The sequence below is a fragment of the Pseudomonas sp. LjRoot71 genome (assembly GCF_964253255.1).
Taxonomy (GTDB): domain Bacteria; phylum Pseudomonadota; class Gammaproteobacteria; order Pseudomonadales; family Pseudomonadaceae; genus Aquipseudomonas.
The window spans coordinates 912454-970124 of sequence record NZ_CAXURA020000001.1; the positions used below are offsets into that span (position 1 = coordinate 912454).

At 59.5% G+C, this 57671-nt stretch carries 42 protein-coding genes, 4 tRNA genes and 6 rRNA genes (2 of these 52 only partly in view); 19 read left to right on the top strand and 33 right to left on the bottom strand.

From position 1 onward, the window contains the following. The 13 genes from ACSQ17_RS04370 to ilvC form a co-directional block, all read right to left on the bottom strand. Positions 1 to 69, bottom strand: the 5' end (the start) of a protein-coding gene (locus ACSQ17_RS04370; RefSeq protein WP_436067739.1) for a paraquat-inducible protein A. It extends 591 nt beyond the left edge of the window; only the first 69 of its 660 coding nucleotides appear in the window; the start codon lies at positions 67 to 69; the stop codon falls past the left edge of the window. A gap of 145 nt (positions 70 to 214) precedes the next feature. After that, positions 215 to 330, bottom strand: a 5S ribosomal RNA gene (rrf, locus tag ACSQ17_RS04375). A gap of 133 nt (positions 331 to 463) precedes the next feature. After that, positions 464 to 3353, bottom strand: a 23S ribosomal RNA gene (locus ACSQ17_RS04380). 244 nt (positions 3354 to 3597) lie between these two features. Then, positions 3598 to 3673 (bottom strand) — tRNA-Ala (locus ACSQ17_RS04385). A gap of 31 nt (positions 3674 to 3704) precedes the next feature. Then, a tRNA-Ile gene (locus ACSQ17_RS04390) sits at positions 3705 to 3781 on the bottom strand. Between the two features lie 65 nt (positions 3782 to 3846). Next, positions 3847 to 5383, bottom strand: a 16S ribosomal RNA gene (locus tag ACSQ17_RS04395). A gap of 384 nt (positions 5384 to 5767) precedes the next feature. After that, positions 5768 to 5883, bottom strand: a 5S ribosomal RNA gene (gene rrf, locus ACSQ17_RS04400). Positions 5884 to 6016: 133 nt separating this feature from the next. Further along, positions 6017 to 8906: ribosomal RNA gene (locus tag ACSQ17_RS04405) — 23S ribosomal RNA — on the bottom strand. Positions 8907 to 9150: 244 nt separating this feature from the next. After that, positions 9151 to 9226: transfer RNA gene (locus ACSQ17_RS04410), tRNA-Ala, on the bottom strand. 31 nt (positions 9227 to 9257) lie between these two features. Beyond that, a tRNA-Ile gene (locus ACSQ17_RS04415) sits at positions 9258 to 9334 on the bottom strand. A gap of 65 nt (positions 9335 to 9399) precedes the next feature. Then, positions 9400 to 10936 (bottom strand): 16S ribosomal RNA (locus ACSQ17_RS04420). Together the 16S, 23S and 5S rRNA genes with 4 tRNA genes alongside form the textbook arrangement of a ribosomal RNA operon. 680 nt (positions 10937 to 11616) lie before the next feature. After that, positions 11617 to 12429 carry a CDP-diacylglycerol--serine O-phosphatidyltransferase gene (gene pssA, locus ACSQ17_RS04425; protein ID WP_233686503.1) on the bottom strand — a complete coding sequence of 271 codons (813 nt, stop codon included), beginning with the start codon at positions 12427 to 12429 and terminating at the stop codon, positions 11617 to 11619. Positions 12430 to 12584: 155 nt separating this feature from the next. Beyond that, positions 12585 to 13601, bottom strand: a complete 1017-nt coding sequence (gene ilvC, locus ACSQ17_RS04430; RefSeq protein WP_233686502.1) for a ketol-acid reductoisomerase — start codon at positions 13599 to 13601, stop codon at positions 12585 to 12587. Positions 13602 to 13723: 122 nt separating this feature from the next. Here ilvC and ilvY point away from each other — a divergent pair, with 122 nt between their 5' ends. Beyond that, entirely contained in the window at positions 13724 to 14605 is an 882-nt protein-coding gene (gene ilvY, locus ACSQ17_RS04435; protein ID WP_436070428.1) for an HTH-type transcriptional activator IlvY, read from the top strand. A 52-nt stretch (positions 14606 to 14657) separates the two neighbouring features. On the opposite strand, the gene ilvN is transcribed toward ilvY, so the two are convergent. Continuing rightward, a complete protein-coding gene (gene ilvN / locus ACSQ17_RS04440; protein WP_108488665.1) occupies positions 14658 to 15149 on the bottom strand; it encodes an acetolactate synthase small subunit in 492 nt (163 codons plus the stop codon). A 2-nt stretch (positions 15150 to 15151) separates the two neighbouring features. Further along, positions 15152 to 16876, bottom strand: coding sequence for an acetolactate synthase 3 large subunit (locus ACSQ17_RS04445; protein ID WP_436067740.1), 1725 nt, complete (start codon positions 16874 to 16876; stop codon positions 15152 to 15154). A gap of 407 nt (positions 16877 to 17283) precedes the next feature. Here ACSQ17_RS04445 and ACSQ17_RS04450 point away from each other — a divergent pair, with 407 nt between their 5' ends. Further along, positions 17284 to 17727 (top strand): DUF4124 domain-containing protein, encoded by a 444-nt coding sequence (locus ACSQ17_RS04450; protein ID WP_436067741.1) that lies wholly within the window; start codon positions 17284 to 17286, stop codon positions 17725 to 17727. A 15-nt stretch (positions 17728 to 17742) separates the two neighbouring features. Here the strand turns inward: ACSQ17_RS04450 and ACSQ17_RS04455 are convergent, their stop codons facing one another. The 3 genes from ACSQ17_RS04455 to mrcB are packed head-to-tail and all read right to left on the bottom strand — an operon-like array spanning position 17743 to position 21098. Beyond that, on the bottom strand, positions 17743 to 18072 hold the full coding sequence (locus ACSQ17_RS04455; RefSeq protein ID WP_436067742.1) for a YqcC family protein: 330 nt from the start codon (positions 18070 to 18072) through the stop codon (positions 17743 to 17745). Next, complete coding sequence (locus tag ACSQ17_RS04460) at positions 18072 to 18764, bottom strand: tetratricopeptide repeat protein (RefSeq protein WP_233686497.1); 693 nt, start codon at positions 18762 to 18764, stop codon at positions 18072 to 18074. Before ACSQ17_RS04460 ends, ACSQ17_RS04455 begins: the two co-directional genes overlap by 1 nt. 15 nt (positions 18765 to 18779) lie before the next feature. Next, the gene (gene mrcB / locus ACSQ17_RS04465; RefSeq protein WP_436067743.1) at positions 18780 to 21098 is read right to left on the bottom strand and encodes a penicillin-binding protein 1B; all 2319 of its coding nucleotides are present in this window, start codon (positions 21096 to 21098) and stop codon (positions 18780 to 18782) included. A gap of 118 nt (positions 21099 to 21216) precedes the next feature. Here mrcB and ACSQ17_RS04470 point away from each other — a divergent pair, with 118 nt between their 5' ends. From ACSQ17_RS04470 to ACSQ17_RS04485, 4 genes are all read left to right on the top strand, one after another. Then, a complete protein-coding gene (locus ACSQ17_RS04470; protein WP_436067744.1) occupies positions 21217 to 22779 on the top strand; it encodes an AAA family ATPase in 1563 nt (520 codons plus the stop codon). An 86-nt stretch (positions 22780 to 22865) separates the two neighbouring features. After that, positions 22866 to 23210 (top strand): pentapeptide repeat-containing protein, encoded by a 345-nt coding sequence (locus tag ACSQ17_RS04475; protein WP_436067745.1) that lies wholly within the window; start codon positions 22866 to 22868, stop codon positions 23208 to 23210. Positions 23211 to 23456: 246 nt separating this feature from the next. Then, positions 23457 to 23729, top strand: coding sequence for a TfoX/Sxy family protein (locus ACSQ17_RS04480; RefSeq protein WP_233686493.1), 273 nt, complete (start codon positions 23457 to 23459; stop codon positions 23727 to 23729). 106 nt (positions 23730 to 23835) lie between these two features. Next, entirely contained in the window at positions 23836 to 24636 is an 801-nt protein-coding gene (locus tag ACSQ17_RS04485; protein ID WP_233686492.1) for a Crp/Fnr family transcriptional regulator, read from the top strand. Between the two features lie 311 nt (positions 24637 to 24947). Here ACSQ17_RS04485 and ACSQ17_RS04490 read toward each other — a convergent pair whose 3' ends face one another. From ACSQ17_RS04490 to ACSQ17_RS04520, 7 genes are all read right to left on the bottom strand, one after another. Next, the gene (locus ACSQ17_RS04490; RefSeq protein WP_436067746.1) at positions 24948 to 25355 is read right to left on the bottom strand and encodes a ketosteroid isomerase-related protein; all 408 of its coding nucleotides are present in this window, start codon (positions 25353 to 25355) and stop codon (positions 24948 to 24950) included. A 54-nt stretch (positions 25356 to 25409) separates the two neighbouring features. Next, positions 25410 to 26291, bottom strand: a complete 882-nt coding sequence (locus ACSQ17_RS04495) for a ChaN family lipoprotein (RefSeq protein ID WP_436067747.1) — start codon at positions 26289 to 26291, stop codon at positions 25410 to 25412. 10 nt (positions 26292 to 26301) lie between these two features. Then, positions 26302 to 27069 (bottom strand): heme ABC transporter ATP-binding protein, encoded by a 768-nt coding sequence (locus ACSQ17_RS04500; RefSeq protein ID WP_436067748.1) that lies wholly within the window; start codon positions 27067 to 27069, stop codon positions 26302 to 26304. Next, entirely contained in the window at positions 27069 to 28106 is a 1038-nt protein-coding gene (locus ACSQ17_RS04505) for a FecCD family ABC transporter permease (RefSeq protein ID WP_436067749.1), read from the bottom strand. The genes ACSQ17_RS04500 and ACSQ17_RS04505 overlap by 1 nt, the downstream gene beginning before the upstream one ends. Beyond that, positions 28103 to 29002, bottom strand: a complete 900-nt coding sequence (locus tag ACSQ17_RS04510; protein WP_436067750.1) for a heme/hemin ABC transporter substrate-binding protein — start codon at positions 29000 to 29002, stop codon at positions 28103 to 28105. Before ACSQ17_RS04510 ends, ACSQ17_RS04505 begins: the two co-directional genes overlap by 4 nt. Before the next feature lie 85 nt (positions 29003 to 29087). Next, positions 29088 to 30158: a hemin-degrading factor gene (locus ACSQ17_RS04515; protein WP_436067751.1), complete on the bottom strand. Its 1071-nt coding sequence runs from the start codon at positions 30156 to 30158 to the stop codon at positions 29088 to 29090. Positions 30159 to 30178: 20 nt separating this feature from the next. Next, the gene (locus ACSQ17_RS04520) at positions 30179 to 30877 is read right to left on the bottom strand and encodes a TonB family protein (RefSeq protein WP_436067752.1); all 699 of its coding nucleotides are present in this window, start codon (positions 30875 to 30877) and stop codon (positions 30179 to 30181) included. 130 nt (positions 30878 to 31007) lie between these two features. Between ACSQ17_RS04520 and ACSQ17_RS04525 the strand changes: the two genes are divergently transcribed. Continuing rightward, entirely contained in the window at positions 31008 to 33200 is a 2193-nt protein-coding gene (locus ACSQ17_RS04525; RefSeq protein ID WP_436067753.1) for a TonB-dependent hemoglobin/transferrin/lactoferrin family receptor, read from the top strand. Positions 33201 to 33326: 126 nt separating this feature from the next. Continuing rightward, positions 33327 to 33653, top strand: a complete 327-nt coding sequence (locus ACSQ17_RS04530) for a Rieske (2Fe-2S) protein (RefSeq protein ID WP_436067754.1) — start codon at positions 33327 to 33329, stop codon at positions 33651 to 33653. Here the strand turns inward: ACSQ17_RS04530 and ACSQ17_RS04535 are convergent. Next, on the bottom strand, positions 33650 to 34540 hold the full coding sequence (locus ACSQ17_RS04535; protein ID WP_436067755.1) for an esterase/lipase family protein: 891 nt from the start codon (positions 34538 to 34540) through the stop codon (positions 33650 to 33652). The genes ACSQ17_RS04530 and ACSQ17_RS04535 overlap by 4 nt on opposite strands. Before the next feature lie 125 nt (positions 34541 to 34665). Between ACSQ17_RS04535 and ACSQ17_RS04540 the strand changes: the two genes are divergently transcribed. Beyond that, positions 34666 to 35394: a class I SAM-dependent methyltransferase gene (locus ACSQ17_RS04540; RefSeq protein WP_436067756.1), complete on the top strand. Its 729-nt coding sequence runs from the start codon at positions 34666 to 34668 to the stop codon at positions 35392 to 35394. A 77-nt stretch (positions 35395 to 35471) separates the two neighbouring features. Here ACSQ17_RS04540 and ACSQ17_RS04545 read toward each other — a convergent pair whose 3' ends face one another. Next, a complete protein-coding gene (locus ACSQ17_RS04545; protein ID WP_436067757.1) occupies positions 35472 to 36560 on the bottom strand; it encodes a fatty acid desaturase family protein in 1089 nt (362 codons plus the stop codon). 16 nt (positions 36561 to 36576) lie between these two features. Then, positions 36577 to 37692, bottom strand: coding sequence for a flavin reductase family protein (locus tag ACSQ17_RS04550; protein WP_436067758.1), 1116 nt, complete (start codon positions 37690 to 37692; stop codon positions 36577 to 36579). A gap of 203 nt (positions 37693 to 37895) precedes the next feature. Between ACSQ17_RS04550 and ACSQ17_RS04555 the strand changes: the two genes are divergently transcribed. The 7 genes from ACSQ17_RS04555 (at position 37896) to ACSQ17_RS04585 (ending at position 44104) form a co-directional block, all read left to right on the top strand. Further along, positions 37896 to 38486: a TetR family transcriptional regulator gene (locus ACSQ17_RS04555; protein WP_436070429.1), complete on the top strand. Its 591-nt coding sequence runs from the start codon at positions 37896 to 37898 to the stop codon at positions 38484 to 38486. A gap of 163 nt (positions 38487 to 38649) precedes the next feature. Further along, positions 38650 to 39150, top strand: coding sequence for an urease accessory protein UreE (gene ureE, locus ACSQ17_RS04560; protein ID WP_436067759.1), 501 nt, complete (start codon positions 38650 to 38652; stop codon positions 39148 to 39150). A gap of 72 nt (positions 39151 to 39222) precedes the next feature. Beyond that, positions 39223 to 39960, top strand: a complete 738-nt coding sequence (locus ACSQ17_RS04565; protein WP_436067760.1) for an urease accessory protein UreF — start codon at positions 39223 to 39225, stop codon at positions 39958 to 39960. A gap of 19 nt (positions 39961 to 39979) precedes the next feature. Then, positions 39980 to 40594: an urease accessory protein UreG gene (ureG, locus tag ACSQ17_RS04570; protein ID WP_436067761.1), complete on the top strand. Its 615-nt coding sequence runs from the start codon at positions 39980 to 39982 to the stop codon at positions 40592 to 40594. Positions 40595 to 40679: 85 nt separating this feature from the next. Further along, a complete protein-coding gene (locus ACSQ17_RS04575) occupies positions 40680 to 41252 on the top strand; it encodes a HupE/UreJ family protein (RefSeq protein WP_436067762.1) in 573 nt (190 codons plus the stop codon). Positions 41253 to 41422: 170 nt separating this feature from the next. Next, positions 41423 to 42337 carry a glycerophosphodiester phosphodiesterase gene (locus ACSQ17_RS04580; protein ID WP_436067763.1) on the top strand — a complete coding sequence of 305 codons (915 nt, stop codon included), beginning with the start codon at positions 41423 to 41425 and terminating at the stop codon, positions 42335 to 42337. Between the two features lie 825 nt (positions 42338 to 43162). Beyond that, the gene (locus ACSQ17_RS04585) at positions 43163 to 44104 is read left to right on the top strand and encodes a DUF808 domain-containing protein (protein ID WP_436067764.1); all 942 of its coding nucleotides are present in this window, start codon (positions 43163 to 43165) and stop codon (positions 44102 to 44104) included. A gap of 73 nt (positions 44105 to 44177) precedes the next feature. On the opposite strand, the gene ACSQ17_RS04590 is transcribed toward ACSQ17_RS04585, so the two are convergent. The 5 genes from ACSQ17_RS04590 to ACSQ17_RS04610 all read right to left on the bottom strand — a co-directional run bounded on the left by ACSQ17_RS04590 (position 44178) and on the right by ACSQ17_RS04610 (position 53710). Then, positions 44178 to 45074, bottom strand: coding sequence for a transglutaminase family protein (locus ACSQ17_RS04590; RefSeq protein ID WP_436067765.1), 897 nt, complete (start codon positions 45072 to 45074; stop codon positions 44178 to 44180). Continuing rightward, positions 45071 to 47566: a circularly permuted type 2 ATP-grasp protein gene (locus ACSQ17_RS04595; RefSeq protein WP_436067766.1), complete on the bottom strand. Its 2496-nt coding sequence runs from the start codon at positions 47564 to 47566 to the stop codon at positions 45071 to 45073. Before ACSQ17_RS04595 ends, ACSQ17_RS04590 begins: the two co-directional genes overlap by 4 nt. A gap of 123 nt (positions 47567 to 47689) precedes the next feature. Then, entirely contained in the window at positions 47690 to 50980 is a 3291-nt protein-coding gene (locus ACSQ17_RS04600; RefSeq protein WP_436067767.1) for a DUF2126 domain-containing protein, read from the bottom strand. 379 nt (positions 50981 to 51359) lie between these two features. Next, positions 51360 to 52472, bottom strand: a complete 1113-nt coding sequence (locus tag ACSQ17_RS04605; RefSeq protein ID WP_436067768.1) for an SO2930 family diheme c-type cytochrome — start codon at positions 52470 to 52472, stop codon at positions 51360 to 51362. Then, positions 52472 to 53710: a parallel beta-helix domain-containing protein gene (locus ACSQ17_RS04610; RefSeq protein ID WP_436067769.1), complete on the bottom strand. Its 1239-nt coding sequence runs from the start codon at positions 53708 to 53710 to the stop codon at positions 52472 to 52474. Before ACSQ17_RS04610 ends, ACSQ17_RS04605 begins: the two co-directional genes overlap by 1 nt. Before the next feature lie 162 nt (positions 53711 to 53872). Here ACSQ17_RS04610 and ACSQ17_RS04615 point away from each other — a divergent pair, with 162 nt between their 5' ends. The 3 genes from ACSQ17_RS04615 to ACSQ17_RS04625 all read left to right on the top strand — a co-directional run. Continuing rightward, positions 53873 to 54049 (top strand): hypothetical protein, encoded by a 177-nt coding sequence (locus tag ACSQ17_RS04615; protein WP_003244646.1) that lies wholly within the window; start codon positions 53873 to 53875, stop codon positions 54047 to 54049. Continuing rightward, complete coding sequence (locus tag ACSQ17_RS04620) at positions 54033 to 56987, top strand: sensor histidine kinase (RefSeq protein WP_436067770.1); 2955 nt, start codon at positions 54033 to 54035, stop codon at positions 56985 to 56987. Before ACSQ17_RS04615 ends, ACSQ17_RS04620 begins: the two co-directional genes overlap by 17 nt. Before the next feature lie 76 nt (positions 56988 to 57063). After that, on the top strand, positions 57064 to 57671 hold the beginning of the coding sequence (locus tag ACSQ17_RS04625; RefSeq protein ID WP_436067771.1) for a sigma-54-dependent transcriptional regulator. Its footprint extends 820 nt past the window's final position; 608 of the gene's 1428 nt are visible here — the first part of the coding sequence; it begins with the start codon at positions 57064 to 57066; its stop codon lies off the right edge, out of view.

Sequence of the window (57671 nt, forward strand, 5' to 3'; positions counted from 1 at the left end):
CTCATGGCAGGCAATCAGTTGCTTGAGCTCAAGCTCGGAGAGTGCGTCAGGGGATGCCGGTTCGGCCATGTAAAGAACTCTGCTGGACGTGCGCCAAGGCATCATAGCCAGGCGCCGTATCATTGCCTATCAACGGTTACGTGTACGCACTTTGTTTTCGCGGCACAAAGTAAAACCCCCGATCAGTTACCTGATCGGGGGTTTTGGTATAGGTGCTTGACGATGACCTACTCTCACATGGGGAAACCCCACACTACCATCGGCGATGCATCGTTTCACTACTGAGTTCGGGATGGGATCAGGTGGTTCCAATGCTCTATGGTCGTCAAGCGATTCAGCTGGGATGTCGTCGTGAGACGCTATCCCGAATTGGGTATGTGATGTCTTGGTTTGTAGTCTTGCAGATTTTCGGCTGTTGCAGTCTTCATAGAGACACGCAAACATCAAATTGTTTGGGTGTTATATGGTCAAGCCTCACGGGCAATTAGTATTGGTTAGCTCAACGCCTCACAGCGCTTACACACCCAACCTATCAACGTCGTAGTCTTCGACGGCCCTTTAGGGAACTCAAGGTTCCAGTGAGATCTCATCTTGAGGCAAGTTTCCCGCTTAGATGCTTTCAGCGGTTATCTTTTCCGAACATAGCTACCCGGCAATGCCACTGGCGTGACAACCGGAACACCAGAGGTTCGTCCACTCCGGTCCTCTCGTACTAGGAGCAGCCCCTCTCAAATCTCAAACGTCCACGGCAGATAGGGACCGAACTGTCTCACGACGTTCTAAACCCAGCTCGCGTACCACTTTAAATGGCGAACAGCCATACCCTTGGGACCGGCTTCAGCCCCAGGATGTGATGAGCCGACATCGAGGTGCCAAACACCGCCGTCGATATGAACTCTTGGGCGGTATCAGCCTGTTATCCCCGGAGTACCTTTTATCCGTTGAGCGATGGCCCTTCCATACAGAACCACCGGATCACTAAGACCTACTTTCGTACCTGCTCGACGTGTCTGTCTCGCAGTCAAGCGCGCTTTTGCCTTTATACTCTACGACCGATTTCCGACCGGTCTGAGCGCACCTTCGTACTCCTCCGTTACTCTTTAGGAGGAGACCGCCCCAGTCAAACTACCCACCATACACTGTCCTCGATCCGGATAACGGACCAGAGTTAGAACCTCAAGGTTGCCAGGGTGGTATTTCAAGGATGGCTCCACGCGAACTGGCGTCCACGCTTCAAAGCCTCCCACCTATCCTACACAAGCAAACTCAAAGTCCAGTGCAAAGCTATAGTAAAGGTTCACGGGGTCTTTCCGTCTAGCCGCGGATACACTGCATCTTCACAGCGATTTCAATTTCACTGAGTCTCGGGTGGAGACAGCGCCGCCATCGTTACGCCATTCGTGCAGGTCGGAACTTACCCGACAAGGAATTTCGCTACCTTAGGACCGTTATAGTTACGGCCGCCGTTTACCGGGGCTTCGATCAAGAGCTTCGCGTTAGCTAACCCCATCAATTAACCTTCCGGCACCGGGCAGGCGTCACACCCTATACGTCCACTTTCGTGTTTGCAGAGTGCTGTGTTTTTAATAAACAGTCGCAGCGGCCTGGTATCTTCGACCGGCATGGGCTTACGTAGTAAATACTTCACCCTCACCGGCGCACCTTCTCCCGAAGTTACGGTGCCATTTTGCCTAGTTCCTTCACCCGAGTTCTCTCAAGCGCCTTGGTATTCTCTACCTAACCACCTGTGTCGGTTTGGGGTACGGTTCCTAATTACCTGAAGCTTAGAAGCTTTTCCTGGAAGCATGGCATCAACCACTTCGTCATCTAAAAGATAACTCGTCATCAGTTCTCGGCCTTGATTTCCCGGATTTACCTAAGAAATCAGCCTACCACCTTAAACACGGACAACCAACGCCGTGCTGGCCTAGCCTTCTCCGTCCCTCCATCGCAGTAATTAGAAGTACGGGAATATTAACCCGTTTCCCATCGACTACGCATTTCTGCCTCGCCTTAGGGGCCGACTCACCCTGCGTCGATTAACGTTGCGCAGGAAACCTTGGTCTTTCGGCGTGGGAGTTTTTCACTCCCATTGTCGTTACTCATGTCAGCATTCGCACTTCTGATACCTCCAGCAAGCTTCTCAACTCACCTTCACAGGCTTACAGAACGCTCCTCTACCGCTCAACTTACGTTGAACCCGTAGCTTCGGTGTATGGTTTGAGCCCCGTTACATCTTCCGCGCAGGCCGACTCGACTAGTGAGCTATTACGCTTTCTTTAAAGGGTGGCTGCTTCTAAGCCAACCTCCTAGCTGTCTAAGCCTTCCCACATCGTTTCCCACTTAACCATAACTTTGGGACCTTAGCTGACGGTCTGGGTTGTTTCCCTTTTCACGACGGACGTTAGCACCCGCCGTGTGTCTCCCGTGCTGACACTTGCTGGTATTCGGAGTTTGCATCGGTTTGGTAAGTCGGGATGACCCCCTAGCCGAAACAGTGCTCTACCCCCAGCAGTGATACACGAGGCGCTACCTAAATAGCTTTCGAGGAGAACCAGCTATCTCCGAGCTTGATTAGCCTTTCACTCCGATCCACAGGTCATCCGCTAACTTTTCAACGGTAGTCGGTTCGGTCCTCCAGTCAGTGTTACCTAACCTTCAACCTGCCCATGGATAGATCGCCCGGTTTCGGGTCTATACCCAGCGACTAAACGCCCTATTAAGACTCGCTTTCGCTACGCCTCCCCTATTCGGTTAAGCTTGCCACTGAATATAAGTCGCTGACCCATTATACAAAAGGTACGCAGTCACCCAACAAGTGGGCTCCCACTGCTTGTACGCATACGGTTTCAGGATCTATTTCACTCCCCTCTCCGGGGTTCTTTTCGCCTTTCCCTCACGGTACTAGTTCACTATCGGTCAGTCAGTAGTATTTAGCCTTGGAGGATGGTCCCCCCATATTCAGACAAAGTTTCTCGTGCTCCGTCCTACTCGATTTCATTAATAAGAGAATTTCGTGTACGGGGCTATCACCCACTACGGCGGCACTTTCCAGAGCCTTCCACTATTCTCAAATCAACTTAAGGGCTAGTCCCCGTTCGCTCGCCACTACTAAGGGAATCTCGGTTGATTTCTATTCCTCAGGGTACTTAGATGTTTCAGTTCCCCTGGTTCGCCTTACACACCTATGTATTCAGTGTGTAATAACCAGCTTATGCTGGCTGGGTTCCCCCATTCAGAGATCTCCGGATCAAAGTCTGTTTGCCGACTCCCCGGAGCTTATCGCAGGCTACAACGTCTTTCATCGCCTCTGACTGCCAAGGCATCCACCGTATGCGCTTCTTCACTTGACCATATAACCCCAAGCAATCTGGTTACTGTCTCTAACGTGAAGACGACATTCGCCGAAAATTTGCAATTGAGAACTACAAATTTTACCTTGACCAGATTAATTACCAGTGAAAGTAATTAATCAGTCACTTCTATCACATACCCAAATTTTTAAAGAACGATTTTCTTACTGGCCAAAGACCAGAAATCAACATTCATCTGCCTATGCAGGAACGTTCATTTCTGAACTCTAAACGAGGGTGTAAGTGGTGGAGCCAAGCGGGATCGAACCGCTGACCTCCTGCGTGCAAGGCAGGCGCTCTCCCAGCTGAGCTATGGCCCCAATTACATCTAAGGCCTCACCCCACAACAATTGGTGGGTCTGGGCAGATTCGAACTGCCGACCTCACCCTTATCAGGGGTGCGCTCTAACCAACTGAGCTACAGACCCAATCGTCTTTCGCAATGAATCAAGCAATTCGTGTGGGGACTTATGAAGAAGCTGAAGTCTTCGATTAAGGAGGTGATCCAGCCGCAGGTTCCCCTACGGCTACCTTGTTACGACTTCACCCCAGTCATGAATCACACCGTGGTAACCGTCCTCCCGAAGGTTAGACTAGCTACTTCTGGTGCAACCCACTCCCATGGTGTGACGGGCGGTGTGTACAAGGCCCGGGAACGTATTCACCGTGACATTCTGATTCACGATTACTAGCGATTCCGACTTCACGCAGTCGAGTTGCAGACTGCGATCCGGACTACGATCGGTTTTATGGGATTAGCTCCACCTCGCGGCTTGGCAACCCTTTGTACCGACCATTGTAGCACGTGTGTAGCCCTGGCCGTAAGGGCCATGATGACTTGACGTCATCCCCACCTTCCTCCGGTTTGTCACCGGCAGTCTCCTTAGAGTTCCCACCATAACGTGCTGGTAACTAAGGACAAGGGTTGCGCTCGTTACGGGACTTAACCCAACATCTCACGACACGAGCTGACGACAGCCATGCAGCACCTGTGTCTGAGTTCCCGAAGGCACCAATCCATCTCTGGAAAGTTCTCAGCATGTCAAGGCCAGGTAAGGTTCTTCGCGTTGCTTCGAATTAAACCACATGCTCCACCGCTTGTGCGGGCCCCCGTCAATTCATTTGAGTTTTAACCTTGCGGCCGTACTCCCCAGGCGGTCAACTTAATGCGTTAGCTGCGCCACTAAAATCTCAAGGATTCCAACGGCTAGTTGACATCGTTTACGGCGTGGACTACCAGGGTATCTAATCCTGTTTGCTCCCCACGCTTTCGCACCTCAGTGTCAGTATCAGTCCAGGTGGTCGCCTTCGCCACTGGTGTTCCTTCCTATATCTACGCATTTCACCGCTACACAGGAAATTCCACCACCCTCTACCGTACTCTAGCTCAGCAGTTTTGAAAGCAGTTCCCAGGTTGAGCCCGGGGATTTCACTTCCAACTTACTGAACCACCTACGCGCGCTTTACGCCCAGTAATTCCGATTAACGCTTGCACCCTTCGTATTACCGCGGCTGCTGGCACGAAGTTAGCCGGTGCTTATTCTGTCGGTAACGTCAAAGTAGCAACGTATTAGGTTACTACCCTTCCTCCCAACTTAAAGTGCTTTACAATCCGAAGACCTTCTTCACACACGCGGCATGGCTGGATCAGGCTTTCGCCCATTGTCCAATATTCCCCACTGCTGCCTCCCGTAGGAGTCTGGACCGTGTCTCAGTTCCAGTGTGACTGATCATCCTCTCAGACCAGTTACGGATCGTCGCCTTGGTGAGCCATTACCTCACCAACTAGCTAATCCGACCTAGGCTCATCTAATGGCGCGAGGTCCGAAGATCCCCCGCTTTCTCCCGTAGGACGTATGCGGTATTAGCGTCCGTTTCCGAACGTTATCCCCCACCACTAGGCAGATTCCTAGGCGTTACTCACCCGTCCGCCGCTCTCAAGAGAAGCAAGCTTCTCTCTACCGCTCGACTTGCATGTGTTAGGCCTGCCGCCAGCGTTCAATCTGAGCCATGATCAAACTCTTCAGTTCAATACTGCTTGGGTTTTGAGAAAACCCTAAACTTGGCTCAGCAATCGCAAAACTCTCAATTTAATGAGAGGTAACTCTCGAATTAACGAGTGTTGCTTTGTGATGCTGATAATCTTGCGACTAACAGTCTTACCTCACAAGCACCCACACGAATTGCTTGATTCAGTTGTTAAAGAGCGGCTGGTTAAGTCTTTCGTCTCAACCGAGGCGCGCATTCTACAGCAGCCTCATTCTGCGTCAAGCTATTTTTCAAAGAATTTCTCTTTCTACTCAACAACTTACAAGTGACGCTCAAGCATCAGGTTCTGCCTTTAGCAAAACTTAATCCTTGTACTAATAGTAAAACCCCCGATCAGTTACCTGATCGGGGGTTTTGGTGTAGGTGCTTGACGATGACCTACTCTCACATGGGGAAACCCCACACTACCATCGGCGATGCATCGTTTCACTACTGAGTTCGGGATGGGATCAGGTGGTTCCAATGCTCTATGGTCGTCAAGCGATTCAGCTGGGATGTCGTCGTGAGACGCTATCCCGAATTGGGTATGTGATGTCTTGGTTTGTAGTCTTGCAGATTTTCGGCTGTTGCAGTCTTCATAGAGACACGCAAACATCAAATTGTTTGGGTGTTATATGGTCAAGCCTCACGGGCAATTAGTATTGGTTAGCTCAACGCCTCACAGCGCTTACACACCCAACCTATCAACGTCGTAGTCTTCGACGGCCCTTTAGGGAACTCAAGGTTCCAGTGAGATCTCATCTTGAGGCAAGTTTCCCGCTTAGATGCTTTCAGCGGTTATCTTTTCCGAACATAGCTACCCGGCAATGCCACTGGCGTGACAACCGGAACACCAGAGGTTCGTCCACTCCGGTCCTCTCGTACTAGGAGCAGCCCCTCTCAAATCTCAAACGTCCACGGCAGATAGGGACCGAACTGTCTCACGACGTTCTAAACCCAGCTCGCGTACCACTTTAAATGGCGAACAGCCATACCCTTGGGACCGGCTTCAGCCCCAGGATGTGATGAGCCGACATCGAGGTGCCAAACACCGCCGTCGATATGAACTCTTGGGCGGTATCAGCCTGTTATCCCCGGAGTACCTTTTATCCGTTGAGCGATGGCCCTTCCATACAGAACCACCGGATCACTAAGACCTACTTTCGTACCTGCTCGACGTGTCTGTCTCGCAGTCAAGCGCGCTTTTGCCTTTATACTCTACGACCGATTTCCGACCGGTCTGAGCGCACCTTCGTACTCCTCCGTTACTCTTTAGGAGGAGACCGCCCCAGTCAAACTACCCACCATACACTGTCCTCGATCCGGATAACGGACCAGAGTTAGAACCTCAAGGTTGCCAGGGTGGTATTTCAAGGATGGCTCCACGCGAACTGGCGTCCACGCTTCAAAGCCTCCCACCTATCCTACACAAGCAAACTCAAAGTCCAGTGCAAAGCTATAGTAAAGGTTCACGGGGTCTTTCCGTCTAGCCGCGGATACACTGCATCTTCACAGCGATTTCAATTTCACTGAGTCTCGGGTGGAGACAGCGCCGCCATCGTTACGCCATTCGTGCAGGTCGGAACTTACCCGACAAGGAATTTCGCTACCTTAGGACCGTTATAGTTACGGCCGCCGTTTACCGGGGCTTCGATCAAGAGCTTCGCGTTAGCTAACCCCATCAATTAACCTTCCGGCACCGGGCAGGCGTCACACCCTATACGTCCACTTTCGTGTTTGCAGAGTGCTGTGTTTTTAATAAACAGTCGCAGCGGCCTGGTATCTTCGACCGGCATGGGCTTACGTAGTAAATACTTCACCCTCACCGGCGCACCTTCTCCCGAAGTTACGGTGCCATTTTGCCTAGTTCCTTCACCCGAGTTCTCTCAAGCGCCTTGGTATTCTCTACCTAACCACCTGTGTCGGTTTGGGGTACGGTTCCTAATTACCTGAAGCTTAGAAGCTTTTCCTGGAAGCATGGCATCAACCACTTCGTCATCTAAAAGATAACTCGTCATCAGTTCTCGGCCTTGATTTCCCGGATTTACCTAAGAAATCAGCCTACCACCTTAAACACGGACAACCAACGCCGTGCTGGCCTAGCCTTCTCCGTCCCTCCATCGCAGTAATTAGAAGTACGGGAATATTAACCCGTTTCCCATCGACTACGCATTTCTGCCTCGCCTTAGGGGCCGACTCACCCTGCGTCGATTAACGTTGCGCAGGAAACCTTGGTCTTTCGGCGTGGGAGTTTTTCACTCCCATTGTCGTTACTCATGTCAGCATTCGCACTTCTGATACCTCCAGCAAGCTTCTCAACTCACCTTCACAGGCTTACAGAACGCTCCTCTACCGCTCAACTTACGTTGAACCCGTAGCTTCGGTGTATGGTTTGAGCCCCGTTACATCTTCCGCGCAGGCCGACTCGACTAGTGAGCTATTACGCTTTCTTTAAAGGGTGGCTGCTTCTAAGCCAACCTCCTAGCTGTCTAAGCCTTCCCACATCGTTTCCCACTTAACCATAACTTTGGGACCTTAGCTGACGGTCTGGGTTGTTTCCCTTTTCACGACGGACGTTAGCACCCGCCGTGTGTCTCCCGTGCTGACACTTGCTGGTATTCGGAGTTTGCATCGGTTTGGTAAGTCGGGATGACCCCCTAGCCGAAACAGTGCTCTACCCCCAGCAGTGATACACGAGGCGCTACCTAAATAGCTTTCGAGGAGAACCAGCTATCTCCGAGCTTGATTAGCCTTTCACTCCGATCCACAGGTCATCCGCTAACTTTTCAACGGTAGTCGGTTCGGTCCTCCAGTCAGTGTTACCTAACCTTCAACCTGCCCATGGATAGATCGCCCGGTTTCGGGTCTATACCCAGCGACTAAACGCCCTATTAAGACTCGCTTTCGCTACGCCTCCCCTATTCGGTTAAGCTTGCCACTGAATATAAGTCGCTGACCCATTATACAAAAGGTACGCAGTCACCCAACAAGTGGGCTCCCACTGCTTGTACGCATACGGTTTCAGGATCTATTTCACTCCCCTCTCCGGGGTTCTTTTCGCCTTTCCCTCACGGTACTAGTTCACTATCGGTCAGTCAGTAGTATTTAGCCTTGGAGGATGGTCCCCCCATATTCAGACAAAGTTTCTCGTGCTCCGTCCTACTCGATTTCATTAATAAGAGAATTTCGTGTACGGGGCTATCACCCACTACGGCGGCACTTTCCAGAGCCTTCCACTATTCTCAAATCAACTTAAGGGCTAGTCCCCGTTCGCTCGCCACTACTAAGGGAATCTCGGTTGATTTCTATTCCTCAGGGTACTTAGATGTTTCAGTTCCCCTGGTTCGCCTTACACACCTATGTATTCAGTGTGTAATAACCAGCTTATGCTGGCTGGGTTCCCCCATTCAGAGATCTCCGGATCAAAGTCTGTTTGCCGACTCCCCGGAGCTTATCGCAGGCTACAACGTCTTTCATCGCCTCTGACTGCCAAGGCATCCACCGTATGCGCTTCTTCACTTGACCATATAACCCCAAGCAATCTGGTTACTGTCTCTAACGTGAAGACGACATTCGCCGAAAATTTGCAATTGAGAACTACAAATTTTACCTTGACCAGATTAATTACCAGTGAAAGTAATTAATCAGTCACTTCTATCACATACCCAAATTTTTAAAGAACGATTTTCTTACTGGTCAAAGACCAGAAATCAACATTCATCTGCCTATGCAGGAACGTTCATTTCTGAACTCTAAACGAGGGTGTAAGTGGTGGAGCCAAGCGGGATCGAACCGCTGACCTCCTGCGTGCAAGGCAGGCGCTCTCCCAGCTGAGCTATGGCCCCAATTACATCTAAGGCCTCACCCCACAACAATTGGTGGGTCTGGGCAGATTCGAACTGCCGACCTCACCCTTATCAGGGGTGCGCTCTAACCAACTGAGCTACAGACCCAATCGTCTTTCGCAATGAATCAAGCAATTCGTGTGGGGACTTATGAAGAAGCTGAAGTCTTCGATTAAGGAGGTGATCCAGCCGCAGGTTCCCCTACGGCTACCTTGTTACGACTTCACCCCAGTCATGAATCACACCGTGGTAACCGTCCTCCCGAAGGTTAGACTAGCTACTTCTGGTGCAACCCACTCCCATGGTGTGACGGGCGGTGTGTACAAGGCCCGGGAACGTATTCACCGTGACATTCTGATTCACGATTACTAGCGATTCCGACTTCACGCAGTCGAGTTGCAGACTGCGATCCGGACTACGATCGGTTTTATGGGATTAGCTCCACCTCGCGGCTTGGCAACCCTTTGTACCGACCATTGTAGCACGTGTGTAGCCCTGGCCGTAAGGGCCATGATGACTTGACGTCATCCCCACCTTCCTCCGGTTTGTCACCGGCAGTCTCCTTAGAGTTCCCACCATAACGTGCTGGTAACTAAGGACAAGGGTTGCGCTCGTTACGGGACTTAACCCAACATCTCACGACACGAGCTGACGACAGCCATGCAGCACCTGTGTCTGAGTTCCCGAAGGCACCAATCCATCTCTGGAAAGTTCTCAGCATGTCAAGGCCAGGTAAGGTTCTTCGCGTTGCTTCGAATTAAACCACATGCTCCACCGCTTGTGCGGGCCCCCGTCAATTCATTTGAGTTTTAACCTTGCGGCCGTACTCCCCAGGCGGTCAACTTAATGCGTTAGCTGCGCCACTAAAATCTCAAGGATTCCAACGGCTAGTTGACATCGTTTACGGCGTGGACTACCAGGGTATCTAATCCTGTTTGCTCCCCACGCTTTCGCACCTCAGTGTCAGTATCAGTCCAGGTGGTCGCCTTCGCCACTGGTGTTCCTTCCTATATCTACGCATTTCACCGCTACACAGGAAATTCCACCACCCTCTACCGTACTCTAGCTCAGCAGTTTTGAAAGCAGTTCCCAGGTTGAGCCCGGGGATTTCACTTCCAACTTACTGAACCACCTACGCGCGCTTTACGCCCAGTAATTCCGATTAACGCTTGCACCCTTCGTATTACCGCGGCTGCTGGCACGAAGTTAGCCGGTGCTTATTCTGTCGGTAACGTCAAAGTAGCAACGTATTAGGTTACTACCCTTCCTCCCAACTTAAAGTGCTTTACAATCCGAAGACCTTCTTCACACACGCGGCATGGCTGGATCAGGCTTTCGCCCATTGTCCAATATTCCCCACTGCTGCCTCCCGTAGGAGTCTGGACCGTGTCTCAGTTCCAGTGTGACTGATCATCCTCTCAGACCAGTTACGGATCGTCGCCTTGGTGAGCCATTACCTCACCAACTAGCTAATCCGACCTAGGCTCATCTAATGGCGCGAGGTCCGAAGATCCCCCGCTTTCTCCCGTAGGACGTATGCGGTATTAGCGTCCGTTTCCGAACGTTATCCCCCACCACTAGGCAGATTCCTAGGCATTACTCACCCGTCCGCCGCTCTCAAGAGAAGCAAGCTTCTCTCTACCGCTCGACTTGCATGTGTTAGGCCTGCCGCCAGCGTTCAATCTGAGCCATGATCAAACTCTTCAGTTCAATACTGCTTGGGTTTTGAGAAAACCCTAAACTTGGCTCAGCAATCGCAAAACTCTCAATTTAATGAGAGGTAACTCTCGAATTAACGAGTGTTGCTTTGTGATGCTGATAATCTTGCGACTAACAGTCTTACCTCACAAGCACCCACACGAATTGCTTGATTCAGTTGTTAAAGAGCGGTTGGTTAAGTCTTTCGCCTCAACCGAGGCGCGCATTCTACAGCAGCCTCATTCCTCGTCAAGTGATTTTGAAAATTTCTTTTCAATCTCAACCACTTGCGCCTTCGATCAACATCTAGCTTCTCGTCAGCGGGAGGTGAATTCTACAGCGTTTCAAACCACTGTCAACCGCCTCTTTTACCGCTTTCGATCTACCTGACCGAACCTCTTCAGACTCAAACACCACCACCTGAAGAGGTGGCGCATTCTACGCAACTTTCGCTGCTTTGCAAGCCCTTATTTAAATATAACTTCTTGTTTTATAAGAAGTTTAAGGAACCGCTTACACCTGAAGAGCTGCGCATTATAGGGACAGAAAATCCAAGGTCAACCGATTGTTGCGCTTTTGTTTCACCCCCAGCAAAAGCCTGCGCAACAATCCAAGCACCGCGTCGCCTGCAGAAACGACAAAGCCGTTGAAGCTGACGCTTCAACGGCTTTGTCGAACCACACACCCAATCGCTAGGCGCTTTTACCGCGACGCAGACGCAACAAGTACTGGATAGGACCTGAAGCTGCATAGGCCAGGAAAATGATCAGCAGAATCCGAGGAGGATCACTGAACACCACAGCAAACACCAGCACCACTGCCAGAATTGCCACGAATGGCACGCGACCTTTCAGATCAAGATCCTTGAAGCTGTTGTACTTGATATTGCTGACCATCAGCATGCCGGCAGCTGCAACCAGAAGCGCCACCACAAAGGCCATGTTCGAGCCTTTGATACCGAAATCACTGAACGCCCACACCGTACCCGCCACTACTCCAGCAGCAGCCGGGCTGGCCAACCCAATAAAGTAGCGCTTGTCGACACTGCCGATCTGCGTATTAAACCGCGCCAATCGAAGTGCAGCACCGGCTACATAGATAAAGGCAACCATCCAGCCAACCTTACCCATGCTGCCCAACGCCCACTCGAACGCCAGCAGCGCGGGTGCCACACCGAAGGCAACCATATCGGACAACGAGTCATACTCGGCACCAAAGGCACTTTGCGTATTGGTCAGGCGCGCCACACGCCCATCCAGGCCATCGAGCACCATGGCCACAAACACAGCCGCAGCCGCCACATAGAAATTGCCGTTCATGGCGTTAATGATGGCGTAGAAACCAGCGAACAGATTGGCCGTGGTAAAGAGGTTAGGCAGCAGATAAATGCCACGATGGCGCACCTTGCGACCTTCGGCGTCATGACCTTCTTCTACATGCTCATCGATCGGCAGCAGACTTTCGGCGTCGGCGGGAGACTGGGGCTCATCTGGACGTTCATTCATGAACAACACCTTGCAACGGATTTGGAAAATTTCGACAGGCGCCGACGCTAAGCGTTCACGACAACACCCATGCACACCTTGGCTTTATACCAGAAGCATTGCGCCACCATGAAAAAACGCGGCCGTAGCCGCGTTTTTTCTCACATCGACAGCGCTTAGTTCTTAGCTTTGTCGACGATTTTGTTGGCACCGATCCACGGCATCATCGAGCGCAGTTGCTCGCCAATGATTTCGATACCGTGAGCGGCGTTGTTACGACGCTTGGCGGTCATCGACGGGTAGTTGGTAGCACCTTCGCTGATGAACATCTTGGCGTACTCGCCGTCCTGGATACGCTTCAGCGCGTTGCGCATGGCCTGACGGGATTCGGCGTTGATGACTTCCGGGCCGGTCACGTACTCGCCGTATTCGGCGTTGTTGGAGATCGAGTAGTTCATGTTGGCGATGCCGCCTTCGTACATGAGGTCAACGATCAGCTTCAGCTCATGCAGGCACTCGAAGTAGGCCATTTCCGGCGCGTAGCCCGCTTCAACCAGGGTTTCGAAACCGGCTTTGACCAGCTCAACGGTGCCGCCACAGAGAACAGCCTGCTCGCCGAACAGGTCGGTTTCAGTCTCGTCCTTGAAGGTGGTTTCGATGATGCCGGTACGACCGCCGCCCACGCCCGAAGCGTACGACAGGGCAACATTCTTGGCGTTGCCGGAAGCGTCTTGGTAGATAGCGATCAGGTCAGGGATACCGCCGCCCTTGACGAACTCGGAACGCACGGTGTGGCCCGGGGCCTTCGGCGCGATCATGATCACGTCGAGGTCGCTACGCGGCACAACCTGGTTGTAGTGGATCGCGAAGCCGTGGGAGAAAGCCAGGGTAGCGCCCTTCTTGATGTTCGGCTCGATTTCGTTCTTGTACAGCTGAGACTGGAACTCGTCCGGGGTCAGGATCATCACCAGGTCGGCAGCAGCAACAGCAGAAGCAACGTCAGTCACTTTCAGGCCATGGGCTTCAGCCTTGGCAACGGTAGCCGAGCCTTTACGCAGGCCAACGGTTACGTCAACGCCGGAATCTTTCAGGTTGCATGCTTGCGCGTGGCCCTGGGAACCGTAACCGATGATGGCAACTTTCTTGCCCTGGATGATCGAGAGGTCACAGTCTTTGTCGTAATAAACTTTCATGTTCTTGGCTCTTTTAATCGAAATGGGCTGGGGTGCATGCACCACGACGAAGACACCTTAAGTGATCCTCACCATTGCGTAAAATGATATATTTGCAACACAACATGCCGATATTTGAAATCATGGACAGTCACACACTCAGGCTCTTCCTCTCCCTGGCTGACAACCTGCACTTCGGCAAAACCAGCCGCGAACTGCACGTCAGCCCTTCCGCTCTCAGCCGCAGCATCAAGCAGCTTGAGGACGAACTCGGCGCACCACTGTTTCTGCGCGACAACCGTTCAGTGCGCCTGACTCGCGAAGGGCAACAGTTCCGCGAGTACGCGAGCGAGGTGATGAGCGGCTGGCAGGCCATCCGCCAGACCTTTAAGCAGGACCAGCTTATCCTCCACGGCGAGCTCTCCCTGTATTGCTCGGTAACGGCCAGCTACAGCTTCCTCTATGACATCTTGAGCAGCTTTCGCCAGGACTACCCACGCATTGAAATGAAGCTGCATACCGGCGATGCGGCAAAAGCCGTGGAGCGCGTGCAGGAAGGATTGGAAGACCTAGCCATCGGCGCTCGTCCCGACAACCTGCCAGCCGGCATCGCATTTCAATCCATCGCTCGCTCGGCACTGTGCTTTATCGGCCCGCAGTCACCTCAGCTATTAAGCGAAGAACAGCTCAGGCATCCCACAGCAGAGAGCTGGCGGGATGTGCCGATGATCCTCTCGGAGGAAGGCCTGGCCCGCACCCGTACCGATCGCTGGCTGAAAAGCCACAATATCAAACCGCGCATTTACGCCCAGGTCAGCGGCAATGAAGCCATCGTCAGCATGGTCAGCCTGGGCTTTGGCATTGGCGTGGTGCCACAGATCGTCCTCGACAACAGCCCACTCACTGCGCGCATCCGTATCTACGATATTCAGCCGCCACTGACCGCCTATGACATCGGCCTGTTCGCGCTGGAAAAACGCCTTAAAGATCCGCTGATCAATGCTTTCTGGAATCGCCAAGGCTAAAAAATGGCCAAAAAAAGCCCCGCTAATGCGGGGCTTTTTTAATGCAACACAATCAGATGCTCAGCACCTTATCACCGCGGGCAATGCCGGTGACGCCACTGCGCACGGTTTCCAGAATCGACGTAGTGCCGATGGCCTGGATAAAGCTGTCGAGCTTGTCGCTCGTACCGGCCAGTTGGATGGTGTAGACGCTGCTGGTCACATCGACGATCTGCCCACGGAAGATGTCGGTGGTGCGCTTGACCTCGGCACGCTGAGCGCCAGTGGCCTTGACCTTGACCAGCATCAGCTCGCGCTCGACGTGAGCGCTTTCTGACAGGTCAACCAGCTTGACCACCTCGACCAGCTTGTTGAGGTTTTTGGTGATCTGCTCGATGACTTCATCATGGCCAACAGTGGTCAGGGTCAGACGCGACAGGGTCGGGTCTTCGGTCGGCGCCACAGTCAGGCTTTCGATGTTGTAGTTGCGCTGCGAGAACAGACCCACCACGCGGGACAATGCGCCGGGCTCGTTTTCCAGCAGCAGGGAAATAATGTGTCGCATGATTAGGTACGCTCCGTCTTGCTCAGCCACATATCGCGCATCGCACCGTCTTTGATCTGCATCGGGTAGACGTGCTCACTGGTATCAACCTGGATGTCGAGGAACACCAGGCGATCTTTCATCGCAAAGGCCTCTTCCATCTTCGGTTTGAGATCTTTTAGATCAGTGATGCGGATACCAACATGGCCATAGGCTTCGGCCAGTTTGACGAAGTCCGGCAACGACTCCATGTAGGAGTGCGAGTGACGGCTGCTGTACATCATGTCCTGCCACTGACGCACCATACCCAGCGCGCCGTTGTTCAGGTTGACGATTTTCACCGGCAAACCGTATTGCAGGCAGGTCGACAGCTCCTGAATGTTCATCTGGATGCTGCCTTCACCTGTTACGCAGGCAACCTCTTCATCCGGGAAACTCAGCTTGACGCCCATGGCGGCGGGGAAGCCAAAACCCATGGTGCCCAGACCACCGGAGTTGATCCAGCGATTTGGCTTGTTGAAACGGTAGTACTGCGCAGCGAACATCTGGTGCTGGCCTACGTCGGAGGTCACAAAGGCATCGCCCTTGGTCACTTCGGAGAGCATTTCAACCACAGCCTGTGGCTTGATGATGCTGCCATCACCTTCGTTGTACGGGAACAGACGGCCATTGCCGCGCCACTCATCGATCTGCTTCCACCAGCTCGCCAGAGCATCCTTGTTCAGCTGCTCACCGATCTCCTTGAGGATGGCGACCATTTCGGTCATCACACTATCAACCGGGCCAACGATTGGAATATCGGCTTTGATGGTCTTGGAGATGGAGGCTGGGTCGATGTCGATGTGAATGATCTTGGCATTCGGGCAGAACTTGCTCGCGCCATTGATCACCCGGTCATCAAACCGCGCGCCGACAGCCAGAATCACATCGGCGTGGTGCATCGCCAGGTTGGCGGTGTAGCTGCCGTGCATACCGAGCATGCCGAGGAACTGGCGATCAGTGCCTGGATAGCCACCCAAGCCCATCAGGGTGTTGGTGACGGGCAGGTTGAGCATCTGTGCCAGTTCAGTCAGCGGCGCTGCAGCACCGCCCATGATCACGCCGCCACCGGAATAGACGATTGGACGCTTGGCTGTCAGCAACAGCTCGGCTGCCTTGCGAATCTGCCCGGAGTGACCACGCAGGGCCGGGCTGTAAGAGCGCAGCTTGACCTTCTTCGGATAGACGTACTCGAACTTTTCAGCCGGGTTGGTCATGTCCTTGGGAATGTCCACAACCACCGGGCCTGGACGGCCGGACTGGGCCAGGTAGAAGGCTTTTTTCAGGACTTCCGGGATTTCCGAGGCATGCTTGATCATGAAGCTGTGCTTCACGATCGGCCGGGAGATACCGATCATGTCGGTTTCCTGGAAGGCATCGGTGCCGACCATGTTGCTCGGCACTTGGCCCGACAGCACCACCATCGGAATGGAGTCCATGTAAGCGGTGGCGATGCCGGTAATGGCATTGGTCGCGCCAGGGCCAGAGGTCACCAGTACCACACCGGCTTTGCCGGTGGCACGGGCATAACCGTCAGCCATATGGGTTGCCGCCTGCTCGTGGCGAACCAGGATGTGGTTAACCTCAGGTTCTTTGAACAGGGCATCGTAGATATGCAGCAGAGCACCGCCCGGGTACCCATAGATGTTCTTAACGCCTTCGTCACGCAAAAAGCGGACGACCATTTCAGCGCCGGATAAAAGCTCCACGTTGTTCACCTCTAAAACGCCAGAAAACCGCCCAACAGAAGGACGGCCTAAGATAGGTTTACTGCCAGCAGAGCATGAGCGACGGTGGTCGCCGACTACGTCAGCTACTACTGAGCAAGTATTGGGAAAAGCCCTTGGTGTTGCGGGATTTTCCCACCCAGCGCGAGGTAACGCGTTGCGGGTGTAACAAGGTCGGCGCGGGTGTGCGCCTCATGTCTACTGAGCTAAAGCCTGCTTGCGGCGGACTCCACTACAGCGAGCGTGGAATTGTTGGGATTCGGCGCAGCCAAGTCAAGCAATCCGTGACTGAATCTGCAATCTTCTGCTGTGACGCAGCGCAGGATGACGATTCGAACATTTTGGTTATAGTAGTCAGCAAGCACCGCAGCTCAACATAAGGAAACCGCATGCGCCGCATGATTATCACCAGCAGCTTGCTGCTCGCCATGAGCGCAACTGCCATGGCCAGCCAGGTTTACAAGTGGGTAGACGCCCAGGGCGTAACACACTTCAGTGCGCAGCCGCCGCAGGGTCAAGAGGCAACCAGCATCAATACCGCCGTGCCGGCCGCCAAGCCAGCAGCCAGCGAAGCGCCAAAACCTGCACCGACCTTCGAAAGCATTGCCGATCCCGAGCAGGCCGCCATCGACGAGAAGGTCAAGCAGGACGTTGCCGCCAAGGAAGCCGAGCGTAAAAAGTATTGCGAAGATGTGCGCACCAACCTTGCGCAGCTGCAGAACAATCCGCGTCTACGCATGGAGGTGGACGGTGAAGTGCGCCGCCTGAGTGAAGACGAGCGCCAGGCGCGCATCAGCGAAACGCAGAAGTCGATTGCCGACAACTGCCAGTGAAGTGATCGGCGCGACTCAGGTCGCGCCAGCAATCAACTGATCGAATTCACCCAAGAGCCTGATCAACTCCCGCGCGCGCTCCATCTCCCCCAGGTAAACCTGTTCGGCCATTGGCTGGATGCCGGATGCTGTAGGCAAAGCCGCTGCGGACTCGAGCAGCTGCTTCATGCGTGGCAGAAAGATCCACTGCAGCCACTGCTCAAACGCCAAGGTGTCGACACAGAACGGCTGCTGACTGGCCAGCGCTTCAGCCGTTGGCGGCTGTTCGCTCCACCAGTTCTGCAGGCGCAACTCGCGCTCAATCAGCAGCAACTGCTCCGCTAGCAGCGGGATACGCTGATCCATCACAGACTGACTCGCGCCTGCTCACGGGCTTGCGCTGCACCTGCCGCATCACCTTGGCGCTCACGGGCCTGGGCAATCAGATTCCACAGACTGGCCTGCAGCGCTGGACGGCCACTGGCATAGCTCAAACCACGTCGCGCGAACTGTTCGGCCTGCGCTGCATCGCCTTGCGCCAGGCGCACCTCGGCCAGACGGTAGAGCACCTGCGGCTCACGCGGAGCAATGCGCTGAGCACGTTCCAAACTGGAGGCAGCGCCATTCAGGTCACCGCCCCCCTGCTGCTGCTGAGCGGTGGTCAGCAAGGCGAGCACCGGGCCATCCAGTTGCTCATCCATGGCCAGGCCGCCACTGGGAATACCACTGGGGGCCGGCGCCGCATAACCACCCTGGGTAGCCGGCGGCGTTGCACTCCACGGCTGACTCGAGGTGCCGGTATCCAGTGGCGCGTTACCGGCCGGGAAGGATTGAATTGGCGTCGTGGTGCCGCCGCCTGGAACCATCACCACCACACCGGAATCTTCCGGCAAAGCCTGCACCTGAGGCGTTGCTGCCGGGTAACCGCTGGTAGCGGAGGCCTGGCCGGATGAAATCGAAGAGCCGCCTTCAACCACAGGAATCGAGCCACGCGGCACACTGCTGCAACCCGCCAGTACCAGCGAAGCCGTTACAGCTGGAATCAACCATTTATTCACAACACACCCTCTCACTTAATCCAACCAGCCGCGTACCCAATCCATCACTTCGTTGACCGGTGCCTGAATACCGCAGGCCGGCCCAGCGACAGGTTGACTGCCGCGAATATAAGGCATCTGTACCGCGTTCGGACAACTCGGATCCGTACCCTGCCCGCTATTGGCGTCGATCCAGGCCTGCACCACATTGTCCGGTACAGGCATATCCAGCGGCAGCGGATCGGCCTTGCGCATGAAATCCGTCCACACCTGCAGCGCTCCGGTAGCGCCGGTCAAGGGCGTCGGTCCATTGTCATCACGACCCAGCCAGACCACGGCCAGAACATCCTGACTGAAGCCGGCAAACCAGCTGTCGCGCGAGTCGTTACTGGTTCCGGTCTTGCCGGCCAGCGCCAGCGAGCGCGGCAACTGGCTGTACACCGAGCGCCCTGTGCCTTCAGACATCGTGCGCTGCATGGCGTTCTGCAGCAGGTAGATGGCGCCACTGTCGAAGCGCTGCTGAATCTGGAAGGGGTAGCGTTTCAGCGGCTGACCATCGGCCGTCAGCACATTGCGAATGCTGCGCAGGGGCGTATTGAAACCACCATTGGCCAGGGTCTGGTACATATTCGCCACATTCATCGGGCTCAACCCACCCGCGCCCAGCAACATTGACGGATAAGCCGGCCACTCCTGCTCGACACCCAGCCGCTTAACCGTTTTCAACACCTCTGGCACCCCCACTTCCAACCCCAGCTTGGCGGTGGACAGGTTGTAGGAGTTGACCAAGCCCTGATACAGGTAAATCGTGCCATGGGCCTTGCGATCGTAGTTCTGTGGACTCCACACCTGACCATTGGCGCCTTTGATGGAGAACGGCTGATCTTCCAGCAGGCTGGTCAGGGTGTACTGACTCGGTCGTTCGAGCGCCGTCAGGTAAATCGCCGGTTTGATCAGCGAACCGATTGGGCGTACCGCATCCAGCGCCCTATTGAACCCGGCAAAGCGTGGCTGACGGCTGCCTATGATGGCCTGCACCTCGCCACTTTCCGGACTGGTTACGACCATGCCCGCCTCAACCTGATCAACCCCCTTGCGCCCAGACAGGCGCTTGAGCGTGTCCGCCAGGGCGCTTTCTGCCTTGAGCTGCAGAATCGGATCGAAGCTGGTGAAAATGCGCAGACCTTCTTCGGTCAGGTCCTGCTCCTGGTAATCCTCACGCAACTGGCGTTTAACCAGATCGAGGAAGGCCGGGAATGAACTGTCAGCCAGACTGCCGCGCCGGGTGATACCCAGCGGCTTCTGCTTGGCCGCCTCCACCTCTTCGACACTGGCTACGCCCTGCTCTGCCAGCACATCCAGCACCAGATTACGGCGCTCCAGCGCGCGCTCCGGGTTACGCCGCGGGTTGTAGTAAGTCGGCCCCTTGACCATACCGACCAGCAAGGCGACCTGATCAAGCTTCAGTTCGGACAACGGCTGACTGAAGAAATACTGGCTGGCCAGGCCAAAGCCATGCACCGCGCGCTGACCGTCCTGACCGAGGAAAACCTCGTTGAGGTAGGCTTCAAGAATGTCCTTCTTGTCGTAATGCAGCTCCAGCAACACCGCCATCATGGCTTCGGTGGCCTTGCGCGAGAGGCTGCGCTCATTAGTCAGGTAAAAGTTCTTCACCAACTGCTGAGTCAGGGTGCTGCCGCCCTGACGCAGCTGACCGGCGGTGGCGTTGATCCACACCGCACGGGCGATGCCCTTGGGCGACACGCCGAAGTGATTGAAGAACTCGCGATCCTCGATCGCCACCAGGGTTTCCACCAGATAAGGCGGCACCTGTTCCAGCTTGATCAGCACACGGTCTTCCTGATGTGCGGGGTACAAGCCGCCAATCAGTAACGGCTCAAGCCGCGCCACGGCCAGGTTGCCACCACCCGCCTGAGTCAGCCCAGCAACGTAATCACCAGAAAAACGCACACGCACACGCTGCGCAGGCTCGGTACTTTCATAGAACTGGAAACCGCGCGAATGCAGCTCGATGTTATTACCCGCTACCGAAACGCCACCGGGCCCTGCCACCGTGTTTTCACGGCGATAGCCCAAAGCGTCCAACTCCTTGAGGAAGTCATCCTTGGCCAGCTTCTGCCCCACGAATAGCTCCAGCGGCCTTGCATAGACCTTGGCGGGCACAGTCCAGCGCTTGCCGGAGAACTTCTCCTGGACCACAGCATCGAGATAGACCGCAAACACGGCGAGCACCACCAGGCCGACCAAACTGAGCTTGAGAGCCCAGCCCAGCCAGGGGCGCATGCCACCGGTACGGCGTTTAGAACGGGGACGGGAAGATCGGGTACGAGTCATGGCGCGGCATTATACGCACTTTGTCCACTTGCCAGCAGGCTGCCGCTGCGGTTTGCAGACGGGACTTGAGCGGCCATAATGGCCGCCTCTTATTTCAGTACAACGCCAAGGACCGCCCGTGAGCCAAGCTCTGATCGCCGCATTGCAGAACCCGGCACTCTACCCACACCCGGTGGAGCAGTTTCAGGTCATCGAAACCCATATTTCCTGGGTGATACTCACCGGCCCCTTCGCCTACAAGATCAAGAAACCGGTGAATTTCGGCTTTCTCGATTTCACCGAGCTGAGCGCCCGCGAGCACTTCTGCAAGGAAGAGCTGCGGCTCAATCAGCGCCTGACCCAAGGCCTGTACCTGGACGTGTTGCCAATCAGTGGCAGCCTCGAGGCCCCGCAACTTGGCGGCAGCGGCGCGGCTATCGAGTATGTGTTGAAAATGCGCCAGTTCCCGCAAAGCCAGCTGCTCAGCGATGTACAGGCACGCGGCGAGCTGACTGAAGCGCATATCGATGGCCTGGCCAAGCAGATTGCCGACTTCCATGGCCGCACCCCAGCCGTGGCCACCGAGCACCCGCTGTGCTTGCCACAGGCCATTGTCGCGCCGATGCGGCAGAACTTCGTGCAGATCCGTCCGCTGCTGTCCGACGCAGCCGACCTGCGCCAACTCGATGCCCTGGATGCCTGGGTAGAAGCCAGCATCGCCCGTCTGGAGCCGCTGCTGGCCCGTCGCGCGGAGGCTGGCGCGATTCGCGAATGCCATGGCGATATCCACCTGGGCAACGCCACCCTGCTCGACAGCAAAGTGGTGGTGTTCGACTGCATCGAATTCAACGAAGAGTTCCGCCTGATCGATATCGCCCTGGATGCCGCCTTCCTCGCCATGGACTTGGAAGACCGCGGCCTCAAGGCGCTGTCGCGGCGCTTCATCAGCGCCTGGTTGGAGCTCAGCGGCGACTACGACGCGCTGGAACTGCTCAACCTGTACAAAGCCCACCGCGCCCTGGTGCGGGCCAAAGTCGCCCTGTTCAGTCTGGCCCACCAGACCGATGCCGTGCAGAAGGCGGTCACCCTGCGCCAGTACCGCAACTACGCCAACCTGGCGGAAAGCTACAGCGCCATCCCGTCCAGCTTCCTGGCCATTACTCACGGCGTTTCCGCCGTGGGTAAAAGCCATGTGGCCATGCGCCTGGTCGAAGCTCTGGGAGCGATTCGCCTGCGCTCGGATATAGAGCGCAAGCGCCTGTTCGGTGAGCAAAAGGATGCCGACCTCGGCAAACTCAGCGCCGGCATCTACAGTCAGGATGCCAGCGCGGCCACCTACCAACGCCTGCACCAGTTGGCCGAATCAGCCCTGCGCGCCGGTTTTCCGGTTGTTATCGACGCCACCTACCTCAAGCAAGCCCAGCGTGATGCCGCCAGCCAAGTAGCCGAGTCCTGTGGCGCGCCCTTCCTGATTCTCGAATGCCATGCACCTGACGAGGTGATTGCCAGCTGGCTGGAACAACGCCAGGCCGCCGGCACCGACCCATCCGATGCCACCATGGACGTTGTGCGCGCCCAGCACGCCAGCCGTGAAGCGCTCACAGAGGACGAACTGCTGCACAGCAAACGCGTCGACACCCATGAAAGCGCCAGCCTGGACACCTTGATCGCACGCATCCGCCAGCGTCTTCCAGGACTGTAATACCGCCCAGGGGAAACCCATCCGCGGCGCGAGCAGAGCGCGCCGCGGCCTCTATACTGAGGGTAACCCTCATATGGAGATGCCCCATGAGTCAGCCCAGACAACTGGACAACCCGTTGTATGCCCTGATCCACGACGAAAAGATTTCGGCCTTCAACGCGCAGAAACCCAAGGACAGCATTGTCGACCTGAGCGGCGGCGATTTTCGCGGGCTCGACCTGCGGGCTCTGGACGCCCAGGGAATCAACTTCACCAACGCCTACTTCCGCGGCACCGACCTGCGCGGGCTGGATCTGCGCAACTCCAAACTCGAAGGTGCCAGCCTGGCCCACGCCCAGATCTCCGGGGCCTACTTCCCGGTCGAGCTGACGGCGGACGAGATTCTCATGTCAGTTAATTTCGGCACGCGCCTGCGTTACAACACTCGTTGAGCAGCCAACCCATCAGCCAAGTGCTCGGTGCGCTGCCAGCATCACCGATTGTCGCGCACGGGGTCTGCGAAACCACATTGCGAGCAGCACAACGGCCATGACCCGCTGCAACAATTGGAGCCCGAACGGCCCCAGAACTAAGGTGATGCCAAACCGCCACGCTTTATCCAGTGGCCGCTACACTTTCTCTCAGGAACGCCATACTGACTCCATCCGCACGACTGCCAAGCAGCGCAAGGAGGCCTGATGAACGATGAACTGCAGCACCTGAAGAACCTCGGAAAAACCTCGGCCCAGTGGTTACACGCAGTGGGCATCCACAGTGCGAACGACCTGCGCCGACTGGGTGCGGTCAGCGCCTACCGAGCAGTGCGCGCCCGTGGTTTCAGGGCCTCCAAAGTGCTGTTGTATGCCATTGAAGGCGCCTTGCTGGATGTGCACTGGAACGACCTGCCCCCGGGGCACAAGGCCGAACTGAACGGCCAACTCGACGAAAGTTCACACCACAACAAGAGCTAGCTCACAACCTCTCTGCCTTTTGATTTACCTGAAGCCCGCTGGCAACTATTGTTTTAGGGACGTTCGTGCGGTTTAGTATGCCCAGCCAGTTCAAGGAAATTCGCTCATGTATTTACTCGGGGAGCAACCGGCTTACGCCGATCAGCTGATCAACCGACTACAAAGCATCCCCACCCAATTGCTCGAAGGCCTTGCGCCTGCGGGTTCTTCATTACAACTGGAGCGGGCGGATGATCTGGCCAAGATCCTGCCGGGCAATCAACTGTTCATCATTGAAAACGGCCTGCTGCACGCCGTGGTTGACGAGCGTCCGCTGTTCTACCTGCAGGAAGGTGATTTGGTTGGCCTGCGCCAAGGGCTGGACATGCCGAGCTGCCGCTATAGCAGCGAAGAACAACTGAGTCTGATCCCCTACTCGCGCAGTGATGTGTTCAAACATATCTACGCCAGCGAGCAGCGCCAGGAGCTGTTCATTCAGTACCTGATTGGCCATACCGCTCTGCTGTCTGACGCACTCGCGCGCCTGAAACAACCTGAAATTCGTCCGTCCACCGGCTTCCAACACTTTGCCGCCGGTGAAGAGCTGATTCATCAGGGCGATGTCGCCGATAACGTCTTCATCATCATCGAAGGCCACGCCGAAGCGTACGTCGATGGGCACAAGGTTGGCGATGTACAAAAAGATGAAATCTTCGGCGCCATGGCCGTGTTCACTCGCGAGAAGCGCAGCGCCACTGTACTGGCTAGCGAGCCGTGCACCGTGATGGTCATCCCTAAAGAGCAATTCCTCAGCCTGATGCAGAGCAACCCACGAATTGCCCACAGCCTGATCGAGAGCATGGCCAAGCGCATCGACCTGCTCAACAAGGAAGTCACCCAGCTACGCCTGCCCGCTGCAGACGCCTGATTACAGCGTGCAAGCAAACAAACCCGGCCTGGCGCCGGGTTTGTTGTTTACGGCGTCACAGATTCCGCAGGTGCAGTAAAAAGTTTTGTCTGACGCGTTGACTTGAAAATGAGAATTGTTATTATTACCTCAACTGGTCGCGAGATCAGCCGATAAGCTTAAGAGACCTTCAGTCGGCCTCTTCAGATTATCTCCTCATCAGGCTAATCACGGTTATTGACCCGGCTTTTGCCGGGTCTTTTTTTGTCCGTGAAAAGCCCCCATGCAGCTGATAACGCCAGAGCTGATACAAGGCTAACGGTATCAACAGCCTAGAAATCGACCTGGGCCAACCACTCGGGCAAGTTGAAGTACTGAGTGACGCGACTGATCTTGCCGTCGCGAATCTCGAAGAAACTCGCCGCTGTCAGCTGATAACGCTGACCACAGGCATCCGGCAGGCCGTCATCGGTGCTCAGGTATTCACCGCTCAGGGTGAACTCGCAAGCAGCGCGCTGCCCACTTGGCTCCGTGAGGATCTGCAGGTGATCGATGCTTTCGCGGTAGCAGCGCTGAGTGCGCGCCAGGTAATCGGCAAAGGCAGGCAAGCCTTGCTCACGTGGCCCTTGGTTGATATCCAGCAGCACATCATCCGTGAGCAGGGCCAGGCAGGCGCGGCTATCGCGCTCGTTGAGGGCGTTGAAATAACGGGTAATCAGAGCATGGGCAGCAGCTGGCATCGGCAGTCTCCGGAAAATCCCGCAGACTACCCGCTCAGCCGCCGATAAATCGGGCTAGGGTCGCAGTTTTGCGCAGTGATCCTGCTCAGGTTGTGCAGCCGTGAACCAGACATAATCAGCTGATTGCGCAGCCACCTGGCTGCCGACCTCCGCCAGAATCAGCACCTGTACACCTTCAGTTGCACCTAAATCCTGCAGATGCAGCGGCACACCCAACTCACGACGCACATGGAAAGCGCCGGCAAACAGCAGGCTCGGCTCAGGTGCGGCCAGCAGGGCTTCGGCCATACGCCGATCCCGTTGTTGCTGCACGGCGAGCATGGCCGGTAACTGACTGTCCGGCAGCAGATTGCAATGCGACTCGCGAATCTGCCCAAACAACGCCTCGCGCACCGACTGCGCGGTGGAAGCCTGGCCTTGCAGCTGCGGCACCTCGGCATAAATCTGCATGATCTCGCGACGCTCAAGGTTGGCCGCAAGCAGCGGATAAGGCTGACGCAGCGCATGCTGCACCAGCGGGCCGTACTGCGACCAGGCCCAACCCGGCTGCCAGTTCAAGGCGCCGAGGATGTCCTGCGGCGCCTGCCCGGCCACGATGGCTGCGCGTACCTGATCGACTTTGACCTGCTGATCCGGCGTCAGCATTTCCAGTAGCAAACTGCCCTGTGGCCGCTGCGCAGCCAGGGCGCGCAACAACCAGAGCTGCAACGCATGGTGATCGGGATTGTCATGCCGCTCGCCGACCAACACCTTGGGCGCAGCAGCCAGACGCGCCAGCAGTTGCTCAGGTGTCAACCGCGCACCGGTACGCAACTCGACAATCTGCCCCAGCTCAGAATGCTGCAAACCTTCCGGGCTTTGCCAAGCAGGTAAAGCCGGTAGCGAGGCCTGGCAAGCGCTCAACAGCGCCACCACCAGCAGTAATGCAATACGCATAAACAAGACCTTAACGAGCAACGATTAAAGGATGGCCCCGTTCTGGATGCTGCTGCACCAGCACCTCCAAACCGAATACCGCTTGCAATGGCTCGGCTTGCAGCACCGCTTCGGGGCGACCAAGCGCATGGGGGCGGCCACGTTCCAATAGCAACAAGCGATCGCAGTAACGCGCGGCCAGATTGAGGTCGTGAAGAATCACCAGCACTGCTGCGCCCTGCTCAACAAAAGCGCGCGTGGCCTGCAATGTGGTGTGCTGATGCAATGGGTCGAGCATTGACGTCGGCTCATCGAGCAGCAGCACCTGCCCTTCCCCACCCGGCCAGAGCTGCGCCAGTACCCGTGCCAGGTGCACGCGCTGACGCTCGCCGCCGGACAGCGCCAGGTAACTGCGCCCGGCCAGGTGCAAGGCATCGGCCGCCTCCAGCGCCTGCTTGATGATCTGTGCATCGCGCACACGCCCGCTGGCGTGAGGCAGGCGGCCCATGCCGACCACTTCCTCCACACGAAAGGCAAAGTTCAGCGTCGAGGTCTGCGGCAACACCGCCAGGCGTTGCGCGCGCTCGCTGCCGGGCCAGTCCTGCAGCCGCCGCTGATCCAGCCAGACATCGCCCTGGCTCGGCGGCAGCTCACCACACAAAGCGCCTAGCAAGGTGCTCTTGCCAGCACCATTGGGCCCCAGCACACCAAGCACTTCACCCGGACGCAGCTCCAGGTTGATATCCGCCAACACCGTGCACGGACCGCGCTGAACTGAAAGATTTTCTGCGCGCAGCATCAGGTACGTCCCCGCAGCAACAGATACAGAAAGAACGGCGCGCCAATCAGCGCCGTGACAATACCGATCGGCAATTCGGCCGGTGCCAGCACCAGCCGCGCGACCAGATCCGCCAGCAGCAACAGGCTGGCACCGGCCAGGGCCGAGGCCGGCAACAACACGCGATGATCCGGCCCCACCAGCAGGCGTACCAGATGCGGCACGACCAGGCCGATAAAGCCGATCATCCCCGCAGCCGCCACCGCGGCACCTACACCAAGGGCGGTGCAAAACACCAGCTCGGCCTTGATTCGTTCAACCGCAAAACCCAGGTGACGTGCCTCGGATTCGCCCAACAGCAAGGCATTCAGCGCCTTGGCTCGGCGCGGCAGCCACAGCGCGACGGCGGCCGTCACCAGCAACAGCGGCCACAAGCGCGGGTAACTGGCACCGTTGAGGCTGCCCAGGTTCCAGAACGTCAGGGTGCGCAAGGTGGCGTCATCGGCCAGGTAAGTGAACAGGCCGATGGCTGCGCCAGCCAAGGCAGTCAGGGCGATACCGGCCAGGAGCATGGTCGCCACATGGGTTTCACCATCACGCCGGCCCAGACGATAGACCAGTGCGGTCACGCCCAAGCCGCCAATAAAGGCACACAGCGACAATAGATAGGGCGCGAACGCTTCCGGCAAGCCGCCCAGCGCCGCACCGCCGACGATGGCCACCGCAGCGCCCAACGCCGCACCACTGGACACACCAATCAAACCCGGGTCAGCCAGCGGGTTGCGAAACAGCCCCTGCATCGCCACCCCACACAGCGCCAGCACCGAACCGACCAACAAGCCCAGCAGGGTGCGCGGCAGGCGAATTTGTCCAAGAATCAGCTCCGCCTGGGCCAAGCCCTCAGCCGGTAGTGGCAAACCCAGCAGCCGCAGCGCCGCCTTGAGGGTGTCGAGCAACGGCAGGCTGACCGGCCCCAACGCCAGGGATAACCAGAGCGCAAGCGCCAGCAACAGGCTCAGTGCAATAAACAGTGAGCGCGGTCGGATAACAGGATTCATGGCGTGGGCTTAGCTTCGGCGACCAGAGGTTGGCTGGCAGGATAAAAGGCTGCGGACAAGGCCGCCAGCCCATCCGGCAAACGCGGGCCAAGGCCACCGACCAGCAGCGTCGGATCCAGCATCAGCAAACGCTGGTTACGCGCGGCGCGGGTCGCCGCCAGCGCGGGATTCTGCTGCAGCAGTGCCGTACGTGCGGCGTCACCGGACAGGCTGCGGTCGGCAATGATCACCACCTCGGGATCCAGCGCCAGCAGGGCTTCGGTGGACAACGCCTTGAAACCGTTGTGAGTGGCCAGGTTGCGCCCGCCGGCACGCTCGATCAGCCAATCGGCCGACGTGTGCTTGCCGCCAACCATCGGGCTGCCACCGGCATGGCCAAGCAACAGCAGCACACCCGGCGCCGCCTGTTGCCGCTGTGCGGTCAGCAGCCAGTCAGCCTGCTGCTGCAAGCGCTGCTGATAAGCCGCAAAGGCCTGATCGGCGCGTTGCGGCTCGCCCAGCAACGTGCCGATGCGCTGCAGACTGGCCTGCAAACTGTTCAAATCCGCCTTGGACGAGAGCATTTCCACCCGCACACCGGCATCGCGTAATTGCGTCAGCACTGGCGGCGGCCCCATCTCTTCACTGCCGATCAAGATATCCGGGCGCAGGGCCAGCATGCCTTCAGCCGCCAGCTGGCGCTGATAACCAATACTGGGCAACGCGCGTAACGATTGCGGGTGCTGACTGGTGCTGTCCACCCCAACCAGACGGTTCTCGCCGCCCAACGCCACCACCCACTCGCTAAGCGAGCCACCGGAACTGATCCAGCGCTGCGGCAGTGATTCGGCGGACATCAGCCAGGAACAGGACAACAGGCTCGCACCCAGGGCGAGCAGAGAGCTAAGGCGTTTCATAAGGATTCTCTCGGACAACAGAGGGGAGCGCCGGCCCTGGCCAAGCCAGTGACGCGGCGCTGCAACTACAAATGGATAAACCGACTCAGGCCGGCAGGGCTACGGCCTCCTCGGCCAGGGCACGCCAGTCTTCACGCTCCGGGACGCCCGGCTTGCGCGCGCCGAACAGCTGCACCACCAGCTCACCGTCAGCGTCAAATGCCTCCCAGCTGGTGATCACGCCATCGGTGCTGGGCTTGCGCACACGCCACAGCTCGGTCACGCCCGGGGTTTTCAGGTGCAGGTTGAACTCGGGGTCCAACACGTTGAACCAAGTGTCCATCCAGCGCAGGTTCTTCACCGGCCCGGAGTGGATCTGGATGCAGTGGCGGTTGCCGACAAACACCATGATCGGCACTTGCCGTGCGCCCGCCTGCTCCAGCAGCTTCGGCAACTCACTCACCGGCAGAGGTTCAGCCCATTCACGCCCCGCCAGACGCAGCGCCTGGGTACGGGTGGTGCCGTGCTTCTTCAGCAGGGCAAAGAAGTGGTGGGTATCCTTCAGCGTCGACCAGCCTACGCGCAACGCATTGGTATCAATCACTGCATCGGCCTGAGCTGGAGTAGCCTGCGGCAGGGGCTGCAGGTCCAGCTCGGCACACTGCTCACTGGCGGCAAAACGCTCCAGCAACGGTTCCCAAGCCTGTAGCTGGCTGTCCTCGGTAAGGAACACCTTGTGTACCGCTGTGCCTTGGCGATCAAACACCTGAATGCTGCGCTGGGCGCCCTTGCCGGTTTGCTCTTCAATGGCAAACACGCTGGCCCAGCCCCCCAGGAACAGGCGCAGGTCGATATCCGCCGACACCACCAGGCCCATCTGGCCATTACCGGTCACTGTGACCTCGCGGTAGTAGCCCTTGCGTTCATGCACGCAATGCTCGTTGCGGGTCAGCGCCATCACATAACCCAGTTCACCCAATGCAGGCAGCAACTGCGCCCACTCCGGGCGCAAACGCAGGGTATCGATGCCCAGGCGGCTGGCCACCAGCTCGGCCTCGCTGACCGCCAGACGCTCGGCGGCATCACGTGCGCGCAGACGCGGTTGTTCATTGCGCAGGACTTGCCAGGCCAGGTAGAGATCATTGGTAGCCGCAATGGGCTGGGCATGGGTATTCATGGAAAACTCCTCACTGGTAATCACCGGCTCGCCGTCAGGGCAAACTGGATCGGGATATGAACCCGGCTAGGGACTGCCTGGCCATCTGTGGTTTCAGGGTTGAAGCGCCATGCGGCAACGGCCTGCAACGCCGCACGATCAAGACTCTCAACGCCAGAGGAACGCAGCACATTGAGGCTGCGCTGCTGCCCCAGCGCATCCAGGCGCACCTCCAACAGAACAACCCCCTGCTGGTTACGACGGCGCGCCTGGGATGGGTAACTCGGTTGACGCGGCGGCTCACGAAAACTCGGCTTACGACTGAGCACCTCCGCAGCGACTGCTGCACTGGCTGGCCTGGCCGGCCTGGCTGACTCGACCTGTGCCGGCGCAGCAGCAGCCTGTGCACTGACAACGTCAGCAGGGGCGGGGCGCGCGACGGTTTGCTTCACGGTTGCCGGCAACGGCGCAGGTTTCGCCTGGGCGGCCAGCGCCGGTCTAAACGTCTTCACCGCCACCGGCTTGCTCGGTAACGCGGCCTTGGGCGGCGCAACAGGCAATGACGGTGCGCTTTGCGCAACCGCCGCAGGGGCCAAAAACACCGCCGTGATAGGCGGTTCTGGCGCTTGCACGGTCGCGTAAGCGGCGCCCAACAGCACAGGTTGCGCCATGCCAAACAACTGCCAGCCCGCAAGATGCAGCGCCACTGACAGCAGCAGGGAGAGCAATAGACGAAGCATGCCGATACGCACCAATTCAAATACGAATCTATTTGATAATTATTTGCATTAGCGTGTCAACATGGTTTAGCTTGCCGGCCGATGCCAACCCGGCGGTCAGAGCAACCGCCCGTATGTCCCTGGAGTCTACATGCACAGAAGTCCTCCATTCGCCCGTCGTCCCTGGCTTGCCCTGCTGTTGCTAAGCCCCTCGCTGGCGCTGGCCGCAGAAAAAGCCCCCAACCAGTTCGATACGGTCACCGTCACCGCGACTCGCACCGAGCAGACCCTTGATCAGGTGCCCAGCACTGTGTCGGTGCAGACCGAGCGTGATATCGATCAGAAAAACGTGAAGAACATTCAGGATCTGGTGCGCTACGAACCCGGCGTGTCAGTCGGTGGCAGTGGTGATCGCTTTGGCCTTTCGGGCTTTACAATCCGCGGTATAGGCGGCAACCGCGTGCTGACCCAGGTAGACGGCATCGGGATGCCGGACGCCTTCTCCTTCGGCGGCTTCCTTAGTGCCAAACGCGATTACGTTGACGTCGACACCGTCAAAAAGGTGGAAATCATCCGCGGCCCCGCCAGCTCGCTGTATGGCAGCGATGCGATTGGCGGCGCGGTGAGCTTCCTGACCAAGGATGCCGGCGACTATCTGGACGAAAGCGATGACGCTTACGCGCGCCTGAAAACCGGTTACGACGGCAGCGATGACAGCTGGCAGCGCAGCGCCACCTTCGCTGCACGCCTGGGCCAGGTCGACGGCCTGCTGCACCTGGGTCGACGCAGTGGCCAAGCCACCGACACCCACGGCGGCCTGAGCGGTATCGGCGCCACCCGCGAGCAGGCCAATCCGCTGGATTACCGCACCGACAACCTGCTGAGCAAATTCGGCTGGGATTACAGCGACAGCGGCCGCCTGCAGCTGACCTACGAGCGTTACCAGGACGACACCGACACCCGCGTGCTGAGCAATTACAGCAATACCGCCACCATCCGCACCCAGGATGCTGAAGACCGGGTTGATCGTGAGCGCTACTCCCTCGCCCATACCCAGCAACTCGACACCCTGCTGGTTGACCAGATTCACAGTCAGCTCAGCTACCAGGACAGCCAGACCCGTCAGCAAACGTTCGAGGACCGCGTAGTGGGCGGTGGCGCGCGTTATCGGACACGTGATTCGTACTACGAAGAACAGCTCTGGGCGTTCAACACCAAGCTGGACAAGGCATTCAACATCGGCAGCACGCAACATGCGCTGGTATATGGCCTGGACGTCAAACACCTGAAGAACGCAGACCTGCGCGAAGGCGGTGAAACCGTACTGGCCACCGGAGTGAATACACCGGTACTGCCCACCAGTGACTTCCCCGACCCAACGACCAAGGAATACGCCCTGTTCGCCCAGGACAGTATCAGCATCGGTCGCTGGACCCTGCTACCAGGCCTGCGCTACGACCACTATGAGATGAGCCCACACGTCACCCAGAAATACCTCAACAGTCAGGCAACGGATCGCAACCCAGGTGACTTCAAGGACTCGGCGCTTTCACCCAAGTTCGGCGCGACCTATCAGATTGACGACGCCCACAGTGTCTACGGTCAGTACGCCGCTGGCTTCCGCGCACCGCAGGCGATCGAGATCTTTGGCGAGTTCGCCAACCCCGGCATGTACCGCACCCTGGCCAATACCAACCTGAAAGCCGAAACCAGCGATAGCTTCGAGCTAGGCCTGCGTGGTCAGTACGCCATCGGCAGCTTTGGCGCGGCGCTGTTCTACAACCAGTACGACGACTTTATTGAACGAGACGAACGCCCATCCAGCGTGCCAGGCTTCCCCTTCGGCGAGTTCCAGTACGTCAACAAAGACCGCGTCATCATCCGCGGGGCGGAAGCCAAAGGCGAACTGTTCCTTGATCAACTCGGTCTTCCAGTCGGCTGGAAGGCCCGTGGCAGCGTGGCCTACGCCCGCGGCAAGGATGAAGGCACAGGCCAGCCGATCAACAGTGTCGACCCGCTCAAGGGGGTGTTCGGCCTGGGCTACATCGCGCCGAGCAGAACGTTTGGCGGCGAGCTGAGCTGGACCCTGGTGGCGGCGAAAACCCGCGTCGACATGACCCAGACCGCCAATCATGCCGAGACATCGGGTTATGGCGTACTCGACCTCAACGGCTGGTGGCAGCTGAGTGACGCCCTCGCCGTAAATGCCGGCTTGTTCAACCTGACCGACAAAGAGTACTGGCAATGGGGCGACGTACGCGGCCTGACCGAAAATAGCCCAAGCATGGGCCGTTTCAGCCAGCCGGGGCGCCACGCCGCCGTCAACCTGATCTGGGAAATCTGACCCGGCAACACGTCTACCGCGCGATTAACCCGTCGCGAAAAAGCGTTCCACTTGGCGCAAGGATGCGCCCTCCTCTTTCACTTCCGCGCCAGGGCGGCATAATGCCGGCCTGTCGGGGAGGTTGCTATGTTGCGTTTATGTGCACCGGATGAAGTGGCCGAAGGCCAGAGCAGGGGCTTTGAAGCCGCCGGTGAGCAGCTGTTTGCCGTGCGCAAGGACGGCCAGTTGTATGCCTACCGCAATCGCTGCCCGCACCGCGGCATCCCGTTGGAATGGCTGCCTGACCAGTTTCTCGATGTCAGCGCCAGCCTGATCCAGTGCGCCACCCACGGCGCACTGTTTCTCATCGAATCCGGCGAATGCGTCGCCGGCCCTTGTGCCGGGCAATCGTTGCAAGAGCTTGCCATCCGCGAAGATGATCAGGGCATCTGGGTTGAGCTAAACGAAGTCTAAAGGCCTGCTGCCTGTAGCCGCTGCGCATGTTCGACAAACAGCTTGACCGGCTTCGCACCTTTGCCGACCAGACCGAAGGTCTGATTGATGATGTCGAAGTGATCCAGCGGGTACTGATCACCAATCACCACACCCAAGTGTGAACTGTAGCGCCCGACCATGCCGTCACACTGCCCCGGTTCACGCTGAAAGGTTTTGGCAAATAGCCGGCAGGCAACATTCGGCCCATCGAAGCGGTTGCCACCTTTATTGGTGATACCCGGCTGCAGGGTGCCGGACCAGGAGTAGTAGCGCACGCCGTTGACCTCAGCCGCGCCCTCACCACCCCAGACCTCCGGCAAGCCCTGCGGGTACTGCCGGTTGAAGGCCGCCACCCCGTCCAGGGTCAGCGATTGCTGCGCAGCGGCCACATCCATGGGCAATGGTTCGCCTTTATAACCGCGCTCCAGCCAGGCCATGCAGCGGGCCACGCCACGCAGCAAGGCACTCAAGATGCGCTCACGCAGACTGCCGTGCGGGGCTTTGCGTTTGAGAAAGTCCGCCAGTTCCGAGCCATGGTTGGGCCCGGCCACCGAAGTCACGGACGCTACCCACTCGGGTTTTAGTGCGGCCGCATAGCGTGCAGTGAGGGCGCCCTGGCTGTGGCCAATCAGATGGACCTTTTCGGCGCCAGTCTGCTGCAACACATCGGCGATGCGCAGCAGCAGTTGCTCGCCGCGCACTTCAGTGGAGTGCACCGAAGACACCAGCACCGGGAAGACCTGTGCACCGAGGCGGCGCAGCGCCGTGACGATGCCGTACCAGTAGGGATAACCGAGCAGACTGACAAAGCCGAGTAAGCCTGGCACCAGAACCAGGGGATAACGGGGAGCAGAAGCTGTCGACATAGCAAACCTTCCTTGTGTCATACCGCCGAGAAAGAAGTGCGAACCACAAAACGTGCCAGGGCCGCGTATTGGGTAGGCGAGCTGTGCGTGCCTGGCATATAGTCCCGGCTCCTCTTTGCGCTGCCATGACCATGCATACCATCGAACGGATTTACCCGAAGGACCTCAACCCGCAGAACCCGGATGACCAGGCCAGCCTGCATATTCACATGCAGCGCTACGAGTTCGCCGCCGACCACTTGAGCGGCCAGCGCGTGCTGGATATGGCCTGTGGTTGCGGTTATGGCACCGCCCTGCTGGCCCAACGCAACCCTGGCAAACAGGTCACTGGCGTGGACATTGACCCTGCGGCCATTGCCTACGCCCGCGAGCATTACCAACTGCCCAACCTGCGTTATGAATGCGCCGACGCCGAACAGTTCCATGACGCCGAGGGCTTCGACTGCATTGTCAGCCTGGAAACCATCGAACACCTGCCGCGTCCGCAGCAACTGCTGGCCAACTATGCGCGTTTATTGGTGCAAGACGGCAAAGTGATTGCATCGGTGCCGATCACTCCAACCCTGGATGGCAATCCTCACCACCTGCATGATTTCAGCAAACGCAGCTTTCATGCGCTGTTCCGCCAGCACGGGCTGCATGCCCACCAGCACCTGGAGCAGATTCAGTGGTGGCAGTTCAAAGGGTTGTTCTCGAAACAGGTGGATCAACAGAAACAGCACCGCAGCGAAGGCGTCGGCAATGCCGTGCTGCTGTATTACCGCCAGCACCCGCTGTACCTGTTCAGCCGGCTGTATTCGATGCTGCGCTACGGTTTCAGCAACCGCTACCTGACCTGCGTGTTTACCCGCTGACCTTGTAGCCCGGATGTAAGCGCCCCGGATTGCATCCGGGCTACGGCGTACGTTCGTAGGGTGAATGGTTCGCGCCGTTAAGCGCCCACCGGCACGGCCTCGACCGGACGCCGGCGGTAGATCCAGATGCGCGTCAGTACTGTCTTGAACTGTCGCCACAGGCTGCCGTTGTTGTAGACCTGACCATAACGCGCGGCAATCTCGCGCACCTCCACGGCCATCGCCGCATAGCGCCGCGCCGGTAGATCGGGGAACAGGTGGTGTTCGATCTGGTGACTGAGGTTGCCCGTAAGAATATGAAACAGCGGCCCACCATTGAGGTTGCTGGACCCGCGCAGTTGACGCAGGTACCAGTGCCCACGGCTTTCGCCGACCACCGATTCCTTGCTGAACACCGCTGCCTGCTCGGTAAAGTGACCGCAGAAAATCACCGTGAAGGTCCACAGGTTGCGCAGCAGATTGGCCATGGCATTACCGGCGAGCACCGCCAGGGCATTGGCACCGATCAGCAGCGCCAGCAGCGGGAAGAACAGGTAATCCTTGCCCCACTGACGCAGTACCTTGGCGTTGAACTGTTTGATCAGCGGACGCACTTCGGCCTTGCTCAGCTTGCCCTTGTAGACCTTGTCCAGACGCAAGTGCTGGATCGCCACCGAATACTGGAACAACAGCGCCTGAATCGTCACCCACAGCGGCTGCCAGCGGTAGAACGGCTTCCAGCGCTGCTCGGGAAACAGCCGCACCACGCCATAGCCAACGTCGTCATCCATGCCCAGCACATTGGTCCAGGTGTGGTGCACATGGTTGTGGGTGTGCCGCCAGAAGTCGCTCGGTCCGGCGATATCCCACTCATAACTGCGCCCGGCAAACTCGGGGTCATTCATCCAATCATACTGGCCGTGCATGACGTTATGCCCCAGCTCCATATTCTCCAGGATCTTGCCCAGCCCCAGCAGCAAGGTGCCGAGCAACCAGGTTGGCGGAAACCAACCGAGCATCAGCAGGCCGCGTCCACTCCAGCAACAGAACCGCACCGCTGCGCGAATGCGGCGGATATAGCGGGCGTCCGCCTCGCCAAGATCGGCCAGGGTGCGTTGGCGCAGCGCATCCAGCTCATGGCCGAATGCATCCAGCTCGGCAGCGGACAGGTGACGGTCAGCGCGCATGGGGTTACCTCGCAAGTTAAAGGTCGATTTCCAGATCAGCGTGGGGCGCGCTGACGCATAAACGAATTGGCTGCCCCGGCTCGCTGAACAGCGCACCACTGCGCATATCGCGCACCGTGCCGCTGAGCAGGGTGCAGGTGCAGCTGGCGCAGATGCCCTGGCGACAGCCATGGGCCGGCTGCAAACCCTGCGCTTCAGCCAGTTCCAGCAGGCTGCGCTGGTTGTCGGCCTGCATCTGTTGATGACTGCGGGCAAAACCCAGGCGCACCGCACGCAGCCCCTCGACGGCATTGAATGTAGGCGGGGTAAAGGCCTCCACTTGCAGTGCACCGGGCAAGGCAGCCTGCTGCCACCACTGCTGCACCTGTGCGACAAACCCTGCCGGGCCACAGGCCAGCACACGGCACTGGGGCAGCGCGGTGACCGAATGCAGATGCTCAGCCTTAAAGCGCCCGGTCAATGCTCCGGCTTCGGCACTGGCAGCCGTCAGCGACCAGCGCACCTGCAAGTTGCTGTACTGCGCTTGCAGCGCCTGCAATTCAGCAGCAAAGGCGCGTTGACCTTGCTCACGCACGTAATGCAACAGCGTAATCGGCGCACTGAAGCCCTGCGCCAGAGCGCTGCGCAAAAGGCCCAGCAGCGGCGTGATGCCACTGCCCGCCGCAAGCAGCAGCACAGCGTCCGGCGTCTCGGGCCAGCTCAACTCGCCCTGCACCAGGCCCAGTTCCAGCACATCCCCCACCGCCAAGTGTTCCAACAGGTAAGGCGACACCCGCCCACCCGCCTGATGCTTGATGGCGATCTGCACGCGGCCATTGGACTGCACGGCAGTCAGGCTGTAACTGCGGCTCAAGCGTACGCCATCACGTTCGAGGTACAGCTGCAGATGCTGACCTGGCTGTGCGCCGCGCCAGTTGCCGTTGGCCTGCAAGTTCAGTTCGAGCATGTCATCGGCCACCCACTGGCGCTGGGTAAGCCTTGCGAACACGCGGTTCAGACGCAGTGCCGGGTGCAAGAGCGCCAGCACGGCGTCGACATCGCTTTCGCGCAACCAGCCGTACGCCACCAGCCGTCGCAACGGCCCTAACAACCGTGAACAGGCGCGCACCCAGGCAAATGAGATCAGGGTCATGAACGACTCCAGTGAACAATTGTTCACTAGATTGGCAGAGCCACCCCACTCAGTCAACACTCGTACACTCAAAGCGTACACCGCGGTTCGACGTCTACAACGCCGCTTTGTTAGAGTGCGGTGCTGAACGCCATGCCGAGCCTTGAAGTTTGAAACCACTACAACCGCGCGCCGAACAAAAACTGCAAACCCGTCACGCCCTGATGGACGCCGCCCGCAGCCTGATGGACAGCGGCCGTGGCTTTGGTAGCCTGAGCCTGCGCGAAGTGGCGCGCTGTGCCGGTATCGTGCCAACCGGTTTCTATCGGCACTTTGACGACATGGACGCCCTCGGCCTGGCCCTGGTGGCCGAAGTGGGGGAAACCTTTCGCGAAACCATTCGCCAGGTACGCCACCACGAATTCGAGCTGGGCGGCGTGATTGACGCTTCAGTGCGCATCTTCCTCGACGCCGTGGCGGCCAACCGCTCGCAGTTTCTCTTTCTCGCCCGTGAACAGTACGGTGGCTCGCTGCCGGTGCGCCTCGCCGTAGGCGCATTGCGCGAACGCATCACTGCGGATCTGGTGGCGGACCTCGCGCAGATGCCGAAACTGCAGCATTTCGATACCCCGGCGCAGAACGTGCTGGCCGACCTGGTGGTCAAGACCGTGTTCGCCACCCTGCCCGAACTGATCGACCCGCCGGCACGCGCCTTGCCGCGGCACGCCACCCCTGAAGCGAAGATGATCGAGCAGCTGCGCTTTATCTTTATCGGTGCCAAACACTGGCAAGGGCTGGGCCAGCACAACGACTAGCGCACCACAATTGCGCACACTATTAGCGTGCGCACCAAAGCGCAGCCTGAAATGCCCAATACTTACGCACGGCACTCGCCGCACAGCCCGCATCATGCGGCCAGGCAGCAGTTTGGCAAGGCACTTGCTCTATAACCGGCATTGACCTGCCGGAAACTGCCCCATGTTGGTGATCCACCGTCGTATTGCCGCCCAGCCACACTGGGATGCCGAACTTGAACTGAGCTTCGAGGCCCGCAGCAAAAGCCGTCTGCGCTGCTTCAGCCGCACCGGCGAGGATGTGGGCCTGTTTCTCGAACGCGGCCAGCCTGCGCTGCACGACGGCGAATGCCTGCAAGCCGAAGATGGCCGCATCGTCCGTGTGGTCGCCCGCGCCGAACCGCTGCTGCACGTCACCTGTACCAATGCCTTCGAACTGATGCGTGCCGCCTATCACCTGGGCAACCGCCACGTGGCCCTGCAACTCGGTGATGGCTGGTTGCGCCTGCCGGATGACTACGTGCTCAAGGCCATGCTCGAACAACTCGGCGCCACGGTGGAACTGATCGAAGCCCCCTACCAGCCCGAGCAAGGCGCTTACGGCGGCGGCCATCACCATTCCCATGCTGGCGATGCCGAATTCAGCTATGCGCCGCGCCTGCATCAATTCGGTGCGCGCAAGTGAACGAAATGGCTCTGAACGCCAGCGAGCGCAGGCGAGGCAAGGCGCAAGGTGGCGAGGACGCGGAGTTTACAAATGTTAAATGAGCAGTCCGAGCAGCCTTGCAACGCAGCATCGACAAGCGCAGCCAGTTCAGTGTCATTTCGCGCCTGGCAGCTATTGAGGCTGGCCAGCCCGCAGCTACCGATTGGCGGCTACAGCTATTCCCAGGGTCTGGAAATGGCCGTTGAACAGGGCCGGGTCGATAGCGCCGAGAGCGCCCAGCGCTGGATTGCCGATCAGTTGCTGCTGAACTTGGCTCGCTTTGAAGCGCCGCTGCTGCTTGCCCATTGCCAAGCCGCCGCCAGCGAGAACTGGGCCCAGCTGCGCCAGTTGGCCGAACAGCAACGCGCCAGCCGTGAAACCCGCGAGCTGCGCCTGGAAAGCCGGCAGATGGGCTACTCGCTGCAGCAGCTACTCACAGGTTTGCCGGAGCTGGATCAGCCGGCGCAGCAACTGTTCAACGAGCTGGACGAGCCTGGCTTGGCTGTTGGCTGGGCGCTGGCCGCCCGCGCCTGGCAGATCGCACCAGAAGATGCCCTCGCCGCCTGGCTCTGGGGCTGGCTGGAAAACCAGTTGGCAGTGTTGATGAAAACCCTGCCCTTGGGCCAGCAAGCTGCCCAGCGTCTGACCTCAGAGCTGCTACCGCTGCTCGACCAGGCGCAGCGCCACGCCAGTGAACTGCAACCCGAACACTGGGGCAGCGCCGCATTCGGCCTGGCCCTGGCGAGCATGGCGCACGAGCGTCAGTACAGCCGTTTATTCCGTTCTTGATGATAAGGAAGACTTGAAGATGAACAGCCAACCCCTGCGTGTCGGCATCGGTGGCCCGGTCGGCTCGGGCAAGACCGCCCTGACCCTGGCCCTGTGCCTGGCCCTGCGCGAACGCTACAACCTGGCGGTGGTGACCAACGATATCTACACCCAGGAAGACGCGCAGTTTCTGGTGCGTAACGAAGCTCTGGTACCGGAACGGATCATCGGCGTGGAAACCGGCGGTTGTCCGCACACCGCCATCCGCGAAGACGCCTCGATCAACCTGGAAGCAGTCGACCAGCTCAACCGCCGTTTCCCAGGCCTGGACCTGATCATCGTCGAGTCCGGCGGCGACAACCTCTCGGCCACCTTCAGCCCGGAGCTGTCGGACCTGACCATCTATGTAATCGACGTGTCCGCCGGCGACAAGCTGCCGCGCAAAGGCGGCCCTGGCATCTGCAAATCCGACCTGCTGGTGATCAACAAGGTCGACCTGGCCCCGTTGGTCGGCGCCTCATTGGAGGTGATGGAGCGCGACACCCTGAAGATGCGCGGCGACAAGCCGTTTGTATTCAGCAACCAGAAGATCGGCCAGGGGCTTGATCAGATCATCGCCTTTATCGAACAACACGGCATGCTTACCGCAGCCTGACAAATCACCTCCCCTCTACCGCTTGCGGGAGAGGGGTCGGGGGAGAGGGCGGCCTCTCCCTTGCCACCCAGTAAGGAGACACCTCATGAACCTGCGTAAATCCCTGTTCGCTCTCGCCCTGTTTCTCAGCCCAGCAGTGGCCTTCGCCCACACCGGCAACGATCACTCCGGGTTGATGGCCGGCCTGGCGCACCCGGTATTCGGCCTCGACCATCTGCTGGCGATGCTCGCCGTCGGTCTGTGGGCCGCGCAGCAATCCGGCGCAGCGCGCTGGGCGCTGCCGCTGACCTTTGTTGCCACAATGTTGATCGGCGGCCTGCTGGGCTTTAACGGCCTGGAAATTCCGCTGATGGAAACCGGCATCGCCGCTTCGGTGCTGGCCTTCGGTCTGCTGGTAGCCGTAGCCATCCGCCTGCCGATGGTGATTGCCATCGCCCTGACTGCGCTGTTCGCCCTGACCCACGGCGTCGCTCACGGCCTGGAGCTGCCGACGCTGGCCAGCCCATGGGGCTATGCTGCTGGTTTCGTGGTCGCCACCGCAGCTCTGCACGCCAGCGGCTATGCCCTGGTGCGTCTGCTGCCCCAGGCCGCTGCGCCAGTGGTGCGCGTACTCGGCGCGGCTTCGGCAGTCACCGGCGCCTGGCTGCTGGCAGGCTAAGTGACTGGCTCGGGTGGACGGCAAGCGTCTGCCCGCATCCGCCAGGCCAACCACTCCTGACCGCAAAGGTCGCTAGGCTGGCGCATTTCGCCTCTCGTCCAGCCGCCATGGCTTTGTCATAGTCGAGGCGTATTAAACCTCCTCTCTCTTGACTGTCCTGGACCCTGACCATGCTGCGCGTTGTCCGTTTTCTCTCTGTTCCACTGCTGTTACTGACCATCGCCATCGGCGTACTGGCCCTGACCAGTAAACCGGCCCAACCCGCCGCAGTGCTCAGCAGCTTTGCCGAACAACCGCTGGTCATCGCCCACCGTGGCGGCAAAGGCCTGTGGCCGGAAAACAGCCTGTTTGCCTTCGAGCGCGCCAGCGCCCTGGGTGTGGATATGCTGGAGATGGACCTGCACCTGTCCAGTGACGGCGAGCTGGTGGTGATCCACGACTCGACGCTGGATCGCACCACCAATGGCGATGGCCCGGTGGCCGCGCGCAGCCTGGCGCAGTTGCAAGCGTTGGACGCCGGGCACCGCTGGAGCGCCGACGGCGGCCAGAGCCACCCTTACCGTGGCCAGGGCGTGCGTATCCCGACCTTTACCGAGGTGCTCGAACGATTTCCCAGCATCCCCAAGGTGATCGAGATCAAGGTGCCGGATGTCGGTATGGAAGCGCAGCTATGTGACACCCTCACCGCCCACCAGCAGCGCGACAAGGTGATTGTTGGCAGCTTCTATGACCGCAGCCTGCAACTGTTCCGCGAACAGTGTCCGGGCGTAGCAACGTCTGCCGGGCCCGGTTCGGTGCGTCTGCTGCTGGCTCTCAACTGGATTGGCCTGGGCAGCGTACTGTCGCCGTCCTACCAGGCGCTGCAGATTCCCGAAGCGCACAGTGGCCTGGCCATCGCTAGCCGCAGCCTGTTACAGACCGCCAGTCAACGCGGCCTGAATGTGCAGTTGTGGACCATCAACGAGCAACCGGACATGCGCCGCCTGCTTGATCTCGGGGCCGACGCGCTGATCACCGACTACCCGGACCGCGCCCTGCAAGTGCTGGGGCGCTCGACCCGCATCAGCGCACTGGAAGCAGACTGAGCGAGCTGTACAAAAAACAGCCTGCAGAGCTCAAGCCACGCCCAGCGTGGCCTGAGCACAAGCGTGCGCAGGTTATCCACAGATCGTTCCACAACAACCTGGGATAAGTCCCTGGCAACGGTCTTACCCGCTGCACTAAACCGTTGAATTAGCGCGATTATTGCTTGACTCGGCGGGCACAAGGTGAGGCATGGGAAGGACACCGCAGGCTGCTCAAAAAGCGATCAAGTGGCGCAAAACCAGGCATCATCAGCCTCGCAAGCAGCCATACCAAAGTTATCAACAGCTCTACCCACAGTAGTCGTGGACAACTTCAGCACTGGCCCACAGCGCCCTTAATAGACAGCTTAAGCTGTTGTTTCTACGCAAAATAATGCACTGATCAAAAAACACACAGCCGCCGCAAACAAGCAGATGACTAGGCGTGCATACGCCTACGCCCACCTTATCCACAGTTCACTCCACAGTCTTTGTGCACAACTCCCTGCACTGCTCACCCGCACGGTGCATAAGTCCTGATCAGGCTGCTGGCTATGGGCGCCATCAATACAATCAACAGCCCAAGCACCAAGCGGCGGCGTAAGGTCGTGCCATCACCCCAGGAGATGTGCCATGCCTATCCATGATCTGTTACGCAGCCTGCTCGCCGCCTATGCCGGGGGTGCCAGCGGCAGCAGCGACTAGGTACAGCCGGTTTTCGTGCGGCGCGGTAAACACATGACGGCAGCCTATGGCTGACGGGCGTGGACTCACGTATAAATCTGCGCACCATCGCCTGCTGTTCTGCTGGGCGATTACCCGAAAACCTAGAAAGGAATCCCCTGCATGGCCGGCGCTAGCCTGTTAACCCTGCTCGATGATATTGCCGCAGTGCTCGATGACGTAGCGGTGATGACCAAAGTCGCTGCCAAGAAAACCGCCGGCGTTCTCGGTGACGACCTGGCGCTGAATGCCCAGCAGGTCACCGGCGTGCGTGCCGAACGTGAGCTGCCGGTGGTTTGGGCCGTGGCCAAGGGTTCGTTCAAGAACAAGCTGATCCTGGTGCCTGCGGCATTGCTGATCAGCGCCTTCGCCCCATGGGCGGTCACTCCGCTGCTGATGTTTGGCGGCGCCTTCCTCTGTTATGAGGGTTTCGAAAAACTCGCGCACAAATTCCTCCACAGCAAGGCCGAGACGCAGGCGCAACATCAAGAACTGCTGCATGCCGTGGCCGACCCCGAAGTGGATATCCTGGCGTTCGAGAAGGACAAGATCAAAGGCGCTATCCGCACCGACTTTATTCTCTCGGCCGAGATCATCGCCATCACCCTGGGCACCGTGGCCCTGGCCAGTTTTGGCAAGCAGGTCGCGGTGCTGTCCGGTATCGCCATCCTGATGACTGTTGGCGTCTATGGCCTGGTGGCGGGCATCGTCAAACTGGACGACGCCGGCCTGTACCTCAACCAACGCAGCGGCGAAGGCCTGGGCAAGCGTCTGCAACGAGCCGTCGGTCGTGGCCTGCTGCTGACCGCACCCTATCTGATGAAAGCCCTGTCAGTGCTCGGCACTGCGGCCATGTTTATGGTCGGCGGCGGCATCCTCACCCACGGCGTGCCTGCCGCACAGGCGTGGATCGACCAATTGGCGCAAAGCGTTGCCGCCAGCAGTGGTCTGTTGGCCGCCCTGCTGCCGACCTTGCTGAATGCCATCGCCGGGATCATCGCCGGAGCCATCGCGCTGTTGCTGGTAAGCCTGGTAACGCGCGCCTGGAAAGCCATCAAGCGCTAAGCCAGTAGGGTGCGCCGCGCGCACCCTACTGACCAAGAACTGTTGCGGCGCACGGTGCCCCTCGATCGAGCGCTTAACCCGCCAGCGGCAGCACCGTCACCTGTACCTCAGGGTCGTGGCTGCCGCCGCCGAGAATCACCCCGCGCAGCGGTGAGACATCGACAAAATCCCGGCCCCAGGCCAGGGTGATATGTTCCAGCGCCGGGCGGATATTGTTGGTCGGGTCGAAATCTACCCAGCCCTGCTCTGGGCAAAACACCGAAACCCAGGCGTGCGAGGCATCGGCACCGATCAGCCGAGGCTGGCCAGGTGGTGGCTGAGTCAGCAGGTAACCACTGACATAGCGCGCCGCCAGGCCGCGTGAACGCAGACAGGCGAGCATCAGGTGGGCAAAGTCCTGGCACACGCCGCGGCGTTCCTCCAGCACTTGCAGCAGTGGCGTCGCCACCTGGGTGGCCGCCGCATCAAAGCTGAATTCGGCAAAAATCTTTTGCATCAGCCCATCCACCGCCGCCAACAGCGGCCGGCCTGGGGTAAAGCAATCCGCCGCGTAATCGCTGAACACCTGCTTGAGGTGCACATAGGGCGACTCGAAGCGAAAACGCGCCGCCTCCAGCACCTCGGGCAGTAGCGCCTGGCCGCTGTAACGCAGCGCCGTGCAGGCCTGCTCCCAGGCGGGCGACTGCGTCAAATCCAGCTCGCCCCGCGCCAGCACCTCGACCTTGAGCCGCGCGCTGACCTTAAGCTCATCATGCGGACGCTCAAACACCAGGCGGGTCAGCGGGTTGCCGAACACATCCAGGGCATCCTGGCGCTGGCAGGGTTGCGGGCTGACCAGCAGCTGCTGTTCATGATTACGCTGCCAGGGGCAGGCGCGCGGCCACAGGTGCGCCAGTTGCTGGGCCAGGGAAACCGGCGCGGCATAGCGGTAATGGGTGTCGTGGAGTATCTGGTAGAAAGCACTGCTCATGAGGATTGCGTCCGCTGACTGGCATCGACATGGGCAAAGAAACGCAGGCCCAGGCGGTCGGAAATTTCGCCGCTGGCCTGGCTGATACTGCTGAGCAGAGTGCCCAGGCCCTCCAGCACCTCCTGCACGCTGCCGGCACCGAATAGCGGGTTCTCCAGACTGCCCAGACTGAAGCGCAGCAATTGCCCCTCCAGATGCTGCAAGCGCCGCTCGGCTGGCAGCTCGAAACGCTCGCCCAGGCGCTCCAGCGAGCGCAGCAACGTGCGTATCTGGAACAGCACGGCATGCGGGTTTTGCTCATCCAGCAGCAACAGGTCGAGCACCGGAATCAGTTGCGCCGAAGCCAGGTAACGGGTGCGGTAGGTGATGCTGCTGTTACCCAGTTCCAGCAGCCACTCCAGCGCCGACTGATCCTGCGCGGCGCTGCTGGTGAGGAAGTTGGCCAGGCTGTCGCAGAGAAACTGCAAGCGCTCGATACAACGCCCGAGCATCAGAAAGCGCCAACCGTCATCGCGGGTCATGTCATCCAGGGCAAAGCCCGACAGCGCCGCCAGCGACAGCAGCAGGCGGTCGAGAAAATCCAGCAGCTCACCGAAGTCGGCCTGCTCGCGACTCAGCGCCTGAGCCTCGCGTTGTAATTCGAGCAAGGCCTGCCAGTTAGCCTGGGACAGCTTGCCGCGCACGCTGCCGGCCACCCATTGCAGACGCTGCAGATTACCGCGCAGGCTGTCCGGCCAGTCCTCACCCAACAAAGCGTCAAGCAGACGCTGGTGCAACTCACCATGCTCAGCATCCGGCAGCAGGCCCAGACTCTCGGCCAGGCTCAGGGCGGTTTGCAGCGCTTGCGGGTCATCGTCGTCATCCACATAGCGCGCCAGCATGATGCGCAGCAACCGCGCACCGTCTTCGCAGCGTTCGCTGTAGCGGCCGAACCAGTAGAGGTTTTCCACCACCCGCGACGGCAGATAGGGGTCACTGCGCACCAGGTCGGCCACGCCCAGCGGACGCAGCCATTGCCAGGGTTCGCCGCCGGCATGCCGTTCACCGAGCACCCAGGTGTCCTTGCTCGCACCACCGCGCTGCATCGACACCACTTCGGCGTCGGCTTCGGCGGCGACCCGAGTCAGGCCACCGGGCATCACCCGATAGCCCTCGGCGCTGGCCACGGCGAATACCCGCATACCAATCGCACGCGGTGCCAGCGTCGCGTCCTCAGGCTGCCAGACCGGAGCTTGTGACAGTTGCGCCAGCGCCTGGGCGACATAGGCGTAGGGCCGCGCCTTGAGCCGTTCAGCCAGCTCGGCGCGCTGCGCCTCATCCAGATCACGGCCAAACACCGGGGCAAAGCTCTGCGAGGGAAAACTGGCGCGCACCAGCAGCTCGTCGAGCTGTTCCAGGGCCTTGTCCAACACCGGCGGCTCGCCGCACCACCAACTGGCGATAGAGGGCAGCAGCAGTTCTTCGCCCAATAATTTTTCCGCGATGGCCGGGAGAAAGCCCGGCAAGCCAGGGGACTCCAGCACGCCACTGCCGAGGGTATTGGCCACCAGCACATGGCCCTGGCGCACGGCTTCGAGCAGGCCGGGCACGCCGAGGGCCGAGTCGGTGCGCAGCTCCAGCGGATCGCAGAAATCGTCATCCAGACGGCGCAGCACCGCATGCACGCGGCGCAGGCCGGCCAGGGTTTTCAGGTAGACCTTGGCATCACGCACGGTCAGGTCGCTGCCTTCCACCAAGGGATAGCCGAGCTGGCGCGCCAGGTACAGGTGCTCGAAATAGCTCTCGTTAAAACGCCCCGGGGTCAGCAGCACCACCAGCGGCGTTTCACCCGCATCAGTTGGAGCCTGCCGCGCCAGGGTGTCCTGCAGGGTGCGGAAGAAGCCGGCCAGGTATTGCACGCGCAAGTCGCGGTACAGCTCGGGAAAGGCGCGCGAGACGATCTGCCGGTTTTCCAGGGCATAACCGGCACCGGACGGGGCCTGGGTACGGTCGGCGGTGACCCACCAGCGGCCATCCGGGGCACGGGCCAGGTCCACCGCGTACAGGTGCAGGTAGGTGCCACCGGGTGGTTGTACACCCTGGCAAGGCCACAGGTAATTGTTGTGGCCAAACACCAGTTCTGCCGGCAACAGGCCGTCGGCCAGCAACTGCTGTGGGCCGTACAGGTCGGCCAGCACGGCATTTAATAAACCGGCCCGCTGGGCAACGCCAGCGGCGATCTGCTGCCATTCTTCGGCCGGAATCAAATTGGGCAGCAAATCCAGCTCCCACGGCCGGTCAGCGCCATCGGGGTCGGCGTAAACGTTGTAAGTCACCCCATTTTCCTGAATCTGCCGCGCCAGCAGAGCCTGACGCTGCGCCAGCTGCGCCGGGCTGCTGCGCTGCAAACGCTCCAGCAACAGGCGCCAGTGCGGGCGCACCTGACCCTCGGCGTCGAACAGTTCGTGGTAAGCCCCTGGTGTCAGGGGGTAGTCAGCAAGCAGGTCGGGCATGGCAGGCTCGAAAATCTAAAGAGGACAACACTCCCCTCTCCCATTTATGGGAGAGGGGCCGGGGGAGAGGGTGCTACGTCAAAGCCCTCTCCCCAACCCTCTCCCGCAAGCGGGAGAAGGGGGTTAAACGAGGCGCAGATCCAGGGTCATGGGCAGCTCATTATTGTTGATTGGCGCCAGAGTCGGGCGTTTGCCTGGGCTATGGCCCAGGCGGAAGAAGCGCGCCAGGCGTCGGCTTTCGGCCTCGTAGGCATTCACCGGCAGGCTGTCGTAGTTACGCCCGCCGGGATGGGCGACATGGTACTGGCAACCGCCGAGGGAGCGGTTCATCCAGCTGTCCACCAGGTCGAACACCAGCGGCGCATGCACTTCGATGGTCGGGTGCAGGCAGTTGGCCGGCTGCCAGGCGCGGAAACGCACGCCGCCGACAAACTCGCCGACCTTGCCGGTAGGCCGCAGCGGCACCGGAACGCCGTTGCAGGTCAGCACATAGCGGTCACTCGGTAGGCCGCTGAGTTTGACCTGCATGCGCTCCAGCGAGGAATCCACATAACGCACCGTGCCGCCGCCCCCGCCCTCCTCGCCCAGCACATGCCAGGGTTCCAGGGCCTGACGCAGTTCCAGCTCGATACCCTTGACGTTGAAGTCACCGGATTTGGGAAAGCGAAACTCGAAGTGCGGGGCAAACCATTCGCTGTGCAGGCGATAGCCGCAACCATCCAGCTCCTGCAGCACATCGGCAAAATCCTGCTCGATAAAGTGCGGCAGCAGATAACGGTCATGCAGCTCGGTGCCCCAGCGCACCAGGCGTGCCGGCTGATAGGGCTCACGCCAGAAGCGCGCGATCAGCGCGCGAATCAACAGCTGCTGGGCCAGACTCATCTGCGCGTGGGGCGGCATCTCGAAGGCACGCAGCTCCAGCAGACCGAGGCGCCCGGAGGCCGAGTCCGGCGAGTACAGCTTGTCGATACAGAACTCGGCACGGTGGGTGTTACCGGTCACGTCCACCAGCAGGTTGCGCAGCAGGCGGTCGACCAGCCAGGGCTGGCAGTCGCGGCCAGCCTCGGGCATCTGCGCGAAGGCGATTTCCAGTTCGTACAAGGCGTCGTTACGCGCTTCATCGATACGCGGCGCCTGCGACGTTGGGCCGATAAACAGACCGCTGAACAGGTAGGACAGCGACGGGTGGTTGTGCCAGTAGCTAATCAGGCTGCGCAGCAAATCCGGCCGGAGCAGAAACGGCGAATCCGCCGGCGTCGCGCCGCCGAGGACAAAGTGATTACCGCCACCCGTGCCAGTGTGACGGCCGTCGATCATAAATTTCTCGCTACTCAGGCGACACTCGCGGGCCTGTTCGTAGAGAAACTCAGTGCGCTCAACCAGCTCATCCCAACTGGCGGCTGGATGGATATTCACTTCGATCACGCCGGGGTCCGGGGTTACGCGGAAGAACTGTAGGCGCGGGTCCAGTGGCGGTTCGTACCCCTCCAGCAGCACCGGGCACTTCATCTCGGCAGCAGTGGCTTCGATGGCCGCCACCAGCTCCAGGTAATCCTCCAGGCGCACCAGCGGCGGCATAAACAGATAGAGCTTGCCGCCCCGCGGCTCGGCGCACAGCGCGGTGCGCACCACACCAGCGGCGGACTGGCCCAGCAGCGGACGTTTGTTCGTGCTGGTCTGGTTGCCTGACCAGACACCACGCGACTGCGGCTTGATCTGCGCCGCTGCCGGCAACGGGGCGAAGCGCTGGCTCGGGTCTTCCGGAGTGATGTAGGGGTAGTCGGCCTCGCTGACCCAGGGCTGGGAATCCAGCGGCAGGCGGTAGCCCATCGCCGAATCGCCGGGTATCAGCCGGCAATGCTCATCACGCAGAAACCAGCTGCCACTCTGCCAGCCCAGCTGCTTGGCCTGCCGGGCCAGCGGCAGGATATGCCCGACGACTTTATCCAGGCCCTGCTCGAACACCTTGCGCAGCCGTTCGCGCTCCAGCGGATCAGCCAGACGCGGGTCTTCGGCGCTGACGTTGATCGGCAGCTTGCGCTCGCGCCACAGGTAGTAGAAGCGGTCCTCATAGGCCGGCACGCAGTATTTAGCGTCCACACCCAGGCGCTCGGCGAGCAGGGTAAGAAAGTCGGCGGCCTTGGCCACATCGACGCCGTAGTCTTTTTGTTCATCGGCGTACAGCGCCGGGTTGTGCCAGATCGGCTCGCAGTCACGCCGCCAGTAGGCGTTCAACGACCAGCGCGGCAGCTGTTCGCCCGGGTACCACTTGCCCTGACCGAAATGCACCAGCGCACTCGGCGCGTAATGCTCGCGCAGACGATGAAACAGGTCGCTGGCCAGACGGCGTTTGTTTGGCCCCAGGGCGGCGGTGTTCCACTCCGGATCATCCGGGTAATCGAGGGCGACAAAAGTCGGCTCGCCGCCCATGGTCAGGCGCACGTCCTGCTCCTGCAGGTCCTCATCGATTTTTTGCCCGAGGTCGACAATCGCCTGCCACTGTGCCTCGCTATACGGCTTGCTCACCCGAGGCGCTTCCCAGATGCGCTCGACCCACATCTCGTGGCTGAACTCACACTCGCACTCATCCACGCCGCCGCTGATCGGCGCCGCCGAAGACGGTTCGGGACTGCAAGCCAGCGGAATATGGCCCTCGCCAGCAAACAGCCCGGACGTCGGATCGAGGCCGATCCAGCCGGCGCCGGGTAGATAGACCTCGCACCAGGCATGCAGGTCGGTGAAATCCACCTCGGTGCCGGAAGGGCCGTCGAGGGATTTCACATCGGCTTTCAGCTGAATCAGGTAACCGGAGACAAAACGCGCCGCCAGGCCCAGATGGCGGAACAACTGCACCAGCAGCCAGGCCGAATCGCGGCAGGAACCGGAGCCTTTCTGCAGGCTTTCTTCCGGCGTCTGCACACCCGGCTCCAGGCGGATCAGGTAGCTGATATCAGTGGCCAGACGCTGGTTCAGCGCCACCAGAAAATCCACGCTCGGCAGCGGGGTGCACTCGATGCTGGCCAGGTATTTGGCGAACAATTTTCCGGCCGGCAGCTTCACCAGATAAGGCGCCAGCTCCAGTTGCTCGCCCTCGGTGTAGGCAAAGGGAATTTTCTCGGCGTAGGGTTCGAGGAAGAAATCGAAAGGGTTGAACACCGCCATTTCGGCGACCAGATCGACCTCGATCTTCAACTCGCGGGTCTTTTCCGGAAACACCAGGCGCGCCAGGTAGTTGCCCTGGGGATCCTGTTGCCAGTTGATAAAGTGCTCGCCCGGCTCAACCTTCAACGCGTAGGACAACACCCGTGTACGGCTGTGCGGTGCAGGACGCAGGCGCACGACCTGCGGCCCAAGATTAACCGCGCGGTCGTAGCGGTAGTGGCTGACATGGTGCAAGGCGATATGGATCGACACAGCGGGCCTCCTGCGAGCCTGGGCGATAACCCAGCAGCGCAAGACTTATGCCAGTGGCCCAATCCAGCGCCCGGCCAGCGCTGTCGGGCCCTGCAGCCACGCCCGGAAAAACACGCGCACCACAACAGGGCCACCCATGCCCCACGCCCACCACGGCGCACGAAAACAGGGCTGATGCCTTAACAATGGCGCTGTCCCAATCATGTGTTGCCAGGGACAATCCGTAGGGTGCGCTGTGCGCACCGGGATTCACAGCCTGAACGGCTATGCCCAATACAGACGAACAATGGCTTGTGCGCACGGCGCACCCTACGAATCCAGGCCCGCCTCACACTCGGTGTTGAGCGTCACAGACGCACCACGCTACTGGTACAGCGCCTTAACAATCCCCCTTCAAGCTGGCGATCCAGCGCTGCAGTACCTCAACACCTTCGGCATGCACAGCGGAGCGACCCAGCTCCGGCATCATGATGCTCGGGTCGACACTTTCCACGCGAAACAGCAGCACCGACTTCTCCGGCTGACCGGGGTGAATATCCACCAGGCGATCACCCGAGCCTTTACCCGCCGCCACCGGCTGCTTGCACAGGCCATAGCTGATGCCAATGGCGGTGGCCGGATCAAGCAACAGCCCCGAGGTACGCCCCGGCCCTTTAGGGTTGTGGCAATGGCTACAGTTGGCATCCAGGTAGCTGCGCGCCTGTTTTTCCAGGCTTTCGCCAGGGCGCGGCGTCGGCCATAAGGCGTTCTGCGGGACGCCCTGCAACTCGGCCGGCACAGCCTGCAAACGGCCCTGCCGCTGCCAGTGCTGCAACTGATTGTGCGTGCCGTCGGCGTAGGCAAAATCCTTGTTCAGGTGGCGCGCCTTGGGGCCCAGCGGGTTGACGCCCTGCCCTGCGGTTTCCTCATGACAACCGGCGCACTGGTTGGCGTCAGGCACCTGGTAGGCCACTGCCTGGGTTTTGCCCTCGGCATCCAGCAGGCTCAACTCACGGCCACCACCCGCCCATTCGAGATGGGCCTCCTGCTGCTGTTCGTCCCACACATAGGGCAACGCCACCCAGCCGTCCTGCTGTTTGAGCAGGATGCGTGTCTCGATCAGCTGCACCCTCGCCAGCTCCAGGCCGCGTTGCGGGTCGCGGTCGTCCCGCTCATTAAGCAGCAGCCGACCCTGGGCATCCTTGGGGTAGTAGAAGGTCTTGCTCAGCACTGTGCCGACCGGGTAATCGAAGTGCGTCTCGGCGTAGGTCGCCGCTGTACCCGCCGGCATCCAGACGGTACGCAGCTTGTGTGCGTAGTCGGTGAACAACGGGGTATTCAGGTCGTAAGGCAAGGCCTCGGCGATGGGCGCGATAAAGCCATCGGCGCGCTGCAGCATGCCCCACTCGCTGAGTGTTTGCGGGTAGTTGTCGCCTTGCGGCAGGTACAGCGGCGCCGGCTGCTGATCGCAGCCGGCGAGGAGCAACAGCGCCCCCAGTAACAGACGACGCATCAGGCCCCCTGGTCGGCATCAGCCGAGGCCAGTTTGACGGCAGGCAATGGCGGCAGGCTGCAACGGTAGTGGGTCATATCGGTGCTGATGTTTTTGTAGTTGTTCGGCCCGTCGACGTTGATCATCGCCGCCTCGCCGTTATTGATGCAGATCGCCCGATTCGCAGGCAGCTTGCCATCCACGAGGATGTCGAGGTTGACGTAGCCGTCCCAGAGAATATCCGGCAGGCGGCCGTTCAAGCCGAACTGGCTGACCTTCAGCGCCTTCAGCTCCAGGTGATCCGGGCTGTCGCCACCGGGGCCGAAGCGGTTGCCGTGGATATGAATGCCTTCCGGATAAGGGTCAAAACCCTCGGCCGTGGACAGATCGGTATAGCCGGTACTGAAGTAGCTGCTGATGATCACGTTGGCGGTCTTGTGGTCACCAATGTCGTTATCGAACACCTCGACATCGTCATTGGAGTTGATCACTACCCCGGAACCCGCCGGCACGCTGGCCACCGGCGTGCCCTTGTGGCCGAAATTCTTGTGGTTGTTGCCTTCGATCTTGTTGCGGAACACCCGCGTCACCCGCCCGGCCTGCGGCAGGTTGGGCATGTTGAACACCAGAATGCCGCCGGTGTTACCGGTGGCGACGTTGTCATACACGTCGGCGTCGATGGTGTTCTCGATCTCGATCCCGGCGACGTTGCGCTCGGCGCGGCTGTTGCGCACCACCACGTTGCGCGATTGGCCAACATAAATGCCGGCATCAGAGGCGCCGATGGCCACCGCGCCGTCGATCAGGGTGTTCTCGGTCTGCACCGGGTAGATGCCGTAGGCGCCGTTCTCAGTGGCAGGGCCGTTGGTCCACTCGGTGCGCACGCGGCGGATGATGATGTTCTTGCCGCCCACCACTTTCAGCGAATCGCCTTTGGTGTCCTCGAAGGCGATGTCTTCGATGGTGAAGTCCGAGGCATCCACCAGCAGGCCTTCGGCACCGGACTTCTGTCCTTTGAAGTTGAGGACGGTCTTGTCCATGCCCGCGCCCTTGATGGTCACACCGCTGACTTTCAGGCTCAGGCTGCGATCAAGCTGGTAGGTGCCGGCCGGGATCTCGATCACCGTGCCAGGCTTGGCCTTGATCAGTTGGGTTTGCAGGTCCTTCTGGAAATCCAGGTTGGCCACCGGGGCCGGTTCTTCGCCGCAAGCGGCGAGCAGCACAGACAGGGTAAACACGGAAAGCGGGGCAAGGCGCATGGCAATCTCCAGCGTTTTTCTTATTAAGTGGAACGATAGTACCAAGTAATAAGAAAAAGCCAAGCCTGCACCACCCTATTCGCGCCGCCCGACCAACAGCCAGCCTACGCAGAGCGTCACGCATCCGTTACCATCGCCGGCAATTTAGTGAAGAGATGCGGCATGTATATCTATCGATTGGTGCTGATCCTGGTGGTGGGGATCTACCTGTTCTCCCCGGCCATCATGGACTGGTGGATCGACCCCAATGGGGCCTGGTACCGCCCCTACCTGCTGTGGCTGATCCTGATAGTCGTGACCTTTATCCTTCAGAGCCAACGTGATGCTGACGAGCTTTAGCCTGAGCCAGCTGATTCTGATCAGCGCGGCCTACCTTCTTATTCTGTTTGGCGTGGCCTGGATCAGTGAGCACGGCCTGATTCCACGCTGGGTGATCCGCCATCCATTGACCTACACCCTGTCGCTCGGCGTCTATGCCAGCGCCTGGGCCTTCTATGGCACCGTGGGGCTGGCCTACCAATACGGCTACGGTTTTCTCGCCAGTTACCTCGGGGTGTCCGGGGCGTTTCTGCTGGCGCCGGTGCTGCTCTACCCGATTCTACGCATCACCCGTACTTACCAGCTGTCATCGCTGGCCGACCTGTTTGCCTTCCGCTTTCGCAGCACCTGGGCCGGCGCCCTGAGCACCGTGTTTATGCTGGTGGGCGTGCTGCCTTTGCTGGCCCTGCAGATTCAGGCGGTGGCCGACTCCATCGGCATTCTCACCCGCGAGCCGGTGCAGGAGCGCGTGGCATTGGCCTACTGCGGGCTGATCATTCTGTTCACCATCCTGTTCGGCGCGCGGCATATCGCCACCCGCGAGAAACATGAAGGCCTGGTGTTCGCCATCGCTTTCGAGTCGGTGGTCAAACTGGTGGCGATCAGCGCCATCGGCCTGTACGCGCTGTATGGTGTGTTCGACGGCCCGCAGGACCTGCAATCCTGGCTGGTGCAGAACCAGTCGTCGCTGACCAGCCTGCACACGCCGCTGCAGGAAGGCCCTTGGCGCACCCTGCTGCTGGTGTTTTTCGCCTCGGCTATCGTCATGCCGCACATGTACCACATGACCTTTACCGAGAACCTCAACCCGCGTGCCATGGTCAGCGCCAGCTGGGGTCTGCCGCTGTTCCTGCTGCTGATGAGCCTGGCGGTGCCGCTGATCCTCTGGGCTGGGCTGAAACTGGGCGCCACCACCAACCCGGAATACTTCACCCTCGGCGTCGGCATCGCGGTCAACAGCCAGACCCTGGCACTGATTGCCTATGTCGGCGGGCTGGCAGCATCCAGCGGGCTGATCATCGTCAGCACCCTGGCCTTGTCAGGCATGGTGCTCAACCATGTGGTGCTGCCGCTGTACCAGCCACCCTCGGAAGGCAATATCTACCGCTGGCTGAAGTGGACGCGGCGCGCGCTGATCCTGCTGATCATCATGGCCGGTTACGGCTTCTATCTATTACTCGGTGCCGAACAGGACCTGGCCAATCTCGGCATCGTCGCCTTCGTCGCCACCTTGCAGTTCCTCCCCGGCGTACTGTCGGTGCTGTACTGGCCGACCGCCAACCGCAAAGGCTTTATCGCCGGGCTGCTGGCGGGTGTCGGTGTGTGGGTGGTGAGCATGCTGCTGCCGATGCTCGGCAACCTGCAGGGTTTCTACCTGCCCTGGTTCAACGTCATCTATGTGCTGGATGACAGCAGCTGGCACCTGGCCGCCATTGGCTCGCTGGCCGCCAACGTGTTGGTGTTCACCCTGGTCTCGCTGTTTACCGAAGCCAGCCCGGAGGAAAAGAGCGCTGCCGAAGCCTGCGCCGTGGATAACGTGCGCCGCCCGCAACGCCGTGAACTGCTGGCTGCCTCGCCGCAGGAGTTTGCCGCGCAACTGGCCAAACCGCTGGGGGCGAAAACGGCCCAGCACGAAGTCGAGCAAGCCCTGCGCGACCTGCATCTGCCCTTCGATGAAGGCCGCCCCTATGCCCTGCGCCGCCTGCGCGACCGCATCGAGGCCAACCTCTCCGGCCTGATGGGCCCCAGCGTGGCCCAGGACATCGTCGAAACCTTCCTGCCTTATAAAGCTGGCAGCGAAACCTACGTCACCGAAGACATCCACTTTATCGAGAACCGCCTGGAGGACTACCACTCGCGCCTCACGGGCCTGGCCGCCGAACTCGACACCCTGCGCCGTTACCACCGTCAGACGCTGCAGGAGCTGCCCATGGGCGTCTGTTCGCTGGCCAAGGATCAGGAGATCCTGATGTGGAACAAGGCCATGGAAGAGCTCACCGAAATCCCCGCGCAGCGTGTGGTCGGCTCGCGCCTGAATACCCTGGGCGAGCCCTGGCGCGGCTTGCTGGAACGGTTTATCGAACTGCCCGACGAGCACCTGCACAAACAGCGTCTGGCCCTCGACGGCCAGACCCGCTGGCTCAACCTGCACAAGGCGGCCATCGACGAGCCCCTGGCGCCGGGTAACAGCGGCCTGGTGCTGCTGGTTGAAGACCTCACGGAAACCCAGATGCTCGAAGACAAGCTGGTGCACTCCGAGCGCCTGGCTTCTATCGGTCGCCTGGCCGCCGGGGTGGCGCATGAAATTGGCAACCCGATCACCGGCATCGCCTGCCTGGCGCAGAACCTGCGCGAAGAGCGCGAAGGCGACCCGGAGCTGACCGAGATCAGCGAGCAGATCATCGAGCAGACCAAACGCGTGTCACGCATCGTTCAGTCGCTGATGAGCTTTGCCCATTCCGGCAGCCACCAGAACAGCGAAGAACCGGTGTGCCTGGCGCAGGTCGCCCAGGATGCCATCGCCCTGCTGGCGCTCAACCGGCGCAGTGTCGAAGTGCAGTTTTTCAACCTCTGCGACTCCGACCACTGGGTGGTCGGTGACCCGCAACGCCTGGCCCAGGTACTGATCAACCTGCTCTCCAACGCCCGCGATGCCTCACCAGCGGGCAGCGCGATCAGGGTCAAGAGCGAGCGTTTCGAGCACACCGTCGACCTGATCGTCGAGGATGAAGGCAGCGGTATTCCCAAGGCGATCATCGACCGCCTGTTCGAACCCTTCTTCACCACCAAGGACCCGGGCAAAGGTACGGGGCTGGGCCTTGCACTGGTCTATTCGATCGTGGAAGAGCATTATGGACAGATAACAATCGACAGCCCGGCCGACCCCGAGCTCCAACGTGGCACCCGTATCCGGGTCAGCCTGCCGCGACATGTCGAGACGACGTCCATAGCGACTTAAACCAGCTACCAGCGAGCATGCCTGCCAGGCCCTTTAGCCCAGCGGCATGCCCCGAGACCGTCGAGAGACCGAATTGATGCCTCATATTTTGATCGTCGAAGACGAAACCATTATCCGCTCTGCCTTGCGTCGCCTGCTGGAACGTAACCAATACGAAGTCAGCGAAGCCGGCTCGGTACAGGAAGCGCAAGAGCGCTTCAGCATCCCCAGTTTCGACCTGATCGTCAGCGACCTGCGCCTGCCGGGCGCGCCCGGCACCGAGCTGATCAAGCTCGGCCAAGGCACCCCGGTGCTGATCATGACCAGTTACGCCAGCCTGCGATCAGCGGTCGACTCTATGAAGATGGGTGCAGTGGATTACATCGCCAAACCTTTCGACCACGACGAAATGCTCCAGGCCGTGGCGCGCATCCTGCGCGATCACCAGCAGGCCAAGAGTGCGCCGGCACCGACCACCAGTGCGGCAAAAGCCAACACCGACAAGGTGGTGGACAACAGCAATGGCGAAATCGGCATCATCGGCTCCTGCGCCGCCATGCAGGAGATGTACAGCAAGATTCGCAAGGTCGCGCCCACTGACTCCAACGTGCTGATCCAGGGTGAGTCCGGCACCGGTAAAGAACTGGTCGCCCGCGCCCTGCACAACCTTTCGCGCCGAGCCAAGGCACCGCTGATTTCGGTGAA

Coding starts and splice junctions, on each gene's coding strand:
- pssA (WP_233686503.1), bottom strand. CDS start 12,429: ATGAATGAACGTCCAGATGAGCCCCAGTCTCCCGCCGACGCCGAAAGT.
- ilvC (WP_233686502.1), bottom strand. CDS start 13,601: ATGAAAGTTTATTACGACAAAGACTGTGACCTCTCGATCATCCAGGGC.
- ilvY (WP_436070428.1), top strand. CDS start 13,724: ATGGACAGTCACACACTCAGGCTCTTCCTCTCCCTGGCTGACAACCTG.
- ilvN (WP_108488665.1), bottom strand. CDS start 15,149: ATGCGACACATTATTTCCCTGCTGCTGGAAAACGAGCCCGGCGCATTG.
- ACSQ17_RS04450 (WP_436067741.1), top strand. CDS start 17,284: ATGCGCCGCATGATTATCACCAGCAGCTTGCTGCTCGCCATGAGCGCA.
- ACSQ17_RS04455 (WP_436067742.1), bottom strand. CDS start 18,072: ATGGATCAGCGTATCCCGCTGCTAGCGGAGCAGTTGCTGCTGATTGAG.
- mrcB (WP_436067743.1), bottom strand. CDS start 21,098: ATGACTCGTACCCGATCTTCCCGTCCCCGTTCTAAACGCCGTACCGGT.
- ACSQ17_RS04475 (WP_436067745.1), top strand. CDS start 22,866: ATGAGTCAGCCCAGACAACTGGACAACCCGTTGTATGCCCTGATCCAC.
- ACSQ17_RS04480 (WP_233686493.1), top strand. CDS start 23,457: ATGAACGATGAACTGCAGCACCTGAAGAACCTCGGAAAAACCTCGGCC.
- ACSQ17_RS04485 (WP_233686492.1), top strand. CDS start 23,836: ATGTATTTACTCGGGGAGCAACCGGCTTACGCCGATCAGCTGATCAAC.
- ACSQ17_RS04490 (WP_436067746.1), bottom strand. CDS start 25,355: ATGCCAGCTGCTGCCCATGCTCTGATTACCCGTTATTTCAACGCCCTC.
- ACSQ17_RS04495 (WP_436067747.1), bottom strand. CDS start 26,291: ATGCGTATTGCATTACTGCTGGTGGTGGCGCTGTTGAGCGCTTGCCAG.
- ACSQ17_RS04500 (WP_436067748.1), bottom strand. CDS start 27,069: ATGCTGCGCGCAGAAAATCTTTCAGTTCAGCGCGGTCCGTGCACGGTG.
- ACSQ17_RS04505 (WP_436067749.1), bottom strand. CDS start 28,106: ATGAATCCTGTTATCCGACCGCGCTCACTGTTTATTGCACTGAGCCTG.
- ACSQ17_RS04510 (WP_436067750.1), bottom strand. CDS start 29,002: ATGAAACGCCTTAGCTCTCTGCTCGCCCTGGGTGCGAGCCTGTTGTCC.
- ACSQ17_RS04515 (WP_436067751.1), bottom strand. CDS start 30,158: ATGAATACCCATGCCCAGCCCATTGCGGCTACCAATGATCTCTACCTG.
- ACSQ17_RS04520 (WP_436067752.1), bottom strand. CDS start 30,877: ATGCTTCGTCTATTGCTCTCCCTGCTGCTGTCAGTGGCGCTGCATCTT.
- ACSQ17_RS04525 (WP_436067753.1), top strand. CDS start 31,008: ATGCACAGAAGTCCTCCATTCGCCCGTCGTCCCTGGCTTGCCCTGCTG.
- ACSQ17_RS04530 (WP_436067754.1), top strand. CDS start 33,327: ATGTTGCGTTTATGTGCACCGGATGAAGTGGCCGAAGGCCAGAGCAGG.
- ACSQ17_RS04535 (WP_436067755.1), bottom strand. CDS start 34,540: ATGTCGACAGCTTCTGCTCCCCGTTATCCCCTGGTTCTGGTGCCAGGC.
- ACSQ17_RS04540 (WP_436067756.1), top strand. CDS start 34,666: ATGACCATGCATACCATCGAACGGATTTACCCGAAGGACCTCAACCCG.
- ACSQ17_RS04545 (WP_436067757.1), bottom strand. CDS start 36,560: ATGCGCGCTGACCGTCACCTGTCCGCTGCCGAGCTGGATGCATTCGGC.
- ACSQ17_RS04550 (WP_436067758.1), bottom strand. CDS start 37,692: ATGACCCTGATCTCATTTGCCTGGGTGCGCGCCTGTTCACGGTTGTTA.
- ACSQ17_RS04555 (WP_436070429.1), top strand. CDS start 37,896: ATGGACGCCGCCCGCAGCCTGATGGACAGCGGCCGTGGCTTTGGTAGC.
- ureE (WP_436067759.1), top strand. CDS start 38,650: ATGTTGGTGATCCACCGTCGTATTGCCGCCCAGCCACACTGGGATGCC.
- ACSQ17_RS04565 (WP_436067760.1), top strand. CDS start 39,223: ATGTTAAATGAGCAGTCCGAGCAGCCTTGCAACGCAGCATCGACAAGC.
- ureG (WP_436067761.1), top strand. CDS start 39,980: ATGAACAGCCAACCCCTGCGTGTCGGCATCGGTGGCCCGGTCGGCTCG.
- ACSQ17_RS04575 (WP_436067762.1), top strand. CDS start 40,680: ATGAACCTGCGTAAATCCCTGTTCGCTCTCGCCCTGTTTCTCAGCCCA.
- ACSQ17_RS04580 (WP_436067763.1), top strand. CDS start 41,423: ATGCTGCGCGTTGTCCGTTTTCTCTCTGTTCCACTGCTGTTACTGACC.
- ACSQ17_RS04585 (WP_436067764.1), top strand. CDS start 43,163: ATGGCCGGCGCTAGCCTGTTAACCCTGCTCGATGATATTGCCGCAGTG.
- ACSQ17_RS04590 (WP_436067765.1), bottom strand. CDS start 45,074: ATGAGCAGTGCTTTCTACCAGATACTCCACGACACCCATTACCGCTAT.
- ACSQ17_RS04595 (WP_436067766.1), bottom strand. CDS start 47,566: ATGCCCGACCTGCTTGCTGACTACCCCCTGACACCAGGGGCTTACCAC.
- ACSQ17_RS04605 (WP_436067768.1), bottom strand. CDS start 52,472: ATGCGTCGTCTGTTACTGGGGGCGCTGTTGCTCCTCGCCGGCTGCGAT.
- ACSQ17_RS04610 (WP_436067769.1), bottom strand. CDS start 53,710: ATGCGCCTTGCCCCGCTTTCCGTGTTTACCCTGTCTGTGCTGCTCGCC.
- ACSQ17_RS04615 (WP_003244646.1), top strand. CDS start 53,873: ATGTATATCTATCGATTGGTGCTGATCCTGGTGGTGGGGATCTACCTG.
- ACSQ17_RS04620 (WP_436067770.1), top strand. CDS start 54,033: ATGCTGACGAGCTTTAGCCTGAGCCAGCTGATTCTGATCAGCGCGGCC.